Annotated in this window: 41 protein-coding genes and 5 pseudogenes (1 of these 46 only partly in view); 24 read left to right on the plus strand and 22 right to left on the minus strand. The window is 72.5% G+C overall.

Annotated elements, in window-relative coordinates:
* Nucleotides 1–121, minus strand: partial view of a LysR family transcriptional regulator gene (locus ACIF8S_RS02080; protein WP_399996807.1) — the beginning only. The gene continues 788 nt to the left of window position 1, outside the view; only the first 121 of its 909 coding nucleotides appear in the window; the start codon lies at nucleotides 119–121; its stop codon lies off the left edge, out of view.
* 269 nt (nucleotides 122–390) lie between these two features.
* Here ACIF8S_RS02080 and ACIF8S_RS02085 point away from each other — a divergent pair, with 269 nt between their 5' ends.
* Complete coding sequence (locus ACIF8S_RS02085) at nucleotides 391–1,056, plus strand: ThuA domain-containing protein (protein ID WP_399996808.1); 666 nt, start codon at nucleotides 391–393, stop codon at nucleotides 1,054–1,056.
* Here the strand turns inward: ACIF8S_RS02085 and ACIF8S_RS02090 are convergent.
* Nucleotides 1,046–1,195 (minus strand): annotated as a pseudogene (locus ACIF8S_RS02090) (LacI family transcriptional regulator); the annotation flags it as partial. The gene ACIF8S_RS02085 and the pseudogene ACIF8S_RS02090 sit on opposite strands and share 11 nt — an antisense overlap.
* Nucleotides 1,196–1,471: 276 nt before the next feature.
* On the opposite strand from ACIF8S_RS02090, the gene ACIF8S_RS02095 reads away from it, so the two are divergent.
* Nucleotides 1,472–3,022, plus strand: coding sequence for a carboxylesterase/lipase family protein (locus ACIF8S_RS02095; protein WP_399996810.1), 1,551 nt, complete (start codon nucleotides 1,472–1,474; stop codon nucleotides 3,020–3,022).
* Nucleotides 3,023–3,038: 16 nt separating this feature from the next.
* Here the strand turns inward: ACIF8S_RS02095 and ACIF8S_RS02100 are convergent, their stop codons facing one another.
* Entirely contained in the window at nucleotides 3,039–4,433 is a 1,395-nt protein-coding gene (locus ACIF8S_RS02100) for a PP2C family protein-serine/threonine phosphatase (RefSeq protein ID WP_399996812.1), read from the minus strand.
* Nucleotides 4,434–4,820: 387 nt separating this feature from the next.
* Between ACIF8S_RS02100 and ACIF8S_RS02105 the strand changes: the two genes are divergently transcribed.
* The 3 genes from ACIF8S_RS02105 to ACIF8S_RS02115 all read left to right on the plus strand — a co-directional run bounded on the left by ACIF8S_RS02105 (nucleotide 4,821) and on the right by ACIF8S_RS02115 (nucleotide 6,635).
* On the plus strand, nucleotides 4,821–5,354 hold the full coding sequence (locus ACIF8S_RS02105) for a 2'-5' RNA ligase family protein (RefSeq protein WP_399996813.1): 534 nt from the start codon (nucleotides 4,821–4,823) through the stop codon (nucleotides 5,352–5,354).
* A gap of 295 nt (nucleotides 5,355–5,649) precedes the next feature.
* Nucleotides 5,650–6,063: an NAD(+)--rifampin ADP-ribosyltransferase gene (gene arr, locus ACIF8S_RS02110; protein ID WP_399996814.1), complete on the plus strand. Its 414-nt coding sequence runs from the start codon at nucleotides 5,650–5,652 to the stop codon at nucleotides 6,061–6,063.
* A gap of 44 nt (nucleotides 6,064–6,107) precedes the next feature.
* The gene (locus ACIF8S_RS02115; RefSeq protein WP_399996816.1) at nucleotides 6,108–6,635 is read left to right on the plus strand and encodes a hypothetical protein; all 528 of its coding nucleotides are present in this window, start codon (nucleotides 6,108–6,110) and stop codon (nucleotides 6,633–6,635) included.
* A 59-nt stretch (nucleotides 6,636–6,694) separates the two neighbouring features.
* On the opposite strand, the gene rho is transcribed toward ACIF8S_RS02115, so the two are convergent.
* The 3 genes and pseudogenes from rho to ACIF8S_RS02130 form a co-directional block, all read right to left on the minus strand.
* Entirely contained in the window at nucleotides 6,695–7,879 is a 1,185-nt protein-coding gene (gene rho, locus ACIF8S_RS02120; RefSeq protein WP_399996817.1) for a transcription termination factor Rho, read from the minus strand.
* A 389-nt stretch (nucleotides 7,880–8,268) separates the two neighbouring features.
* Entirely contained in the window at nucleotides 8,269–9,183 is a 915-nt protein-coding gene (gene mmuM, locus ACIF8S_RS02125) for a homocysteine S-methyltransferase (RefSeq protein WP_399996818.1), read from the minus strand.
* 280 nt (nucleotides 9,184–9,463) lie between these two features.
* Nucleotides 9,464–10,003, minus strand: a pseudogene (locus ACIF8S_RS02130) (DUF2252 family protein); the annotation flags it as partial.
* Nucleotides 10,004–10,185: 182 nt separating this feature from the next.
* On the opposite strand from ACIF8S_RS02130, the pseudogene ACIF8S_RS02135 reads away from it, so the two are divergent.
* From ACIF8S_RS02135 to ACIF8S_RS02150, 4 genes and pseudogenes are all read left to right on the plus strand, one after another.
* Nucleotides 10,186–10,585: pseudogene (locus tag ACIF8S_RS02135) on the plus strand (SHOCT domain-containing protein).
* Nucleotides 10,586–10,663: 78 nt separating this feature from the next.
* Entirely contained in the window at nucleotides 10,664–11,086 is a 423-nt protein-coding gene (locus tag ACIF8S_RS02140) for a hypothetical protein (protein ID WP_399996819.1), read from the plus strand.
* 149 nt (nucleotides 11,087–11,235) lie between these two features.
* Complete coding sequence (locus tag ACIF8S_RS02145; protein WP_399996820.1) at nucleotides 11,236–12,069, plus strand: class II glutamine amidotransferase; 834 nt, start codon at nucleotides 11,236–11,238, stop codon at nucleotides 12,067–12,069.
* A gap of 144 nt (nucleotides 12,070–12,213) precedes the next feature.
* Nucleotides 12,214–12,993, plus strand: a complete 780-nt coding sequence (locus tag ACIF8S_RS02150; protein ID WP_399996821.1) for an isocitrate lyase/phosphoenolpyruvate mutase family protein — start codon at nucleotides 12,214–12,216, stop codon at nucleotides 12,991–12,993.
* An 11-nt stretch (nucleotides 12,994–13,004) separates the two neighbouring features.
* On the opposite strand, the gene ACIF8S_RS02155 is transcribed toward ACIF8S_RS02150, so the two are convergent.
* Nucleotides 13,005–13,583, minus strand: a complete 579-nt coding sequence (locus ACIF8S_RS02155; RefSeq protein ID WP_349797810.1) for a TetR-like C-terminal domain-containing protein — start codon at nucleotides 13,581–13,583, stop codon at nucleotides 13,005–13,007.
* A 226-nt stretch (nucleotides 13,584–13,809) separates the two neighbouring features.
* Here ACIF8S_RS02155 and ACIF8S_RS02160 point away from each other — a divergent pair.
* Nucleotides 13,810–14,156 (plus strand): annotated as a pseudogene (locus tag ACIF8S_RS02160) (histidinol-phosphatase); the annotation flags it as partial.
* Between the two features lie 69 nt (nucleotides 14,157–14,225).
* Here the strand turns inward: ACIF8S_RS02160 and ACIF8S_RS02165 are convergent.
* A complete protein-coding gene (locus tag ACIF8S_RS02165; protein ID WP_399996822.1) occupies nucleotides 14,226–15,479 on the minus strand; it encodes an FAD-binding protein in 1,254 nt (417 codons plus the stop codon).
* 153 nt (nucleotides 15,480–15,632) lie between these two features.
* Here ACIF8S_RS02165 and ACIF8S_RS02170 point away from each other — a divergent pair, with 153 nt between their 5' ends.
* Nucleotides 15,633–16,955, plus strand: a complete 1,323-nt coding sequence (locus ACIF8S_RS02170; RefSeq protein ID WP_145826547.1) for a radical SAM protein — start codon at nucleotides 15,633–15,635, stop codon at nucleotides 16,953–16,955.
* 238 nt (nucleotides 16,956–17,193) lie between these two features.
* Complete coding sequence (locus tag ACIF8S_RS02175) at nucleotides 17,194–18,705, plus strand: cellulose binding domain-containing protein (protein ID WP_399996823.1); 1,512 nt, start codon at nucleotides 17,194–17,196, stop codon at nucleotides 18,703–18,705.
* A 99-nt stretch (nucleotides 18,706–18,804) separates the two neighbouring features.
* Here ACIF8S_RS02175 and ACIF8S_RS02180 read toward each other — a convergent pair whose 3' ends face one another.
* Entirely contained in the window at nucleotides 18,805–19,248 is a 444-nt protein-coding gene (locus ACIF8S_RS02180; protein WP_399996824.1) for an Rrf2 family transcriptional regulator, read from the minus strand.
* 161 nt (nucleotides 19,249–19,409) lie between these two features.
* Between ACIF8S_RS02180 and ACIF8S_RS02185 the strand changes: the two genes are divergently transcribed.
* Entirely contained in the window at nucleotides 19,410–19,880 is a 471-nt protein-coding gene (locus ACIF8S_RS02185) for an ester cyclase (RefSeq protein ID WP_399996825.1), read from the plus strand.
* 196 nt (nucleotides 19,881–20,076) lie between these two features.
* Here the strand turns inward: ACIF8S_RS02185 and ACIF8S_RS02190 are convergent, their stop codons facing one another.
* Nucleotides 20,077–20,655 carry a TetR/AcrR family transcriptional regulator gene (locus ACIF8S_RS02190; protein ID WP_399996826.1) on the minus strand — a complete coding sequence of 193 codons (579 nt, stop codon included), beginning with the start codon at nucleotides 20,653–20,655 and terminating at the stop codon, nucleotides 20,077–20,079.
* Between the two features lie 89 nt (nucleotides 20,656–20,744).
* Here ACIF8S_RS02190 and ACIF8S_RS02195 point away from each other — a divergent pair, with 89 nt between their 5' ends.
* Nucleotides 20,745–21,191 (plus strand): anthrone oxygenase family protein, encoded by a 447-nt coding sequence (locus ACIF8S_RS02195; RefSeq protein WP_399996827.1) that lies wholly within the window; start codon nucleotides 20,745–20,747, stop codon nucleotides 21,189–21,191.
* A gap of 35 nt (nucleotides 21,192–21,226) precedes the next feature.
* Here ACIF8S_RS02195 and ACIF8S_RS02200 read toward each other — a convergent pair whose 3' ends face one another.
* The 3 genes from ACIF8S_RS02200 to ACIF8S_RS02210 all read right to left on the minus strand — a co-directional run bounded on the left by ACIF8S_RS02200 (nucleotide 21,227) and on the right by ACIF8S_RS02210 (nucleotide 24,736).
* Nucleotides 21,227–22,234 (minus strand): Lrp/AsnC family transcriptional regulator, encoded by a 1,008-nt coding sequence (locus ACIF8S_RS02200; RefSeq protein WP_399996828.1) that lies wholly within the window; start codon nucleotides 22,232–22,234, stop codon nucleotides 21,227–21,229.
* A 579-nt stretch (nucleotides 22,235–22,813) separates the two neighbouring features.
* Nucleotides 22,814–24,433, minus strand: coding sequence for an MFS transporter (locus ACIF8S_RS02205; RefSeq protein WP_399996830.1), 1,620 nt, complete (start codon nucleotides 24,431–24,433; stop codon nucleotides 22,814–22,816).
* Nucleotides 24,434–24,598: 165 nt separating this feature from the next.
* Complete coding sequence (locus ACIF8S_RS02210) at nucleotides 24,599–24,736, minus strand: hypothetical protein (protein ID WP_399996831.1); 138 nt, start codon at nucleotides 24,734–24,736, stop codon at nucleotides 24,599–24,601.
* A gap of 176 nt (nucleotides 24,737–24,912) precedes the next feature.
* On the opposite strand from ACIF8S_RS02210, the gene ACIF8S_RS02215 reads away from it, so the two are divergent.
* Entirely contained in the window at nucleotides 24,913–25,209 is a 297-nt protein-coding gene (locus ACIF8S_RS02215) for a hypothetical protein (RefSeq protein WP_399996832.1), read from the plus strand.
* 383 nt (nucleotides 25,210–25,592) lie between these two features.
* Here the strand turns inward: ACIF8S_RS02215 and ACIF8S_RS02220 are convergent, their stop codons facing one another.
* Together ACIF8S_RS02220 and ACIF8S_RS02225 are read right to left on the minus strand one after the other, a co-directional pair.
* Nucleotides 25,593–28,730 carry a tetratricopeptide repeat protein gene (locus ACIF8S_RS02220; RefSeq protein WP_399996833.1) on the minus strand — a complete coding sequence of 1,046 codons (3,138 nt, stop codon included), beginning with the start codon at nucleotides 28,728–28,730 and terminating at the stop codon, nucleotides 25,593–25,595.
* A 2-nt stretch (nucleotides 28,731–28,732) separates the two neighbouring features.
* On the minus strand, nucleotides 28,733–29,113 hold the full coding sequence (locus tag ACIF8S_RS02225) for a hypothetical protein (RefSeq protein WP_399996834.1): 381 nt from the start codon (nucleotides 29,111–29,113) through the stop codon (nucleotides 28,733–28,735).
* Between the two features lie 361 nt (nucleotides 29,114–29,474).
* Between ACIF8S_RS02225 and ACIF8S_RS02230 the strand changes: the two genes are divergently transcribed.
* Both ACIF8S_RS02230 and ACIF8S_RS02235 read left to right on the plus strand, forming a co-directional pair.
* Nucleotides 29,475–29,846, plus strand: coding sequence for a helix-turn-helix domain-containing protein (locus ACIF8S_RS02230; protein ID WP_399996835.1), 372 nt, complete (start codon nucleotides 29,475–29,477; stop codon nucleotides 29,844–29,846).
* The gene (locus ACIF8S_RS02235; RefSeq protein ID WP_399996836.1) at nucleotides 29,846–30,223 is read left to right on the plus strand and encodes a WHG domain-containing protein; all 378 of its coding nucleotides are present in this window, start codon (nucleotides 29,846–29,848) and stop codon (nucleotides 30,221–30,223) included. Before ACIF8S_RS02230 ends, ACIF8S_RS02235 begins: the two co-directional genes overlap by 1 nt.
* A gap of 183 nt (nucleotides 30,224–30,406) precedes the next feature.
* On the opposite strand, the gene ACIF8S_RS02240 is transcribed toward ACIF8S_RS02235, so the two are convergent.
* Genes ACIF8S_RS02240 through ACIF8S_RS02250 form a run of 3 tightly spaced genes read right to left on the minus strand, consistent with a single transcriptional unit; the run spans nucleotide 30,407 to nucleotide 31,781 of the window.
* Nucleotides 30,407–30,976, minus strand: a complete 570-nt coding sequence (locus ACIF8S_RS02240; RefSeq protein ID WP_399996837.1) for an NUDIX hydrolase — start codon at nucleotides 30,974–30,976, stop codon at nucleotides 30,407–30,409.
* A complete protein-coding gene (locus tag ACIF8S_RS02245; protein WP_399997060.1) occupies nucleotides 30,976–31,602 on the minus strand; it encodes a restriction endonuclease in 627 nt (208 codons plus the stop codon). The genes ACIF8S_RS02240 and ACIF8S_RS02245 overlap by 1 nt, the downstream gene beginning before the upstream one ends.
* A 44-nt stretch (nucleotides 31,603–31,646) precedes the next feature.
* Nucleotides 31,647–31,781, minus strand: coding sequence for a hypothetical protein (locus ACIF8S_RS02250; RefSeq protein WP_399996838.1), 135 nt, complete (start codon nucleotides 31,779–31,781; stop codon nucleotides 31,647–31,649).
* A gap of 600 nt (nucleotides 31,782–32,381) precedes the next feature.
* Between ACIF8S_RS02250 and rsgA the strand changes: the two genes are divergently transcribed.
* Nucleotides 32,382–33,485 (plus strand): ribosome small subunit-dependent GTPase A, encoded by a 1,104-nt coding sequence (rsgA, locus tag ACIF8S_RS02255; RefSeq protein WP_399996840.1) that lies wholly within the window; start codon nucleotides 32,382–32,384, stop codon nucleotides 33,483–33,485.
* Nucleotides 33,486–33,556: 71 nt separating this feature from the next.
* Here rsgA and ACIF8S_RS02260 read toward each other — a convergent pair whose 3' ends face one another.
* Together ACIF8S_RS02260 and ACIF8S_RS02265 are read right to left on the minus strand one after the other, a co-directional pair.
* Nucleotides 33,557–34,561, minus strand: coding sequence for a HEAT repeat domain-containing protein (locus ACIF8S_RS02260; RefSeq protein WP_399996841.1), 1,005 nt, complete (start codon nucleotides 34,559–34,561; stop codon nucleotides 33,557–33,559).
* Nucleotides 34,562–34,957: 396 nt separating this feature from the next.
* Nucleotides 34,958–35,620: pseudogene (locus tag ACIF8S_RS02265) on the minus strand (HEAT repeat domain-containing protein); the annotation flags it as partial.
* A 145-nt stretch (nucleotides 35,621–35,765) separates the two neighbouring features.
* On the opposite strand from ACIF8S_RS02265, the gene ACIF8S_RS02270 reads away from it, so the two are divergent.
* Both ACIF8S_RS02270 and ACIF8S_RS02275 read left to right on the plus strand, forming a co-directional pair.
* A complete protein-coding gene (locus ACIF8S_RS02270) occupies nucleotides 35,766–37,151 on the plus strand; it encodes a DNA-3-methyladenine glycosylase 2 family protein (RefSeq protein WP_399996842.1) in 1,386 nt (461 codons plus the stop codon).
* Nucleotides 37,152–37,153: 2 nt separating this feature from the next.
* Entirely contained in the window at nucleotides 37,154–37,645 is a 492-nt protein-coding gene (locus tag ACIF8S_RS02275; protein ID WP_399996843.1) for a methylated-DNA--[protein]-cysteine S-methyltransferase, read from the plus strand.
* 19 nt (nucleotides 37,646–37,664) lie between these two features.
* Here ACIF8S_RS02275 and ACIF8S_RS02280 read toward each other — a convergent pair whose 3' ends face one another.
* Complete coding sequence (locus ACIF8S_RS02280; RefSeq protein WP_349797103.1) at nucleotides 37,665–38,147, minus strand: DUF456 domain-containing protein; 483 nt, start codon at nucleotides 38,145–38,147, stop codon at nucleotides 37,665–37,667.
* A gap of 183 nt (nucleotides 38,148–38,330) precedes the next feature.
* Here ACIF8S_RS02280 and ACIF8S_RS02285 point away from each other — a divergent pair, with 183 nt between their 5' ends.
* Together ACIF8S_RS02285 and ACIF8S_RS02290 are read left to right on the plus strand one after the other, a co-directional pair.
* Nucleotides 38,331–39,899, plus strand: a complete 1,569-nt coding sequence (locus ACIF8S_RS02285; protein WP_399996844.1) for a PP2C family serine/threonine-protein phosphatase — start codon at nucleotides 38,331–38,333, stop codon at nucleotides 39,897–39,899.
* A 66-nt stretch (nucleotides 39,900–39,965) separates the two neighbouring features.
* The gene (locus ACIF8S_RS02290) at nucleotides 39,966–41,711 is read left to right on the plus strand and encodes a pyruvate dehydrogenase (protein WP_145826538.1); all 1,746 of its coding nucleotides are present in this window, start codon (nucleotides 39,966–39,968) and stop codon (nucleotides 41,709–41,711) included.
* Between the two features lie 6 nt (nucleotides 41,712–41,717).
* Here the strand turns inward: ACIF8S_RS02290 and ACIF8S_RS02295 are convergent, their stop codons facing one another.
* Nucleotides 41,718–43,469, minus strand: coding sequence for a helix-turn-helix domain-containing protein (locus tag ACIF8S_RS02295; RefSeq protein ID WP_399996845.1), 1,752 nt, complete (start codon nucleotides 43,467–43,469; stop codon nucleotides 41,718–41,720).
* Between the two features lie 258 nt (nucleotides 43,470–43,727).
* Between ACIF8S_RS02295 and ACIF8S_RS02300 the strand changes: the two genes are divergently transcribed.
* Both ACIF8S_RS02300 and ACIF8S_RS02305 read left to right on the plus strand, forming a co-directional pair.
* Nucleotides 43,728–44,345, plus strand: coding sequence for a hypothetical protein (locus ACIF8S_RS02300; protein ID WP_399996846.1), 618 nt, complete (start codon nucleotides 43,728–43,730; stop codon nucleotides 44,343–44,345).
* 216 nt (nucleotides 44,346–44,561) lie between these two features.
* On the plus strand, nucleotides 44,562–44,981 hold the full coding sequence (locus ACIF8S_RS02305) for an ATP-binding protein (RefSeq protein WP_399996847.1): 420 nt from the start codon (nucleotides 44,562–44,564) through the stop codon (nucleotides 44,979–44,981).
* The last annotated feature ends 154 nt before the right edge of the window (nucleotides 44,982–45,135 follow it).

Genomic DNA, 45,135 nt, shown 5'->3' on the forward strand with positions numbered 1-45,135 from the left:
GTTCCAGGCCGCGGATCTGCTGGGACACCGACGGCTGGGCGACGTGCAGCCGTTCGGCGGCGGCGGTCACCGAGCCCTCCTCGGCGACGGCCAGGGCGTACTCGTACTGGCGCAGGCTCATCGGCTCCGTCGTCCCCTTCCCGCTCCCGCGGCGGACCGCCGCTGCCGTCATCGTAGGTGCAGGTGCCCCGGCACGCGGCGGGGACGGGCTCCGGGCCCCCGCCTGCCAAAGCCGCCCCCGCGACCGTGCCCGCAGCGACCATGGCCGCGGCAACCACCCTCGCCTCGGCCACCCCCGGCGACGCGCCCGTCTCGGCCGCCCCCGCGACCGTGCCCGTCTCGGCCGCCCCCCTGACGGCGCCCGGCGCACGCGCGCGTAGGCTCCCGCGCATGTCCGACCCCGCGCTGCTCGTCTACACCCGCACCACCGACTACCGGCACGACTCCATCCCGGCCGGTGTCGCCGCCCTGCGCGCCCTCGGCGGCTTCGACGTCCACGCCCACGAGGACCCGGCGGCGCTCGAGGAGCCCCTCGACCGTTACGCGGCGGTCGTGTTCCTCTCCACCAGCGGTGACGTACTCACCCCGGCCGGCCGCGTCCGGCTCGAGGCGTACGTCGAGGCCGGCGGAGGGTTCGTCGGCGTCCACGCGGCGGCCTGCACCGAGTACGACTGGCCGTACTACGGCGAACTCCTGGGCGCCCGCTTCGACCGCCACCCCCCGCTCCAGCCCGGCCGCGCGGTCGTCGAGGACCATGACCACCCGGCCACCCGGCACCTGCCGGCCGTCTGGGAGCTCACCGACGAGTGGTACGACTTCCGCACCAATCCGCGTCCCGCCGTACGCGTCCTGCTCTCCGCGGACGAGTCCTCGTACGACGGCGGCACCATGGGCGCCGACCACCCCCTGGCCTGGTGCCGTGAGCAGGGCGCGGGCCGGGTCTTCTACACCTCGCTCGGCCACACCTCCGAGATCTACGACGACCCGGACTTCCGCGCCCACCTGCGCGGCGGGATCACCTGGGCCGCGGGCCGCCGACCCGCGGCGCCCTCCTGACCGGCGGCCGGCGTCCCGGCCGACGCCCTTCCCGGCCGTTGACCGCCTTCGAGGCGGTCGGTACGGACACTCCCGCCTCGCCGGCCACCACCGCCAGGGTCGGTCCGGCCGCCGTGCGCGCGTGCCCCGTTCGGCCCATCGGGCCCACCCACCTCCCCGCCGGACCGAACATGCTCCCTGCTGTAGGTCCGAAGGCCCGGGGCGGGGAAGAACCACCCCACGTGACGCGGGGTCCGCCCTCGTCCGCGGGCAGGAATACCGCTGGGCGATGTGGTGCTCTTGTGTTACCGGTGGGTTAACGGTGGGTTCGGTCCGCTGCCGCACGTTCGGCGCCGGGGCGGTCGGGCCCTGGGTCCTGCCGGGTGGCACGGTGCGCGTGCGCGGGAGCACGCGCGGGCGAAGGGCTGGTGGGCACATGACGGCAGACCGCGACAACCCGGTGACCACAACGGCGTACGGCGCCGTGCGCGGCCGGTGGGAGCAGGGCGTCGCCGTGTTCCGCGGCATCCCGTACGCGGCGCCCCCCTTCGGGCCGCGCCGCTTCCGCCCGCCCGTCCCGCCGGAGCCGTGGGACGGGGTGCGCGACGCCGGCGCCTTCGGCCCGACGGCTCCCAAACCCGCGTACTCCCCGGCCTTCGCCGCGTACCTGTCCGACCCCGACATCGCGGGCGACGACTGCCTCAACCTGAACGTCTGGACCCCCGACCCGTCGCCGGACGCCCGGCTCCCGGTCCTGGTCTGGCTGCACGGCGGCGCCCTGACCAGAGGCTCCTCCGCCGTCCCGGTCTACGACGGCAGCACCTTCGCCCGCGACGGCGTGGTCTTCGTGTCCCTCAACTACCGTCTCGGTGTGGAGGGGTACGGCCTCTTCCCGGACGCCCCCGCCAATGCCGGCCTGCGCGACCAGCTCGCCGCGCTCCAGTGGGTGCACGAGTCGATAGCCGCCTTCGGCGGGGACCCCGGCCGGGTCACCCTGGCCGGCCAGTCCGCCGGGGCCATCAGCGCCGGCGCGCTCGTCGCCGCCCCGCAGGCCCAGGGGCTGGTGCGGCAGGCCGTCCTGCAGAGCGGACCGCCGGAGTCCACGGACCGGGACAAGGTGCGGCGCATGGTCCGCCGGATGGCCGGCCGCCTCAAGGTGCCCGCCACCGCCGAGGCCTTCGCCGGCGTCGACCGTGAGCAGCTGCTGCGCGCGCAGGCCGACGTCGGCCGCCTGGGCGGCCCGGTGCTCGGCGGGCCCGCCTTCGGCATCGTCGTCGACGGCGACCTGGTGCCGCGCGACCCCCTGGAGGCCCTCACCGACGGCGCGGCCCCCGGCGTCACCCTGCTGACCGGCTGGACCCGCGACGAGTACCGCCTGTGGCTCGTCCCCGGCGGCCTGGCGGAACGCGTCGACCGCCTCGGCGCCGTCGCCCTGGCCGGCGCGATGGCCCGCTGCCGCTGCGGCAGCGAGGTCCCACGCGGTTACCGCGCCCTGCACCCGGGCGCCGGCACCGCCGAGACCGTCGGCCAGATGGTCACCGACCACCTGCTCCGCAACCCCCTGCACCGTCTGTCCGACGGCCGCACGGAACCGTCGTACGTCTTCGAGTTCGCCTGGCCGTCCAACCGGCCCGGAATGGGAGCCTGCCACGCACTGGAGCTGGGCTTCGTCTTCGACAGCGGAGACAGCCCCGACGCCCGCAAGCTCGCGGGCGAGGGGGCCCCGCAGGACCTGGCCGACGCCATGCACGGGGCGTGGGTACGGTTCGTCACCGACGGCACCCCGGGCTGGGAGCGGTGGGGACCGGACCACCCGGTGCGGGTGTTCGGCGACGGCGCGCCGCGTACCGTCCACGGCCCCCGTGACCGTGAGCTGGCCCTGTGGACCACGCCCGCCACCGAGCGGTCCGCGCACACGCCGCAGTCCCCCGAGCTCCGTTCGGTCGTCCGCCGCCTCCGCCGCAGCGGCGCCCTGCGGCGGACCTGAGGACGCCTCGGAGGATTCAGCGCTCCGTGTCGTCCGGGGCGGCCGGTTGCGGGCAGCGGGTGCTGGCGGGGATGCGCAGGGCGAGCAGTGCCATGTCGTCCTGGCCGTCGCTCGGATGATGGTCGGCCAGGACCTGCACGAACTCGTTCAGCGGCCGTTCGGCGTGGGTGGCGGCGAGGTCGGCCAGCGCCGTCAGGCCCTCGTCGATGGAGCGCGCGTGATGTTCGACGAGCCCGTCCGTGAAGAACAGCAGGATGGAGCCCGCGGGCAGCGGATGCGTGTGGTCCGGCCGCTCCATGCCCGTGCTCACGCCGAGCGGAAGCCCCGGCTCGGCCTCCAGGTACTCGGTCTCCAGGTCCGGTCCGACCAGCAGCGGCGGGAAGTGTCCGGCGGTGCTCCAGCGCAGCACCCAGCCGGTCTCCTGCGGTTCGATACGGGCCAGGCAGACGGTGGTGACCGGGATGTCGGTGGTGGTCAGCAACGTGCGGTCCAACTGGCCGAGGACCTGGCTGGGAGGGTTGCGGAGGTCGTAGAGCAGGGCACGGAGCATGCTGTTGATCCGTGCCATGGCGGCGGCCGCGTACAGGTCGTGACCACCGACGTCACCGATCATGACCCCGACCGCGTCGTCCGGCAGTACGACGGCGTCGTACCAGTCCCCGCCGAGCTGGTTGGGCCGGTTGGCGGGCCGGTACACGGTGGCGGCCTCGAACGGCCTCAGGTCGGGCAGCGCGGGCAGCAGCAGACGCTGGAACCGTTCGGCGCTGTCCCGGACCTGCCCGAACAGGCGGGCGTTCTCGATGGCGATGCCGGCGGCGCCGGCGAGGGCCACGACGATGTCCTCGTCCTCCGGGTCGAAGGGGCGGCCGTCGCTCCGCTCGGAGAGGTAGAGGTCGCCGTAGATCTCGCCGCGGACGCTGATGGCCACCCCCAGCAGGGTCCGCATCGGCGGATGGCCGGGCGGGAAGCCCGCCGAGGAGGGGTGGGACGGGATGCTCTCGACGCGCAGCGGCTCCGGGTTGTGGATCAGCAGGCCGAGCACGCCCCGGCCGTGCGGGAAGGGAATCCCGGAGAGGGCGGCGCGCTCGTCCTCGTTGAGCCCCGCCGTGATGAACTCCTTCAGGTACTCACCGGACTCGTGCAGCACCCCCAGGGCGCCGTAGCGGGCGCCGACCAGGTCCATCGCGGTGGTGACGATCCGCCGCAGCACCGCGGAGAGGTCCAGCTCCCCGCTGATCGACAGGACGGCGTCCAGCAGCCCCTGGAGGCGGTCCTTGGCGTCGGCGAGCGCCCGCAGCTGGGTGCCGATCCGTTCCAGCTCGGCGTCCAGGTGCGGTCGGAGGTCCGGGACCTGGGGCGGCTGCGAGCCCGCCTGACCGTCCTGGGGCCCGGGCTCCCGCTGCTCGCTCAACGGGCACACTCCGGTGCCCCGGAGGCCGTCGCTCGCCGGGCACGGCGGCTCCGGCCGTCCAGCCATCCACGCGAGGGGTACACCCGGCCTCCCGACACGACCGTGATCGAACAAAACCACAGCATGACACGGACAAACAGGGCATCTCTCGCTTTGGTAGGCCATCGGCATGCCGTCCGGACGGGGGTGCCGACGGCGGGTGCCAATCCGGGGGCGTCAGCCTGTGGGGCGCGATGCGAAGGCCGGCGGTGCCGCCCGGACGCCTACGGCCTCGCGGCCCATCGCGTCGTTGAGGGCCGCCGCGCGCCCTCCGCCGCAGCGCAGCCGCGTGGGCCCCGGGCGCCTGCCGGGCAGGAAGGGGCAGGAAGGCCCACGTAGGCTGCTGCGGTGCGCACGGTGGAACTGTTGTTGGACGAGGCGGCGGACGCGGCGGTACGGGAGGCCTGGCGGCGGCTCGCGGACGCCGGGCTGCCGAGTCAGGCGCGCCACCGTTCACCGACCAACAGCCCGCACCTCACCCTGGCGTCCTGCCCGGAGCTGACGGCACCGATCCGCTGGGAACTGGCCGAGGTGGCCGCCGCGCTGCCGCTGCCGGTGCGGTTCGACGGGGTGATCCGCTTCGAGCGGCCCACCTCGGTGCTGGCCTGGTCGCTGGAGCTCGAGCCCACACTGGCCGACCTGCACCGCAGGGTGTGGGAGGCGGTGGTCTCGGACAGCCCGCCCGAGACCCTCAGCCCTTTCCACGCGCCGGGCCGCTGGAGCCCGCACATCACCCTCGGCCGCACCCGCCGCCCCGGCGCCTTCGCGGGCCGCCGGGTCCCCGAACTCCTCCCGCCCCCACCCCTGCGGGCCCACCTCACCACCCTCCGAAGCTTCGACACCGAGACCGGCACCCTGGAAACCCTGACCACCCGCACCTGACGGTGCCTGCCGGCAGATGTCGGTCACCTGCCTGAACTGCGCGCCAACTGCGTCGGCACGCCCACTTCCCAGAGCTCGGCGAATCGCTGGGCCCTCACCCTGACGTACTCCTCGACCGATCGTCCGATGCCCGTTTCTCAGTCGTTCCTCGACGGTCGTCCGCCAAGGATCTTCGGGATCGCTGTCGGCGACGTCGGCCCAAGCGTCGTCCGCCGTGTCGGGGTCGACGAAGAGGCTGTCGAGGTAGGCGTCGAAGGTGTCAGCGGCCTGTCCCCGCCTTGCTAGCCTGTGCCGGATGGACGAGGTGCTGGACGTGGGGCCGTTCTACCACGGTACGAAGGCCGAGCTGCGGGTCGGTGATCTCCTCACCGCCGGTTTCCGCTCCAACTACCGGCCCGAGGTCGTGATGAACCACATCTACTTCACCGCGTTGCGCGACGGTGCGGGCCTCGCCGCCGAGATCGCCGCCGGCGGCGACGGGACCCCGCACGTGTATCTCGTCGAACCCACCGGGCAGTTCGAGAACGACCCCAACGTCACCGACAAGAAGTTCCCCGGCAATCCCACCCGCTCCTATCGCAGCAGGGAACCACTGCGGATCGTCGGCGAGGTCACGGACTGGACGCGACTGACCCCCGAGGCCCTCCAGATGTGGCGGGACCGACTGGCCGCCATGCGTTCGGACGACCGCGCCGAAATCATCAACTGACGTGTTGCCCGCTGTCGCCCGTCGCCTGACTGGAGGTCACCCGCGTGGGAGTCGCACGCACGGCCGTCGGAGCCGCGTCGGCTCTCACGGTGTTCGCCCTGTCCAGCTGCTCCCTCGCCTGGCCGTGCGAGGACACGACCGCCGAACGCGGTGAGGCCGAGGCCAAGGTGGAGGTCGAGAACACGTCCGGGCGGCCGATGGGGATCACCGCCGAAGTCGTCGGCTGGCGTCTCGAACCTCACCCGCAGGTCCCCGACGAAGGCGACCACGTCCACTTCCGCCTCCGCTTCGACGGCGCCGAGAGCGTCAGCAGCGTCGCGGTGGACGTGTGCGCGGTCGACAAGGAGCGCGTGGCGGCGGGGTGTCGGACGGTCTACTCGCAAGAGGCTTTCGGGCCGAACGGTGACCGCACGGGCGACATCTGGCTCGACGTCGACCACCCCGAGCGCGTCGTCGGCGTGCTGGTGATCCCCAACGACCAGTCCTACGTCGGACAGACCTGCGAGGAGGACCTCAAGGACGGCGGCGGGGAGCATCCGCCGGCACCGGCCGCCGTCGGCGACCAGCTGTGAGCCCGTACGACCCCCGTGGGGTCGGCCGACCGTCGTAACGTCAGCCGACGTCCGTGTGGTCAGCCGGCCGGCAGGGTCGGGCGGACCTGGCGGAGGAAGGCCGCGTTGTCCGGTGTCTCGCGCATGCGGCCCAGCAGGGTCTCCAGGTCGGCCGAGCCGTCCCGGGACTGCAGTGCCCGCCGCAGACCCTGCGTGGCGGACAACTCCTGCGGGCTGAACAGCAGTTCCTCCCGACGCGTTCCCGACAGGGTGATGTCGACGGCCGGGAACAGCCGGCGTGACGCCGACTCACGGCTCAGCCGCAGTTCCATGTTGCCGGTGCCCTTGAGCTCCTCGAAGTAGAAGTCGTCGGCACGCGACCCGGTCTCCACCAGCGCGGAGGCGAGGATCGTCAGCGAACCGCCCTCCTCCGTCTGCCGGGCGGCGCCGAAGAACCGCTTCGGACCGAGCAGCGCACCGGCGTCCACGCCACCGCTGAGGGTACGGCTGCCAGGTCCCGCCGCGTTGTTGTACGCGCGGCACAGCCGCGTCAGCGAGTCCAGCAGCACGACGACGTCCTCGCCGGCCTCCGCCAGCCGTTTGGCCCGCTCCACGACCAGCTCGGCGAGCGCGATGTGCTGCTTGGCGGGGCGGTCGAACGTGGACGCGTACACCTCGCCGCGTACCGAGCGGCGCATGTCGGTGACCTCCTCGGGGCGTTCGTCGAGCAGCACCACCATCAGCCGGCACTCGGGGTGGTTGCCCGCGACGGCCGCCGCGAGCTGCTGGATGAGGACGGTCTTGCCGGTCTTGGGCGGCGCCACGAGCAGTCCGCGCTGCCCCTTGCCCACCGGGGCGAGCAGGTCGATGACGCGGCCCGCGAGCCCGGACGCCCGGTGTTCGAGGTGCAGTCGGCGGTGCGGGTGAAGGGGCGTCAGGTCACGGAAGTGCGGCCGTCCGGCGAGCGATCGGGGCGTACGGCCGTCGACCCGCGCCACCTCGCTGAGTGAGCGCCGGTCGCCGAGGACGCCCTCCACGAGGTCGCCCTTGCGCAGGCCGTGCCGGCGGACCAGGGCGGCGGAGACGACGGGGTCGGTCGAGGCGGCCGTGAGACCGGCGCCGCGCAGGTGTCCCTTGCCGGTGGCGTCGACGTCCAGGACGCCGGTGACGGTGACGGGCTGCGACTGCTGACGCGCGGAGGTCCGAGGGGCGGGGGCCTGAGGCGCGGAGGCCTGAGGGGCGGGGCGGTCGAGAGCGGTGGTCATGTGGTCGGTCCTTTCGGGGACGGCAACACGAAGAGGAGAGGGCGGGAGCCGCGATCTTCGGGGAGGGCGTGCGCGCGCCTCCCTGCGGCGGGAACCCGCACCGCGGTCGCATCGCGGGACGCACCCGACGCGTGCGGGGAAGCCGTACGTGGGCGGTGCGAGGGCCGACGTGACGGCGAAAAGGAGAGGAGCCGAGCGAAGAAGGTCTCAGCGATGAAGATCGGCCCGGCGCCGGAAGGCGGCGCTGCATGGCACTCATGGCACCGTACCACGGCGCGCCGAGCACGAGAGAGGCTCGCCGGCTCCGCGCGGATCCGGGCCGCCGTGCGAGCGTGCCGCCGTGCGGTGGTGCGGTGGTGCGGTTGTGGGGCCGTGCGGCCGGCAGCGCCTTACGACGCCCGGAGCGCGTCCGCGATCGACGTGATCGTCTCCGGTCCCACCCGGCAGCACCCGCCGATCAGCCGTGCCCCCGACTCCCGCCAGCCCGTCACGCGGGAGGACGCGAAGGTGGGCTCGCCGGTCCACGCCCGGGCACGGGCGTCCCACTGCTCGCCACTGTTGGGGTACACCACGACCGGCTTCCCCGTCACGCGGGCGGCCACGGCGACCGCGTGGTCCGCGTCCTCGGGGGTGCAGCAGTTGACACCGACCGCGATCACCTCGTCGGCCCGCGCGGCCAGTGCGAACGCGTCCTCCAGCGGCTGACCCGCCCGCGTCCGGCCGCTCGCAGCCGAGTACGACAGCCAGACCGGCACACCCAGCCCGCGCACCGCGCGCAGCAGCGCCTCGGCCTCGTCGGTGTCGGGGATCGTCTCCAGCGCGAGGACGTCCGGGGCGGCGGACGCCAGGATCTCAGCCCTGGGGCGGTGGAAGCGTTCCAGCTCCGCGACCGTCAGCCCGTAGCGGCCCCGGTACTCGGAGCCGTCCGCCAGCATCGCCCCGTACGGGCCGACGGAGGCCGCCACCCACAGCGGGCGGCGTGGGCCCCGGGCGCGTGAGGCCGCCGTACGGGCGCACTCCACGCTCAGCGCCAGCAGCTCCGAAGCCCGCTCACGGCCGGTCCCGCGGCGCGCGAAGCCCTCGAACGTCGCCTGGTAGCTGGCCGTGATCGCCACGTCCGCGCCCGCCTCGTAGTACGCGAGGTGCGCCGCCGTGACCGCCTCCGGGTCCTCCGCGAGGAGCCGCGCCGACCACAGCTCGTCGGAGAGGTCGTGGCCGGCCGCCGCGAGCTGGTTGGACATGCCGCCGTCCAGGACGACCGTGCCGTCCGCCAGGGCCGAGGCGAGGGATGCCGTGGTGCTCATACGCCGACGCTAGCCGAGGCACGGGCCACGGCGCGCCGTGCGGCCCCGCTGCTGGGATGCTGAGAGGGAGCGCGGCCCGACGAGGGCGGTGAGTGCTGTGACGACCGCACATCAGGGTGACGGCCCCCCGGCCGTGGAGTACATCGACGGCTCCCATCACGAGGACGACCCGAACGAACCCCATGACCCGCACGATTCGCACGACCCCCACGGTGACCCCTTCCTGCGGACCCGGTTCGCCGTCCCCGCCCGCCCCGTGACGTTCCTGCGCAGGGCGCGGCGTGCGCATCCCGGCGAACTCCCGCATGCGACGCCGGTACGCCGCGACACAGGCGCGCACCGCGCCGCTCTGCTCGGCGACCGTGAAGCCGTTGGCCCGCCCGGAGATGGCGAAGCTGGCCGCGAGCCGCTTGACGTCCCATTCGAACGGACCCGTGTGGGTCTCGTCGAAGTCGTTGATGTCGAAGACCAGGTGCCGTTCGGGGGAGGCCAGCAGCCGGAAGTTGAGCAGGTGGGCGTCGCCGCACAGCTGCACGGTCAGCCCCGTGTCCGGGCATTGCCCGAGGTCCGCCGCCATGATCGCGGCGGCGCCCCGGTAGAACCGGAAGGGCGATTCGAGTATCCGGCCGTAGCGCACCGGCACCAGCTCGGGGAGCCGGGTCGCGGACTGCCGCTCCAGTACGTCCACGGGGTCCGGCCGGCCGGGGGCCGGGGCGAACGCGGCGTGGGCGGAGCGGGGCACGCGGCCGTGCGCCCGCCTGCCGTGGGAGGCCCGCTCGGCCGGGGGGACGGAGGCGCTGAACGCGTTCGGTAGGGCCATCGCTGTCTCCCGCCTGCGAGCACGGACCACGGCTCCTCGCCGTCCATCCCACCGCGCCCGCGCCCGGGGCGCATCACCCGCCCCGGGTGAGGCGGCCGGGCCGCTCCGCGGCACCCGCTGACCTCGGCACGCGATCGCGGGCCCAGGGACGGGCACGACCGGCCCGCGGCCCGGACGAGGAGGTGACCGGCATGACGTATCTCGCGTACGACTACCCGCTGCTCGGCGCGCTGCTGACCATGGTGGTGTTCTTCCTGTGGATCATGTGGTTCATCCTGCTCTTCCGGGTCGTCGTCGACATCGTCCGCGACGACTCCCTTCGTGCTGCCCTTCCTGGGTGTCTTCGTCTACGTGATCGCGCGCGGCAGGAACATGGGGCGCCGGGAGATGGCGCAGGCACGCGCGCAGCAGGAGGCTCTCGACAGCTACATCCGCGAGACGGTGAAGGGGGCCGGGGGAGGGACCGGCAGCGTGGACGAACTGGCCCGGCTCTCCGAGATCAAGGCGCGCGGGGACATCTCGGACGACGAGTTCCGCAGGGCCGAGGGACTGGTCCTGAGCGGCCACGGGCCGCGCTCGTGACCGGGAGGCCCCTGCCGTCGGCACCGAGGGGGAAGCGTCCGCGGCGACGCGGACAGGGCAAGGAACCGAGGCACCGCAATGACAGCGACACATCCGACACACGGCGGGCACGCGCCGTCGGCGAAGCGGGAGTGGGCGGGCGGCCTGACCGTCTTCGCCGCCGTCACCCTGATGCTCGTGGGGGTGCTGGACATCTTCCGAGGCATCATGGGCATCGCCGAGGACGACGTCTTCGTGACGACGCAGAACTACGTCTTCAAGTTCGACCTGACGGCCTGGGGCTGGACCCACCTCGTGCTCGGCGCGATCGCGGTGCTCGTCGGCCTCGGACTGGGCCCGGGAGCGCTGTGGGCCCGCATCTCGGGTGTGGTGATCGCCGGGCTCGTCGTCATCGCCAACTTCCTGTCCCTGCCGTACTACCCCGTCTGGTCCGTCGTGATGATCGCCTTCTCCGGCTTCGTCATCTGGGCGCTGTGCGTGTCCCCCCGCTCCCGTACCTGACGCCGGACGGCGCGTCGCGTGGGACGCGTCCCGCGCGGCGGACCGGGTACCCGGTGGGAGCGTTTCGCCGGGCCGGCCGCCGCGGGTGAACAGGCCCGTGCCGGCCGGACGGCACGCACGGTTCGGACCCGACCGGGAAGGCGCCGCACATGTGCCGATGGCTCGCCTATTCGGGCACACCCATCCTGCTCGAAAACCTCCTCTACCGACCGGTCCACTCCCTGATCGACCAGAGTCTGCACGCCAGGATGGGCGTCGAGACCACCAACGGCGACGGCTTCGGAGTGGGCTGGTACACACCGGACAAGGACACTCCCGCAGTGGTCAGGGACATCGGGCCGGCCTGGAGCGACCGCAACCTGCGGGAGATCGCCGGACACGTCTCCTCACCGCTGTTCTTCGCCCACATCCGCGCCTCGACCGGTACGGCGGTGCAGCAGACCAACTGCCACCCCTTCCGCCACGGCCGCTGGATGTGGATGCACAACGGGGCGATCGACGGCTTCCCCCTGCTGCGGCGTGACCTCGCCCTGGCCGTCCGCCCGGACCTGTTCCCCTCCGTCGAGGGGTCCACGGACTCCGAGATGATGTTCTACCTGGCCCTCACCTTCGGCCTGGAGGACGATCCGAAGGGCGCCGTCGCCCGCATGGCCGGCCTGGTGGAACGCACCGGCCACGCGCACGGCGTGACGTACCCCCTGCAGATGACGGTCGCGGTGACCGACGGGGTGCGGCTGTGGGCGTTCCGCTACTCCAGCCAGAAGCAGTCGCGCTCGCTGTTCTACAGCACCAGGGTCGAGACGCTGAAGGCCCTCCACCCGGACGTGGAGTTCCTGCGCGACATCGCCGACGACGCCCGCCTCATCGTCTCCGAACCCCTCGGTGACCTGCAGGGGGCGTGGAACGAGGTCCCGGAGGGCTCGTACGGCGTGGTGCAGCCGGAAGGCGACGACGACGAGATGCACGTGTTCGCCCCCGTGTGAGGGGGGTGACGGTCCGCGATCGAGGGAACCCGGATGGTGAGCACCTGGGGCGCTCCGACCGGAACCGGAGCGCCCCAGGTGCCCGCTTTCCGGGACCGTGACGGTTCGGCGAGGGCCGAAGCGTCCCGCACCTAGCGTGGACGCATGACCGACGACAACCCCGTCCGCCCCGCGGGCGCCTTCGCCGCGCTGCACCACGCCGACCGCCCCCTGCTGCTGCCCAACGCCTGGGACCACGCCTCCGCGCTCCTCCTGCACGCCCACGGCTTCCCCGCCGTCGGCACCACGAGCCTGGGCGTCGCCGCTGCGGCCGGGCTGCCGGACGGGATCCGGGCCACCCGCGAGGAGACCCTGCGGCTCGCCGGCACCCTGGGCGCGCTGCCCTGCCCGATCTCCGTCGACGCGGAGGACGGCTTCAGCGACGACCCCGGCGAAGTGGGCGCCTTCGCGGCGGAGTTGCGGGCGCGCGGCGCGGTCGGGATCAACCTCGAGGACGGGCTCGGGCCCGTCGACCGGCACGTGGCGAAGATCGAAGCCGTACGGGCCGCCGCGCCCGGTCTCTTCGTCAACGCCCGGACGGACGCGTACTGGCTCGGTGACGGAGAGGGCACCCTCGACCGGGTCCTGGCCTACCGGGACGCGGGTGCGGACGGTGTGTTCGTGCCCGGTCTCACCGACCCCGACGTCATCGCCGGTCTGGTGCGCGCCCTGGACGGCTGCCCGCTCAACGTCCTGTACGCGCCCGGCGGTCCGCCCCTCGCCCGCCTCGCCGACCTCGGCGTACGGCGCGTCAGCCTCGGTTCGCTGCTGTACCGGCGGGCTCTCGGCGCGGCGCTGGACGCGGTGGTCGCGGTGCGGGAAGGGCGTGAGGCGGGGGAGGGCACGGTGCCGACGTACCAGAAGGTGCAGGAACTGGTCGGCTGAAGCACCCGAGGTCAAGGCGCGGATCTGCGGGGCCAGTTCAGCAACGTCAGGTGCAGGGCGTCGATCATCCGGTCCCACGACGCCGCCAGGTCGCGCGGAGCGCCGAACGCGCCGGAGGACTCCAGCGCACAGTAGCCGTGGAAGGAGCTGCGCAACAGGCGTACGGCGTCGGTGAGGTCGGGCTCCTCCAGGCCGTAGGCGCGCAGCAGGCCGTAGGTCACCTCGGCGGTGCGGCGCAGGGCGGGGGAGTCCGTCACGGTGGCCTCGTCCAGACGGATCTGGGTGGCGGCGTACCGTCCGGGGTGGGTCAGGGCGTAGTCCCGGTAGGCGCCGGCGAACGCGGCCAGCGCCTCCTTGCCGGTGCGGCCGTCCACGGCCGCCGCGATGGCGTCGATCATCTCGCCGCCCGCCAGCAGCGCCATCCGGGTGCGCAGGTCCCGCAGCCCACGGACGTGCGTGTACAGGCTCGCGTCCTTCACGTTGAACCGACGGGCCAGCGCGGACAGGGTGACGTTCTCGTAGCCGGCCTCGTCGGCGAGGTCGGCGGCGGCCGCGACGAGGCGGTCGGCGGTGAGTCCGGCGCGGGGGATGCGGTCCTCCGGGGATCGGGCGGGCGGGTTTCGGACAGGTGAATGTAGCCGACGCGGGCGGGTTGCGGGTCACCTGCCGGTGGGTAGTGGTTGCTCGCGCGGTCCCCGCGCCCTCCCGAGGGGCGCGGGGACCCACGCGACCGGCCCCCGACGGCCCGCAGCCGTCGTGTCGGTGCCATGCGCGGGTCACTCCATGGGCGACCGTGGTTCACACGCCGCCCGGGCGCTGACCGCCGACGTGCCGCTGGCCGGCGACGCCAACTGGGCCGGTTTCACGCCCGAACGGGACCGCGTCGACGTCATCCGGGGCGACGTCACCGGCCCGGTCACCGACCAGGACGCGTTCACCGCGCCGACGGCGGCCGTCGTCCGGTCGTACGACATCGGGAATCCGCGGGCGGCGTGCGGCTCACCTACGACCTCGGCCCGGTCGACCGCCCGCTGTACGTCCGGCTGCGCGGCACCGACGGCAACCGGTCCGCCGTCGGCGTCATGGGCGCCAAGGCCGACCCGGCGGGCCCCGCCCCGGACGTCATGGGCGACGCCGATCCGTGGCTCGACCTGTGGTTCTGATCCAACCCGGTGTGGGTGCTGCCGTCGTGACGGCGTTCCCCGGCCTACCGCGCCCCCGCGCGCGCCCGGTCAGCCGCCCAGCACCCCGCGCACGAACGCGTTCCCGAACACGCCCTCCGGGTCCAGCTCACGCACCAGGGCACGGAAGTCGTCACGGCGCGGGTAGCGGGCGTGCAGGTCGGCCGGCGGGGTGGCGAACACCTTGCCCCAGTGAGGGCGCGGCGAGAACGGTGCGAGCGCCTCCTCGACCCGCCGCACCACCGGCAGGACCGTCGCCGTGTCCTCGATCCAGGTGAAGTGCAGGGCCACCGTGTCCCGGTCGTAGGACGGGCTCATCCACTGGTCGTCGGCGGCGACCGTGCGCACCTCGCAGGTCTGCAGCACCGGCGCGACCGTCTCCCGGACGCCGTCCAGGGCACGCAGCGCGTCCACGGCGGTCTCCCGGGGCAGCAGATACTCCGACTGGAGCTCCGCGCCGCTGCTGGGGGTGAACTCCGCCCGGAAGTGCGGCAGCCGGTCGTGCCAGGGGCCCGGCGCCCCGAACTGCTCGGTGCAGTTCACACCGGGCATCCCCGGCACCGGGTGCATCTTCTCCGTCGCGGGCGCCGCCCACGGGAAGTCCGTCCGCGGCCGGTCGGCGCGGTGCTTCACCCACACCTGCCGGAAGCCGGGCTCCCGCCAGTCGGTGAACAGGCTCACGCTGTACGCGGCCGACATCACCGCGTCGAACGTGCCCGCGTCCAGCACCTCGAGCGGCAGCTCGGTGAACACCCGCTGCTCCACCTCGTACGCCGGCTCCAGGTCCAGGATGAGCGTGGTGACGACGCCGAGCGCGCCCAGCGAGGTGACCGCGCCGCCGAACCGCTCGTCGCCGCGCTCCAGGGTCACCGTCGAGCCGTCCGCCGTGACCAGCTCGACCGCCCGCACGGACGACGCGAGCGGGCCGTTGCCGACGCCCGAGCCGTGGGTGCCGGTGGCGACCGACCCGGCGACGGAGATGTGCGGCAGGGACGCCATGTTCGCCAGCGCCAGTCCGTGCCGGTGCACCTCCCGGGCCAGCTCCGCGTACCGGACCCCGCCGCCGACCCGCACCGTGCGCGCCTCGGCGTCCACCTCGATCACCGGGGGCAGCGCGGCGAGGGACAGCAGGACGCCGTCCGCGCCCGGCTCGGCGATGTCGTTGAAGGAGTGCCCGCTGCCCAGCACCCGCACCCGGGAGGAGTCCGCGACCAGGGCACGCAGCGCCTCGACGGTGCGCGGCCTGTGCAGCTCCTTGGCGGTGTACGTGATGTTGCCCGCCCAGTTGGTCACGCTCTCGGTCATACCTCGTCCTTCCCGGTCCGGCCCCGGAAGGGGCCCCCGCCGGAACCTATCCCGGGTGTGGCACGCTCCATGTGGGGGGACCCGGCGCCCCGGACGTCCGGGCGGGGGCATACCGTGAGGAGTCGTACGTCGGCACCGGGAGGAGAACACGCGATGGGCAGCCGTACCGCGCTGGTCGAGGATCTGATGGAGCGGTTCCCGCACGTTCCGCGCGAGGCCGTTTTCAAGGAGGACCTGCTGCGCGGCGGTGTGGCCTTCGACCCCTCCGCGCTCAGCGACAACGAGAGCGGCGAGGTCAAACCGAAGTCGTACTTCATCTTCTCCTTCGACCACGGCACCCTGCCGGAGCTGGGCGAGGCCGCGCTGCGCCGCCCGCCGGAGGAGATCATCCTCACCGGCGGCCCCTACGACCTGCGCCGCACGGTCGTGTCCGTCCGGGTGAACCCGACGTCCCCCTACCGGGTCGCCGCCGACGAGCACGGCATGCTCGGCCTGTACCTGGACGGCAAGCGGATCTCCGACGTCGGCGTGCCGCCGATGCCGGAGTACTACCGGCACAAGCTGTCCAACGGGAAGTCGGTGATGGAGGTCGCCCCCACCATCCAGTGGGGCTACCTGATCTACCTGACGGTCTTCCGGGTGTGCCAGTACTTCGGCGCCAAGGAGGAGTGCCAGTACTGCGACATCAATCACAACTGGCGCCAGCACAAGGCGGCCGGCCGGCCCTACACCGGTGTGAAGGACGTCGAGGAGGTCCTGGAGGCCCTGGAGATCATCGACCGGTACGACACGGCGAAGGCGTCCACCGCCTACACGCTGACCGGCGGCGCGATCACCAAGACCGTCTCCGGCCGTGACGAGGCCGACTTCTACGGCCACTACGCCAAGGCCATCGAGGAGCGCTTCCCCGGCCGCTGGATCGGCAAGGTCGTCGCCCAGGCGCTGCCCAAGGACGACGTGCAGCGCTTCAAGGACTACGGCGTGCAGATCTATCACCCCAACTACGAGGTGTGGGACGAGTACCTGTTCAAGATGTACTGCCCCGGCAAGGAGCGGTACGTCGGCCGGGACGAGTGGCACCGGCGCATCCTCGACTCCGCCGAGATCTTCGGCGCGCGCAACGTGATCCCCAACTTCGTGGCCGGTGTGGAGATGGCCGAGCCGTTCGGCTTCAAGACGGTCGACGAGGCCATCGCGTCCACCACCGAGGGTCTGCGGTTCTTCATGTCGAAGGGCATCACCCCGCGCTTCACCACCTGGTGCCCGGAGCCGACCACCCCGCTCGGCAAGGCCAACCCGCAGGGCGCGCCGCTGGAGTACCACATCCGGCTGCTCCAGGCGTACCGCCAGACCATGGAGGACTTCGGTCTGGCCTCGCCCCCCGGGTACGGCCCGCCCGGACCCGGCCGCGCGGTGTTCTCCGTCAGCTCCTTCATGGACAGCCTCCCCGCGCAGGAGCCCGTCGAGGCGGTCTGACCAGGCGCGACGGGGCCGGCGGACAAGCCGGGCGGAACAGGAAAGGCCGGAATCGAGACGTTCCGGCCTTTCCTGCGTATGGTCCCTGCGAGGGGTCGCGGCGCCGCCACGGAAAGTGAAGACAGCGCTTGTCAGTTGTGTCGAGATCGTGCAAAGCTCTCGTCCACTGCCGCGAGGTTCCCTTCAACTCCACCCGCCGGTATGGCGAGTTGACCTCGCTCGTGGACGCAGGAGTCTCATGTCCGACCTGCCGAGCCCCCAGGACGCCACCGAGGCCGCCCTGTTCTCCGAATGCTGGGACGCGGTGCTCTCCTACGCCGACCTGTGCACGGCGGGATCCACCGCCGCCGCGGAACTGGCCCGCGAGGCATTCGCCCAGGGCATACGGGAGTTGCGGGCGGCCGAATCGGCAAGCGTACGGGGCACCGGCCGCCGGTCCTCGCGACTGCCCAGGATCCCCCTGCTGCTGACGGCGGTGCGCACCACGGCGGCCGCCTGGGAGCGGGACGGACAGGGCCACAAGCTCGACCCCGACCTGCGGCTGTGGCTGCACTCCGACGAGGCCGCCCGCTACACCGGGCCGCCCCTCGAACGCCCCGTCGCCCTGCGCGGACTGCGTGACCTCCAGCAGGCGGACGCCGAACTGCTGTGGCTGGCCGAGGCGGAGGCGCTGCCGCTGCCCCTGGTGGCCCGCCGGCTGGGCCTCGACCCCGCCGCCACCGCCGACGAACTCGACCAGGTCGGCCGCCTGTTCCGGGACCGCTGCCACCGCAACCACATCGACTCGCCGATGGACGCCGAGTGCCGCAGCTACGCCCGGCTCCTCGACGCCGTCACCCGCTCGCCCGCCGCGGAGACCCCCGAGGACCTCTCCCGGCACCTCGCCACCTGCCGGCAGTGCGCCGAGGCCGCGGCCTGTCTGCGCCTGCACGGCGGCACCCTGCCCGGCGCGCTGGCCGGCGGAGTCATCGGCTGGGGCGGCCTCGCCTACCTGGAACGCCGTCGCCGCGCCGCCGAGGCCCGGCTGGGGGCCGGCCACCCGGACCGGGCCGGCCTGGACGGCGACGACCCCGCGGACGGCCGGCCCCGCGCCCGGGTCACCCGGCACGGGCCCATGGCCGCCGCCGTCCTGGTCTCGCTGCTCGCGCTCGCGGTCTCGCTGATGCCGTTCGGTGAGAGCGGCGAGCCCGCCACCGTCGTCCCCGACACCGACCGCGGCGGTCCCGCGGCCGCGCCCGCGCCGTCGCTGCCCCCGGTCGGTACAGCACCGTCCGGCGGCGCCACCCCGGGGTCGCCGGAGCCCTCCGCCGCGCGCCGGACGCCCAGCAGCGCCCCGCCGTCCCGCACGCCCGATCCGATCCCGGAGCCCGACCCGGAGCCCCAGGGCACCGCCTCGGCCACCGCCGAGCCGGGTGCCGGGGTGAGCGGCGGGCGGCCCGCCTGCCTGGTCGACTACGGCGTGGTCAACCAGTGGCCCGACGGCTTCCAGGCGGACGTCACCGTGACGACCCGGCACGCGCTGGACTCCTGGCGGGTCGGCTTCACGCTTCCCGACGGCCGGCGGATCACCCAGATGTGGGACGCCACGGCGCACCAGGACGGCACGCGGGTGACGGCTGCCGCGGCCGGTTACAACGCGAGGGTGGCGGCGGGCGGCCGGCTCGTCTTCGGCTTCATCGCCACCCGGCAGGGCACGGACGTGCAGGCATCCGACTTCACACTCAACGGCCGGACCTGCGAAGCGGCCTGACGCCGCGGACGGCCACGCCGAGGGCGGCACCCCGTCCGGTCGACGTGTCGGGGCTGCGCGTTGACGAACTACCCACGGGCGACCACGGGTTCGTGCTGATCAGAGAGGCCGGCGAGGTACGGCGAGTACGTCCCCGAGTACCTTCTCGAGTGTGACGCGGGCCAGTTCGTGTCTCAGGGTCTCCTCGATGTCCTGGTAGACGCCCTGCATGGCCGGCTGGATGCCGTGACCCACCACGCATCCCTGGTCCGGGGTGGTGCGGTGCATCGCGAACAGCGGGCCGGGTTCCACTGCCTCGTACACGTCGAGCAGGGTGATCGATTCCAGCTCGCGTGCCAGCGACCAGCCCGCTCCCGCGCCCCGCCGGGACTCCACGAGCCCGGCCCTGCGCAGCTCGCCGAGCAGCCGCCTGATCACCACCGGGTTGGTGTTCGCGCTGGCTGCGATCTTCTCGGAGGTGGCGACCCCGTGGCCCTGGCGCTGGTAGAGACCGATCCAGGCCAGCGCATGGGCGGCGATGGTCAGCCTGCTGTTGGCGCTCATGATCCCTCCTCCGGTCGCAACGCTCCATGTTACGACGGCACAGTCGTAACAGTGCACGTTGCGACAACTTGTCGTAATGATTACTGTTACGACAGTCGCGGCGGGCCAGTCAACGACAGGTGCGGACCGTGAGTGTGTTGCGAACTCGAAGGGGAACAGGGATGGAAAGTAACGAAAAGACCATTCGCGAGGCTTACCGGCTCGCGGAAGGGGACGTTCTCGACGGTGACGGTTTCCTGGCCTTGTTCGCCGAGGACGGGTCGTTCAACGACATGTCGACCTCGCAGAGTTTCCGCGGAGAGCAGATCCCCCAGGTGATCGCGGGCCTCGCCCGCTCGTTCCCCGATGTGCACCGTGAGCTGCTCGAGGTGCGTGCGTTCGGTGATGTCGTCGCCGTCGAGTTGCGCATCCAGGGCACGCATCTCGGAGGGTTTCCGACTCCGGTCGGCGAGATCCCGCCGACCGGGAACCGGATCGACGTGCCGGCGGCGGACCTCTGGTACTTCCGTGACGGAAAGGTCGAAAGGTTCAACTGCTACAACTTGATGAGCGTGTGGCTCGACCAGATCGGAATCCACCCCGACTTCAGGTCCGCCGTCGAAGCCGCCGGGGCAGCAGCCACGACGGCGTAACGCTGCCGGTCGGCGCCGAGTATGCGACGGGAGATCTCCTCCTTCGGGCCGCATACCCGGCGCCCCCCGCGGGCAGCCGTGCCGCCTGGGGCGGCACGGGTGGGCGCGGCGGCACCCCGTCGGCGCCGGGCTGCGCCAACGCCCCCGGGTCATCCCAACGCCTCCGCTGACGCAAGCGCCCGCGCCCGCGCCCCGTTCACGCCACCGCAAGCCGTTCGACGAGCAGGTCGATCCGCTTCTCCGCATCCCCCGGCAACAACCGCCCCGCCCGGGTCAGCGTGGCCAGCCCATGCAGGGACGCCCAGAACACCTCCGTGAACAACCCCGGATGTACGCCGTCCCCCGCCACCTCCGCCAACGTCTCCAGCAACGCGGCGAACGCGTCCTTCAACGGCTCCGGCGTGTCCTCGACCGCGAACGCCAGCCCGGTGTCGAGCCGGAACAACGCGTCGTAGACAGCGGGATTCCGCTCGGCGAAGTCGAGGTAGGCCCGGGCCAGCGCGGTGACCCGCCCCCGCGGTCCGTCCGCCGGGACGACCGCGGCCCGCAGCTCCGCGGCCATCTCGGCGGCCCCTTCGAGGGCGACGGCCCCGATGATCTCCCGCTTGCCGCGGAAGTGGCTGTACAGCACGGGTTGGCTGTACTCGATGCGCTCGGCGAGCCGGCGAGTGGTGACCGCGTCCCACCCCTGCTGCTCGGCGAGTTCGCGCGCCGTCGCGACGATCAGGCGCTCCCGCTCCGCCCGCTCACGCTGCTTGCGTTCCTGTACCGACATGACCGAATCCTAGCATCGCTAGACAAGCGAGCGGCAGCAGGTCTAGCGTTGACCTATCAGCTAGCAATGCTAGATCCTGGGAGGGTCACATGCTCAGCACACTCGAGGTCGTCACCGTCGTGGTCGTCGGCCTGATGGTCGGCGTGGAGTTCTCCGTCGCCTTCGTCATGAACCGCATCCTCGACGCGCTCCCCGAGGACAGCGCCCAGCTCGCCCACTCCCACGGCGGGCGCATGCTCGGCGCCGTGATGCCGTTCTGGTACATCGGCTCCGTCGTCCTCGCCGCGCTCTGGGCAGTCGCGGGATGGAACGACCACGGCACCGGTCTGGTCGTGACCGCCGGCGTGCTGCTGATCCTCAGCGTGCTCATGTCCGTCCTGCTGCTCGTCCCGATCAACGACCGCATAAAGACCTGGACCCCCGAGAACCGCCCGGCCGACTGGAAGCAGCAGCAGAACCGCTGGGCCCGCTACCACTACGGCCGCCTGGCCGTCATCGCCGGCGCCTTCGCCCTGCTGGCCGTGGCCCGCGGCTGATGCGAGAGGGGCGAGCGAGGGGTGACCTCTTGCTGTCAGCCGACGGTGAGCGTCTTCACCCTGCGCAGGGTCAGCACGGTCTCCACCGCGTGCACACCGGCCAGCCCGCCGACCTGCTCGGTGAGGAAGGCGTAGAGCTGCCGCGGGTCCCGGCACAGCACCGACAGGGCGAGGTTGGTGCGGCCGGTGACGGCGGCGGCGAACCGCACCTCGGGCCGGGCGGCGAGCGCCCGGCCCGCCCCGGCGAGGGCCTCCGGCGCGACGGTGAGCCACACCAGCGCCTCGACGCCCTGGCCGAGCGGCTCGTGGTCGTACTCCACGGCGATGTGCAGGACACCCGCGGCGCGCAGCCGGTCCAGCCGCTTGCGCACCGCGGTCTCCGAGCGGCCCGTCGCCCGCTGCAACTCGGCCGACCCGGCCCGTCCGTCGGCGCGCAGCAGCTCCAGCATCGCGAGGTCCGTGGCGTCCGGGAAGTACGGCTCGGCGGCGGGTTCGGGGGAGGGGGCGGGGAGCCGCAACGCGCGCTCCTCCTCCGGCTCCAGTGCGCTGATCTTGCGCAGCCAGCGCAGGGAGCCGCCGTAGTAGGTGTGCAGGACGCAGTGCGCGCTCACGGTGGTGATGTGGGGGGTGCGCTGGAGACGCTCCAGGAGCAGGTCGTCGCGCTCCTGCCGGGAGCGGGGCGTGATGGCGCAGATGACCTCGGTGCCGCCGGCGGCGATGTCCACGTAGTGGGTGTCGGAGCGGCCGGCCAGCGTGGCGGCGAGGCGCGTGGCCCGTCCCGGTCCGCAGCCGAGCCGCACCATCCAGCCGGTCCGGCCCAGCCGGCTGTCGTCGACCATGCCGGTGATGCGGAGGTTCGCGGTGGCCCGCAGCCGGCGCACCCGGCGTGCCACGGTCTGGTCGGACACTCCGAGGACCTGCGCGATCCGGCTGAACGACGCCCGTCCGTCGAGCTCCAGAGCCTGCAGCAGCCGCAGGTCGAGCGGGTCGAGGATGTCGGGGGAGTCCGCGCCGCCGTGACCGGTGGGCGTCACATAATTCACTGGCTGCTCCTGCAGGACCCGGCGACCGTCACCCGCACCGACCCCGCGAGGACGCGTCCGCACCCCATCCTAGGAACGGTACGCCGCCCGGCGCCCGAGCTGCGACGTCTGCCCGCCGGAAGTCGCGGTCGCCGCCGGACTCTGCCGTGAGTTCGCTCCCGTGCTCGCCGCCACCGGCATCCCGGCGCTCGACGCGGGGCGCGCCGGCATCATCCGAGCGGAGAAGGAAGGCGACGCGGCCGTCCTCCGCGCACAGGCGGAACTGACGCGAGCCCGGGCGGAGGTGAGGCGGGCGGAGAAGGGCCTCGCCCCATTGCCCGCACCGTATATCCCGCCGTCGGACGCACCCCCGGCGTCCCCGGCGAGGCCGACCGGCGGAGCCGGCTCCACGGAGTAGCCGCCGCCCGGTGGTGGACCGGGCTCGGGGGGCCTCGGACCGAGGTCATGGGAGTAGCCGCCGCCCGGTGGTGGACCGGGCTCGGGGGGCCTCGGACCGAGGTCATGCGGATGCCCGCCGTTCGCCGGGGTGGCGACGGGCGGGCATCCGCTGCGGACCGCGCGAGGGGTCCCCGTGCCGGGTCACTGCCCGGCGGGCCGCTCGGCCGTCGTGGCGCGGCCGGTCGTCGCCGACTGCCGGGACACGATCGTGGAGCCGGCGGGGGTGGAGGGCTCGGGGCGGCGCCGCAGCAGGACGACCGCGGCCGCGGCGGCCACGACCAGCAGTACGGACGACACCGTCAGGCAGAACCGCAGGCCCTCCAAGAACGCCTCGGACAGTGCGGCGTCGACCTGACCGGAGACCTGGGCGAACTCCGGTCCGTTCGCCGCGCCCAGGCCGCCGTCGCGCACCGCGTCGACGACCCGCCCCGCCACACCGTCGGAGACGCCCGCGCCGGCGAGGTGCCCGGGCAGCGCGTCCGTCGCCGTGGTGGTCAGCAGGGCGCCGAGGACGGCGGGACCGAGGGCGCCGCCGACCTGACGGAAGGCGTTGTTGCCCGCCGCCGCCATGCCCGCCTTCCGGGGTTCGACCGCCGCGACGGCCGTACTGGTGATGCAAGGGAAGGCGATGCCCAGGCCGAGTCCGAGCAGCATCAGCCGCCAGGCCAGCGACCAGAACGGCGTGCCCGCGTCCAGCGTGGTCATCGACGTCAGGGCCGCCGCCGCGATCAGCAGACCGGAGGTGATCAGCACCCGTGACGAGACGTGTCCCATGACGCGGCCCATCACCACGCCCAGCACCATCGACATGACATTGACCAGGATCAGGCGCAGGCTCGCGTCCCAGGTGTCCAGCCGCTGCACCATGCCGAGGTACAGACTCAGCACGAAGAAGAAGCCGATCAGGCCGAGGAAGCTGACGAGGGCGACCAGCGCGGCGGCGGTGAAGGGCCGGCTGCGGAACAGCGACAGGTCCAGCATCGGGGTGGTGCTACGCCGTTCGACCAGCACGAACGCGGCACCGCTCAGCACGGCCACCACCAGCGCCACGAGCGTGCGCGGCGCGGTGAAGGAGGTCGCGCCGCCCTCGATGACGCCGTACACCAGAGCGGTGATCGCCACCGCGGCGGCGACCTGGCCCGGCCAGTCGAGTCCGCGGGCGTGGGCGGCCTTGGACTCGGTGAGCAGCCGCGCCGCCACGCCCATGGTCAGCAGGGCGACGGGGATGGGCAGCAGGAAGATCCACCGCCAGCCGGTGTGAGCCACGACGGTGCCGGCCATCAGCGGCCCGACGACCATGGCGGCCATCATGCAGGTGGTCCAGTAGCCGATGTACTTGCCCCGCTCACGCGGGTTCGGCACGGCCTGGCTGATCAGCGCCAGGGTCACGGGGAGCAGTGCGGCCGCGCCGGCGCCCGCCAGCACCTGGCCCGCCCACACCACCTGGACGGAGTTCGCGCACAGTGCCACCAGGGCGCCGACGGCGCAGAGCGCCATCCCGGCCTGGAACACCTTCTTGCGGCCCAGTACGTCGCCCACCACACCGGCGGTGAGGATCAGCGCCGCCATCGGCAGCACGAAGGCGTCCTGCACCCAGGAGAGCTGGGCGGTCGAGGCCCCCAACTCGCCCTGGAGCACGGGCAGACTGACCGACACCGTCGTCACCGGCAGGTAGGCGACGAAGACGCCGGCGCACGCCAGCGAGACGACGGCCGCCCGACTTCGGCCCCCCGCGGCGGCGGCCTCATGCGAAGCATTCAAGGAGTTCTCCCGAGCGGTGCGACGGCACCGCGATCAACAAATGTGCCTCCGCAACAGTGGACGACGTCATCCACCCCAGCCAGCCGGCCTCCCCACCACGACGGAAACCCGACACACGGCCAGGAGAAACACGGGATTTCTTCCACGGGGGGAACGCCGCCGACGTCACTCCCACCCCGCTTCCGAGTACGGACGTCCGGCACGGATGTGGCCGATCGCCTCACGCGTGTACGGGACGAGCCGGTCCGGCAGCGCGCCCGGCTCCCACCACCGCCACGCCAGGCACTCGTCCGGCTCCCGCACCTCGGGCTCCCCGCGCCAGGTCCGGGCCCGGAAGACCAGGTGGAGCCGCGGACGCCTGCCCGGCCCGGGAAGCTGGTGCAGCGCATGAACGAACTCGACGTCCGCGGCTCGATCCGCAGCCCCGCCTCCTCGTCCGCCTCCCGCACCAGACAGGCGACGGCGTTCTCCTGCTCGCAGTGCCCGACGTCGCATACGGCGACCACAAAGACCTCGTCGAGGAGTTCCAGGCCCGCGCCAAGGCGCAGCACGGCACACCGGCTGCTATGCAGGAACTAGCCAATCAAAAGGCCGAGTTGAAAAGGAAGCTTGTCCGACGCGACGGAAGCCTTGGTCAAGGAGCGCGCGTCACCGCCGCACTGCGCCGGATCGTCGCTGAGCTCGATCTGGAGCTCGACCAGGCCCGCGAGGAGCTCGGGCTATCCGGGAACGTCACCCGTCTCCCCACTCCGTGGCGGCGACCGGCGCGTCGGTGACCGTTCTCCCGAACCGGAACTGTGAGCCGAAAGCGGCCGAAGTATGGAGGGGTGCGGCAGTCCTCGCACAGTGACTGCATCCGCTTCCCTGCGGTCTCCCCGCGGAAGCGACCGAGTGCCACGCACATCTCGCAGTTGTGCTCGGAGGCGGTTTCGGCGGCATTCGAAGGTGGCCTGGCCGGCTGGTTGCCGCTAATTGATGCGGTCGTTTCTGGGAGGGGGCCCGGTGGATGCGGGCCACCCCCTGGAGGCCGACGTTTCACTTCGGTGAATTCCGTAACTCAACGTCTCGAGGCATGTAGGCTGACCGATTCACGTTTCCCTGGAACTGGAAGATCTGGCAGGTCAGGCGGTCGGGTGATCTGCAAAGCTAGTGAATAAGCTCAGAACCCCTGAGTCCGCAGCCGGTTCAGGGCAACAATCGCGTCCGTATGCCCTTCATTGGCGGCCAGGGTGTACATAGCGATTGCGTCTGGGATCCGCCCGTTCTGTTCCCATACGGTCCCCAGAGTATGGGCTCCGAGAGGGTCGCCAGCCTGTGCCGCGTACTGCCACCACTTCATGGCATCGTCAACGCGTTGCTGTTCCAGACACATGAGGCCCAGCACCGTGGCCGCCAGCCCGTACCCAGCCGTAGCTGCCTGGTAGAGCATTGCCCATGCCTCGTCCGTGCGCCCCTGGTCCTTGAGTTGCACGCCGAGAACGCCTGCCGCCTCGGCACTTCCAGCTGCAGCCGCCTTGCGGAGCAACGGCTCCGCCTCCTCAATGCGGTTCTGAGCGTGTAGGAGCTTGCCGAGTTCCTCAGCAGCACTGGACTGGCCGCCCTCCTCCGCCTGTCTGAGCCAAGATTCCGCTTCGTCCAGGGATCCTTCCTCCTTGAGCAGGATTCCCAGGGTCAGAGCCGCGCCGGAGCACCGCCCGCTCTCAGCGGCTTCGTGTAGCCAACCGAGACCCTCGGCACCTGCGCCCCTGTTGATGAGCGCCACCCCTAGCATCATGGCGGCATAGGCATGGCCAAGCTCCGCCGCTACGCGGAACGCTGCCTCGGCTTGCTCTTCATTACCAGCGTCTCGGAAGTGAAGGCCAGCGGTATACGCCTCGTCGGCTCGTGGTTCGTCGTGCTGAGCAAGCGCCCTCAACCGCGGCTGCGCCCCCCTCGCTCTCAACTCGGCGAGAGACTTGGTCGCCTCTGGCGATCCCAACTCGGCCGCCGTTTCGAACCATTCTTCAGCTTCTTGGAACCGCTCCTGCTGGCTAAAGAGCAAGCCCAACAGGTGCGCTGCGGACGCAATGCCGCCCTCAACTGCTTGCGTGAGCCATCTTTGCGCTTCCGCATGTTGACCTATTTGCGCAAAGTGCGTCCCCAAAAGACCACTCGCTTGAGCCTGGCCTGCGTTGGCCGCCCGTTCAAGCCACTCGATGGCGTCTGGAGAATCTTGGTCCAGCAAAAGGGAGCCGAGCCTCACCGCCGCCTCCGGCGATCCGTCTGTGGCAGCCTCGTGCCACCAACGCCGAGCTTCATCGCTCTTGCCCTGCTCGGCAAGAGCGCCACCTAGCAGAACCCTGGCCTCGACGGCCCCGTCGTAGTCGCCTTCGGTAGCCTGGAGCAGCCATGACTCGGCGTCGCTTGCCCGGCCCTGAGCCAGCAGGGCTTGACCGAGGTGGTGCGCAGCGAACGGGCTCCCGCCAGTCTCGGCCAGGGTGCGCCAAAAGGGTTCCGCCTCAGCATATTTTCCCTGTGTAGAGAGGAGCATCGCCAAGAACCCATCGGCTACTTTGCCACTTTTACCGCCGAGTGCAGACGCCTTGCGGAACCATGACTCTGCTGTGACCATGTCTTCTTCATTCTGGGCGCTGAGCCCGACAAAGAGCATGGCTTCGTTGTTGTCCGCCTCCGCTGCCTTGATGAACCAAGGGAGCGCCTCATCTCTTCTGCCAAGGGCCTCCAGTGCCTTTCCGAGCGCGCAGCACGCATCCGTATCGCCCTGTTTCGCCCATGGGTGCAGAACACTCTCCGCCTCCGCGGGCTTCCCCTGTTCCAACAGAATTGTGCCGAGGTAATACCCCGCACCAGGAACCGGAAATTCGGAATCCAAGACCTGACGCAGATGGACCTCGGCCTCATCGAACTTTTCCTCAACACAGAGGAGCATGCCGAGCAGGGACCTGCAGACGGCGTGCCGACGCGGCTCCGCAACAGTGATGGTCAGCTGTTGCTCAAGAAGTTCCACGGCATCGTGCAGCCTCAGCTGTCCTAGGAGTGCCCGGCACAGGCCGAAGAGGGCATCTTCGTTGCCGGCATCCACCAACTCGCGGAAGATGCCCTCTGCGATGTCGTACTGCTCCTCGCTGACTGCGGCTTCCGCGACCGTAGTCCGATCGGCCTCGGTAACGATCTGCAGGGCCGCATCCCAGATGACTTCTGGTACAGGAGATGTGTTGGTGTCCCGCTGAGTGGTGTCGACGAGGTAGTCGAACACCGTGAAATGCCCCTCGAACTCGCTGGGCAGGAGCAGGCCGGTGGTGGCTCGGACCTGTGCAGTTGCCCACTCCATGGCCTGAGGGAAGGGCTCGGGACGAAGCCGGGCACCTCCGCGTCCACGCAGATAGTGCCCGTGCAACTGCTCCAACAGGGCCAGTGGAATGGGAGCGTGCACGCCGGCACGGCGAAGGTCCACGCCAGCGGCAACGATGGCTGCGCCCCTTGGATGCGCGCCTGGCGCCCACCCGTTGAGCCATGCCGTCATGAGGTCGGGTCCGGCGGCCAGGTATTCCCCGAGCCCGTACTCATGTGACCGCTGAAGCGCCTCAGAGAGTCGAGAGTCCTTATAACGACTGGCTCGGTCTAGTTCAGATGAGGACCAGCGTCTGTCCACGCGGATTACGTGATCGGCCTGTCTGAGGATGTCGTCACTGACGAGGCGGTGGCCGTCGTCCGTCAGCGCGGACCGTAGCCGCGAGTACTCCTCTACGCGCATCGTCGCCAGGAGCACTACGCCTTTCTGTCGCATGAGGCGAAGCCACGGAGCCGACAAGCGAGCTGGCCCCAGGTAGTGCTCGAGGTCGTCAAGCCAAACGATCACCCGCATCCCGTCGGGGATGCTCTCGAGTCCGCTGATGAGTTCCTGGGGTGGGACGTGGAGCAGCCGATGGTCCGGAACGATGGCGTGCGCGGCTTCGAAGGCACACCGGCTCTTGCCGGAGGTGGACTCGCCGAGCACCAGAACCAGCCCACCGGCCGCAGAGGTGGTCCGTAGCGCGTCGCGCAGTAGCGTGTCGCAGTCCCGCGGCACGTAGGGCGGCAGTTGCGGCTCCCCATCCCTGCCGGAGGGGGAGGGATGCACACCCAAGTGAACGGGGCTCTCGACAGTCCCCAGCACCGGCCACTCTGCTGGCTGAGGAGCCGCCTGTTGGCGCGAGAGGAAGTTAGCGATTTGGATGTTGTTGTCGCCGACCTGAACCCCATGCGCGTTTCGGAGGTCAACCAGCTTTGGATCCGTAGCCGCCCTGTGATCGTTCACTGTCAGGTGAAAGTGTTCGTCTGCGTGCTGTGGTCACCAGTCTGCACGCCCTTGGCTCCACGGGCGTCGACGGTGTACTTCGACGCAGGCCCACTGTGAAACTCAACCTGAGCCAGCAGCGCCTCAGCGGCGCGGAGGATCTGTTCGTCACGGTCCGCTCCCGCTGAGACGAGATGCTCACCCAGCTGTGCCTGCCACACGTTGGGTTCGACTTCCTCAGCGTCCAGGATCTGAATCGCTGCGTCATCGCGTACTTCCAGTCGGCGTCTGACTAGTTCACGCAGAGACGCGTAAGACTGACGTACGGCGTCACTCACGGTGTCCGTGATCCCGGCTGTCGCACCTGCAGCCAATGCAGCCAGGATCAGCTCAACTCCGGTCATATTACCCCCGTTGTGGATCGAGAAGGGTGATCGATGCGAGTCGTGCGATTATGCGCCTGCATAGTCGCAACCCGCTGTTGGGCTGTCACGCGTGTACGCGACGCTCTGAACCTTCCGGTGTCGGAGTCTCGGCTCGTTTGTCATGGTTCTCTGCCGCTTCCGCCTGAGTGGTGGGAGTCGTGACGGAGTGCACGCCTCATACCGTTAGGCGATCCGTGAAGGGTCGTCACGCCGTGAGTACCATTAGCGGGGTGATGTGCCATCAGTGCAAGTCGTTCGAGCGGGTCGCGCACAGGTTCAACGCATCTGACTCGTACGGGCGCTCGAATGAACGGGTGCTGGAGGGCGCAGCAGCAGAGCCATGTTGGAGGGGGATTCACCATGGTTGGCATGGGGACGGCCGGCACCCGCCGGGAACGCCAGCGTGAACGGCTTCTGCTCGACACACAGCGTGCTGCTCGTGAGATCGCGGCCGCAGAGGGGTATCCACGGGCTGACCCTGGCTGCCGTGGCACGTGCGGTCGGAGTGAGTCCTCCGGCCCTCTACCGGTATTTCGCGGGGCGCGACGGGCTGGTTCGGGCACTTCATGGTGATCTCACTGCCGAGCGATCTCTACGTCGCAGCTGCCGCACAGCGACAGGACGCAGACGACCTCAGCGCCCAGCTGCATGCAGGCATCCTCGCCGTCTTCGACTGGTCGGGTTGCCAACCGCGCGGCATTCGATCGGCTAATGGGCTCGGCCTACCCCAAAGCGTCCAGTTCCGGAGGTGATGTCCCCCGGACCATCGCCCGCGAACCGGGCGGAGTCTTCGCCAAGATGTTCGAACAGCTGTGGCGACGCGGAGGACTCGCCTTCCCAGCAGACGACGAAATTCCCGCTGCCCTGCGCGGTCAGCTCGAGGCGTACCGCGCCCAGGTCTGCCCGCACCTGCCAACAGGCGTGGCGTATCTGATGCTCACCTGCTGGCGACAGATCTACGGGATCACATGCATGGCAGCCTTCGGTCACTTGGACTACGCCTTTGGCGACTACCGCGCACTCTTCGACGACATGATCGCCAGCCTCCTCGCGCTACTCGGTCTATCCGTCAGTCCCGGTCTGCGCTAGCAGCGCCTACGACCTGGCCGGCGTCGTCTGGCTCAGGTCACTTCGCGGCGCGAGGGAGGAGCACTCGCAGTGGGGAGACGGCTCTTCGCTGCACAAGTCCACGTGTGATTGCCAGTCATGCCCGGCAGGACGCCACGAAGGCCGAAGAGTTCCCGACAACTGTAGTTCCGACAACCGGCTTGCCTAATGAACGGCCAGCAAGTGCCAGGTCTCCGGCGCGAACGCGGCGTCATGGTGCCGCAGCCCGAGCAGAACGCGCCCGGCACGATTCTCGAGGTACAGGTGCACGCCGACGATGTGAGGGACGGCTCCGATGCCGGGGCGGGTCGAGCCGGTCGAAGCGGTCGTCCGGCCGACCGCGTGTCTGCGCACCAGGTCGCGGGTGGTGGGGAGCATGCGGAGCCGGGTCATGTCGTCCGGACGGAACCAGCACAGCATCACTCCCTCCGTGAGCGGCAACCGGGCAGGGTCGCCGTCCCACCGCCCCGCAAAGACCCGCACCGAGGACGAGTCCCCGTCCGTGTCGGCGACGGCGAAGGGCTCCAGGTCGGGCAGGTCCAGGCCCGCCTCCTCCCGCACCTCCCGGCGCACGGTGTCCAGCAGGGACCGATCTTGCGGCTCGCGTGCACCGCCGAGCAGCGACCAGCAACCGGGCTCGCGGATCCCGGGAATGTCGTCCCGCAGGTGCAGCAGGTACTCCCCGTCGCCGTTGTGGATCAAAGCGGAGGCGAGCGCCGGTTCGGCGGGGCCCATCAGGCGACCCGCCCGAAGCGCCCGGGGCGGGCGGTCAGTCCGAGCAGTTCGTGCAGGGCGATCCCGTCCTCGGCCCAGCGCCTCAGGCGTACCCGGTCCACCCAGTGCACCTCGTGCCGCTCCCCCCACCGCATCGCGTCCCGGGTGAAGGTTCCGTTGGTGACGACGATCGCGTGACGGGCCCGGTGCACGGGGCCTGCGGTGCCCTTGACCTCGTACATCACTCGCGAGCCGACCTTTCCGCCGACAGTGGTGTGCTTGGCCTGTATGACGAGCCGCCCGAGTCGGGGATGCTCGCCGATGACGTCGGCTGCTTGGTCGCCCCGGCCTCCCACCCGGCGCGCTCGCCACCCGTCCCGCACCAGCAGGCTCCTCATGGCCTCCTCGAAGGCCCGGTCGTCCATGGCGTCCAGTTGTGCGGGGCTGATGCACAAGGTGGCCAGCCGCTCCGCCGTCCGACGCCCCGCGGCAATGGAGCCTGCCGCGCGCCAGGCGACGAGAGCCCCAGCGAGCACGGCGAATGCCAGGAGGACGGGCCAGGCCTCCACGAGCGCGGCGGCTGCCTGCACCACCATGCGCGCGGCAAGAACGGCCACCGCGGCCACGACGACGCAGGCCGACACGATTTCGGCAGTCCCCCGAGGACGCCGCAGACGCACGCGCGGCCCCCTCACCGCTCGGCCGTGGCGGCGACGCTGGGCGCGGGCACGGCGGGCGGAGGCGTGGCGGTGGAGTCACCGAAACCGAAGATCTGACCCCAGAGCCAGACGCCGGCCACCAGCCCCGCGACGACCCAGCCGCTCATGCGCTTCGCGTTCCTGGGCGTCGGTTTGCGGCGGTAGTGAGCACGGACCCTGTAGTACCCGTCGGACGACTTGGACACGAGCGTCCCCTCCCGAAGTGAGCGTGTACGTCTCGCCTTCGGGTGTAGCAGCGGGTACTGACACGGGACGGGGGCTCCGGGCCGGGCCGAGCTGGGATCCGGCCATGGGCGGACGGATCGTCCGACGCCGCCGTCACACCGCCCTCTCGCAGCGCAGTCGGCAGCACGCCGCTCACCAGCGGGAACGCGCCGGTGTGAGGTCCGGGCCGGCCGTCGCGGTGATTGGCGGGAAGCCGAGGAGCGCGTGCGAGCGTTCGGTCGGCGCCGGCGCGTGGAGGTGCGCTCGGTAAATCGATGGCGGGGCGTCGTCGGGGCGCTTAGTGTGTGCGTGTCGGCAAGGTGCCCTGTGGGCGCTGTTCGTGACGAGGTTCGTGGGAGGTGTGACCGATGGCTGTCTCTGTGATGGGCGCTGCCCGCATTCAGTCGTTCGATTCGTTCACCTCCGTGGCCTCCGGCTGACCTCACCTCTTCCCGCGCGTCCGTGAACGCGCGCTGCCGGGGCCGCCCTTCGAAGGGTTCCCCTTGAATCTCTCCTCTCTTCCGGCTTCGTCGCACTCGCTCGCTCCCTACGGCTGGGACGACGAGTGGGAGGCCGTGTTCGCTCCGTACGCCGCGCAGGGGCTGGTACCGGGCCGGGTGCTCCGGGTCGACCGGGGGCTGTGCGACATGGCCACCCCGGACGGCGTGATCCGCGCCGACACCGAGTACGTCGTCCCCCGCGACCCCATGAAGGTCGTCTGCACGGGCGACTGGGCCGCCGTCGACCCCGAGGGCGCCCGCCCCCGCTACGTACGCACGCTGCTGCCGCGCCGCACGGCGTTCGTGCGGTCCACCTCCTCCAAGCGGTCCGAGGGACAGATCCTCGCCGCCAACGTGGACCACGTCGTCGTCGCCGTCTCCCTCGCCGTGGAACTCGACCTCGCCCGCATCGAGCGGTTCCTGGCACTGGCGTGGGAGTCCGGGGCGCAGCCGGTCGTGGTGCTCACCAAGGCCGACCTCGTGCCGGACGCGGTGACCCGATCCCACCTCGTGCGGGACGTGGAGACCAGCGCGCCGGGCGTGCCCGTCCTCACCGTCAGCGCACAGGACGGGGAGGGGCTCGACGTGCTCGCCGCGGTCGTGGCCGGCGGGACCTCGGTCCTGCTCGGGCAGTCCGGCGCGGGCAAGTCCACCCTGGCCAACGCCCTCCTCGGCGAGGACGTCATGGACGTCCAGGCCACCCGGGACGTCGACGGCAAGGGCCGTCACACCACCACGACCCGCAACCTGCTGACGCTGCCCGGCGGGGGAGTCCTCATCGACACCCCCGGCCTGCGCGGCGTCGGCCTGTGGGACGCCGGCACCGGCGTCGGGCAGGTGTTCTCCGAGATCCAGGACCTCGCGGAGAACTGCCGGTTCCACGACTGCGCCCACGAGAGCGAGCCCGGCTGCGCCGTCCTCGACGCCATCGAGACCGGCGAGCTGCCGCAGCGCCGTCTGGACAGCTACCGCAAGCTGCTCCGGGAGAACCAGTACATCGTCGCCAAGACCGACGCCCGGCTCCGCGCGGAGATCCGCAAGGACTGGAAGCGCAAGGGTGCCATCGGCAAGGCGGCGATGGAGGCCAAGCGGGGCCGGCTCCGATAAGCAGGCCGCCGGCGGGGGTGGCGGGGTGTGGCCGTTCCGCCGGGTCTCCGGGTGGACCCCCGGCGGAACGGTCAGCCCGCGCCCCGCAGTTCCAGGATGTACGTCGCCGTCAACGCCACCGTCCGGTCCCGGTCCCCGGTCAGGGACGTCAGCGTCTCCGAGGCCGCCCGGCCCGGGATCTCGGCGAGGGCCTGCGTCAGCCGGCGGCGCGCGGAGGAGTCCAGCGCGCCGTCGGCGAGGCGGCCGGCCAGGGCCGTGACGACACGGTCCGCCACGGCCGCGTCGCCCGCCAGCGTGCCCAGCGCGTCGGCCGCGTCGACGTCGTTCGCCTCCTCGACCACCATGCCGAGAAGTTCCGGCACCGCGTCGGCCACCCCCCGCGCCCCGAGTTCCAGGGCCGCGGTCCGGCGTACGGCCGTGTCCGCGTCCCCGAGGGCGTCCCGCAGCAGTGCCGTCGCCCGGTCGCCCGGGATCTCCGCCAGGCATCGCACCGCCCGCCCGCGCACCTCCGGCGACGCCGACCCCAGACCGGCCGCCAGCAGCTCGGGCCCCCGCTCGCCCGCCTGTGCCAGCGCCCACCGCAGCGCCCCGGCGACATGGGGGTCCGCCTCGCTCAGCACCGCCTCCACCAGTGCCTCCACCGGCACCTGCGCCGCGTCCACCGAGGACAGCGCCGCCCGCTGCCGCATGCCTGCGTCCCCCGACCGCAGGTTCCGCAGCAGGGCGACCACCTGGAGGACGTCCTGCCAGTCGGCGGGCTCCGCCGCGTCGATCCGCCGCAGCCGGGTCAGCAGTTCCGTCTCCCGCGCGATGCGCTCACGCGTCCGCCGGGCCAGGTCCGCGACGAGACCCGACGGTGTGAAGCCGGGGTCGTCCAGGGCGCGGCCCACGTCCCGCAGCGACAGGCCCAGCGACCGCAGGCTCTCCACGTGGAAGATCCGGCGGATGTCCTCCTCCGTGTACGCGCGGTACCCGGCCGCGGTGCGGCCCGTCGGCCGCACCAGGCCCAGCGACTCGTAGTGCCGCAGCATCCGGGGACTGACCCCGGACCGTCGCGCCACCTCACCGATCAACACCCCTGCTCACTCCTCCTGCCGACCCGCGCCGGGGGTCTTGGGCCCGCCGACGCCTGGCATCCCTTGCCCATCGGCGTCCACGGCAGCCTGCCCGCCCGCGTCCGGCATCCCTTGCCCGTCGGCGTCCACGGCAGCCTGCCCGCCCGCGTCCGGCATCCCTTGCCCGTCGGCGTCCACGGCCGTCTGCCTGCCCGCGTCCGGCATCCCTTGCCCGTCGGCGTCCACGGCCGTCTGCCTGCCCGAACCCGGCGCCCCCTGCACGTCGGCGCCGACGGCATCCGCCCCGTGCGCGTCAACGGCATCCGCCCCGTGCGCGCCGACGGCATCCGCCCCGTCCGCGCCGACGGCATCCGTCCCGTCCGAGCCCAGCGCCTCCCGCCCGTCCGCGTCCAGCGCCTCCCGTCCCTCCGGGCCCAGCGACACCGCCCGCTTCGCCTCCTCCACCGCGTACGCGAACCCCGCGTCGGGGTCGCTCCACAGCTGCCGGGTGGCGAGCGCGTGCCCCCGCACCGCCGGGTCCGGGTCGGACGCGGCAGCCCGCAGCAGCGGAGCGACCGCCTCGCCGAGGGCGATCAGCGCCCGGCTGAGACTGAGGTGCGTCTCCCTCCCGCCCCGCCCGAGCTGCGACACCAGCACCTTTGCCAGCTCCCGCACCTCGCCCTCCGGCACCAGCAGCGCCGCGGTCCGCCAGGCGGTCCGCGCCACCTCGTCGTCGGCGTCGGTCAGCAGCGACCGGGTGATCGCCGGCCACACGCCACGGTCCCCGATCTTGGACAGCGTGTGCAGCGCCTGACTCCGCGCCCGGGCGGACGGCGAGCTCAGCTCGGCGACCACCCGGGGCACCGTCAGGGCCGCCGGATGCCGGGTGAGCGCCCAGGTCAGCATGTCGCGCACATGGAACACCGGTTCCACCGCGCACCGCTCCACCAGCGTCTCCACGAACTCCGGGTCCGGGTCCGAGCCGGCCGCCAGCGCCGACCTCAGCCGCACCGACGCACTGTCGTGCCGCAGCCCCGCGCGCACGCGTGACGCCGTCGTCTCCACCTTCGGCATGGTCATCAAGAGCACCTCCTGGGCCGCAAGTGAAGACCTTCTCACCGTGTCAGGGTCAAGCGCCGCACGAGGCCGTCCCTCCTCAGCCGCCCCGTGCTCCATGTCCGATTCCCGCCAGCCGCGCCGCCCCCGCCGGAGGACACTGGACCGTATGAAGGACGAGGACAGCAGGTACGAGGCGGTGCGCAGCCGGGACGCCCGGTTCGACGGTGCGTTCTTCTTCGCCGTCGAGACCACCGGCATCTACTGCCGCCCCAGCTGCCCCGCGGTCACCCCCAAGCGGCCCCACGTGCGGTTCTTCCCGACGGCGGCCGCCGCGCAGGGCGCGGGCTTCCGGGCCTGCCGGCGCTGCCGCCCCGACGCCGTCCCCGGCTCCGCCGAGTGGAACGTACGGGCCGACGCCGTGGGCCGCGCCATGCGCCTCATCGCCGACGGCGTCGTCGACCGGGAGGGTGTCGCCGGGCTCGCCGCGCGGCTCGGCTACAGCGCCCGCCAGGTCCAGCGGCAGCTCACCGCGGAACTCGGCGCCGGACCGGTCGCCCTCGCCCGGGCCCAGCGGGCCCACGCCGCCCGCGTCCTGCTGCAGACGACCGCCCTCCCGGTCACCGAGATCGCCTTCGCCGCCGGGTTCGCCAGCGTGCGGCAGTTCAACGACACCGTCCGGGCCGTGTACGCCACCACGCCCACCGGACTGCGCGCCGCCGCGCCCCGCAGGGGCCGGCCCCGCCCGGGCACCCCCACCGCCGGCGTCCCCCTGCGGCTCGCCCACCGCGGCCCCTACCAGGCGCGCCCCGTCTTCGACCTGCTGGAGCGGGAGGCCGTCCCCGGCGTCGAGGAGGTGACCGGCGCCCCGGGCGCCCGCACCTACCGGCGCACCCTGCGCCTGCCCTACGGCACCGGCATCGCCGCCGTCGACGAGCGCCCGCACACCGGCACCGGCGCCCGCCCCGGCGGCTGGCTCGACGCCCGCGTCCACCTCACCGACCTGCGTGACCTGACCACCGCCGTGCAGCGGCTGCGCCGGCTGTTCGACCTGGACGCCGACCCGTACGCCGTCGACGAACGCCTCGGCGCCGACCCCCGGCTCGCCCCGCTGGTCGCGGCCCGTCCCGGGCTGCGCTCGCCGGGCGCCGCCGACCCGGACGAGGCGGCGGTGCGGGCGCTGGCGGGGCGGGACACGGCCACCGAGCTGGTCCGCCGCTACGGCAAGCGGCTCGACGCGCCCTGCGGCGGGCTCACCCACCTGTTCCCCGAGGCCGCCGCCCTCGCCGGTGCCGAACCGGACGGCCCCCTGGGCGCGCTCACCGCCGCCCTGGCCGACGGCACCGTACGGCTCGGGCCCGGCGACGACCGGGAGGAGGCCCGGGACGCCCTCGCCGCCGTCCCCGGCCTCGACGACCGTACGATCGCGGCGATCCGGACCCGTGCGCTCGGCGACCCCGACGTGGCCCCGCCCGGCGCGGACGCCCCCGACAGCTGGCGCCCCTGGCGCTCGTACGCCCTGAACCACCTGCGCGTCGCAGGGGAGTTGGAGTAACCATGACCACGTACTGGACGCGGGTGGACAGCCCGGTCGGGCCGCTGCTGCTCACCGCCGCCCCGGCCGGCGAACTGACCTCGCTCACCGTGCCCGGCCAGAAGAAGGCGCCCGTGCCGGGGGACGACTGGACGCGGGACCCCGGGCCGTTCCGGGAGGCGGAGCGGCAGCTCGCCGCGTACTTCGCCGGGGACCTCAAGGAGTTCTCCCTGCCGCTGCGCGCGGCCGGCAGCCCGTTCCGGGAGAAGGTGTGGGCCGCCCTGGACGACGTGCCGTACGGCGGCACGGTGTCGTACGGCGAGATCGCCGCGCGGATCGGCGCGCCCCGGGCCGCCGTACGGGCCGTCGGCGGAGCGATCGGCGCGAACCCGCTGCTCATCCTGCGCCCCTGCCACCGGGTGATCGGCGCCGACGGCTCCCTCACCGGGTACGCCGGAGGCCTGGAACGCAAGGTACGGCTGCTCACCCACGAGGGCGTGCTGCCGCGTCCGTGATCTCCGCCGTCGGCGCCGCTCAGCCCCAGAACACCGCGCCGAGCCACGCGGCGGCGATCAGCTGGCAGGTGAACAGCTCCGTGAGCAGGCTCCAGCCGCCCGACCGCATCACCGTGCGCACCGCCGCCACGGCCTCGGCGCGGCGGCCCAGCCGGCGCCGCTCGTGGACGTAGACGCCGGCGAGGAAGCCCGGGACCGCGCCGACCACTGGCAGCAGGACGAACCCGGCGAACGAGCCGCAGCCCGCGTACGCCAGCACCCGGGCGTCGGCGCCGCCCGCCCGCAGCTTGCGCGGCGGCAGCGCCCAGCGCACCACCTGGGACAGGAACAGCACCACGGTCGCGCCCACCAGCACCCACCAGGCGACGGGCTGCGGGTCCTTCAGCGCCCACCACAGGACCGCGGCCCACACCAGCCAGGACCCGGGCACCCCTGGCACCAGCACTCCGCACAGACCGAGCAGGAGCACCAAACCGGCCAGCAGGAGGTCCCACGCTCCCATCTGTCCAGGGTGCAGGAGGGCGCGGGACGCCGCAGAACGAGGACGGGCCCCGCGCCTCGTCGCCCCTCGGTCGCACACCTGTCCCGCGGGCGAACGCGGGAGCTTGTGCCGGTTGGCCGAGCGGGGTGGGGATTTTCCCGATGCCCCGTTTTCATCCGGCCCCCGCGGTGGACAATTGAGGGCATGAGTCAGCAGGGGGGAAGGCCCACCGGTCCTGGTCCCGAGGACGACTGGTGGGGGCAGCTCTACGACGACGCCTCCGACGACACGGGCCCGGCACCCGCGCCCGATTCCCTGGACGACCGTTTCGCGTCGGCGTCCGGCACACTGCGTCCGGACGCGCCGCCCGACGGCCCGCGTCCCCCGGTGGCTCCTCCGCCCCGGGACGTCCCGGGCACCCCGGCGGTCCCGGCCCCCCGGCCGACCCCGGCGCGTGCGCCGCAGGACACCCCTCCGCGCGCCCCCGCGACGCCTCCCCGCACCCCCGCCGCACCACCCCACGCCACCGTCACACCACCGCGCGCCCCCTGGGACCCCCCGCCCTCCGCCCCCACACCCCCGCCCCCCGGCCCCGCGCCCACACCCCCGCCCTCCGCCCCGACACTCGCGGACCAGCCGCCCACCACCCCCGCAGGCCCCTCCGCCCCCTCCGGCCCCACCGCCGCTCCCGCCTACGGCTCCTGGACCCCCGCCGCTCCCGCACCCACCCCGACCGCCGACGAGCCCCCGGACGGAACCGGAACGGGCACCGGAGAGTCCCGCCTCGAACCGCTCCCGCCCCCGCCCCCCTCCCGCGCCTACGTCGGCTCCCGCCCGCCCACCTACGACGCGGAGCCCACCGCACTCCCGGCCGCCGACCCCGACGCACTGGACGCCCTCGTCCCCGACACCGTGCTGGACGGCGCCCGCTACGGCGCCTGCACCCTGCGCGCCGCCTCCGTACGCGGGGACTCCGCCCGCTACCGGGGCGAGCCGCGCCGCGACGCGCTGCTGACGGCGCGGTTCGGGACGGGGGAGCGGGCCCTGGTCCTGGTGGCGCTGGCCACTGGCGTGCGAACCGCCCCCGGGGCGCACCGGGCCGCCGCCGACGCCTGCCGGTGGATCGGCACAGCGGTGGGCCGCAGCCACGAGCGTCTCGCCGACGACATCAGGGCCGCCCGGCGCGGTGACCTCAAATCCGGACTGCACCGTCTCACCGACCGCAGCCTCGGCAGGCTCCGCGCCGACGCGACCGAACGGGGACTCGACCCCGACGACTACGCGACCACCCTGCGCTGCCTGCTGTTGTCCGGCGACCCGGAGTGCCGGACCCGGGTCTTCTTCGGGGTCGGCCCCGGCGGACTGTTCCGGCTGCGCGACGGCGAGTGGCAGGACATCGAACCGGAGGTCGCCGAGATCAAGGGCGAACCGGTGCTCGGCTTCGGCTCGCCGCCGCACGAGACTCCGGACGGCGACCGCCTCACCATGGACCTGAACATTCCCACGCCCCCGAGCCCGTACGAGCCGGCCCCGCAGCCGCCCCGTGAGCCCTTCCGCTTCCGCACCTCCGTAGCCCGCCCGGGTGACGTGCTGCTGATGTGCGGCACCGGGTTCGCCGAACCGCTGCGCGGCGAACCGGGACTCCGCGACCACCTGGCCGACCGGTGGTCGGATCCCGAACCACCTGGCCTGACGGCGTATCTGGCCGACACCCAGGTCCGGGTGAAGGGGTACGCCGACGACCGTACGGCCGTCGCCGTCTGGGAGGCGTGAGCGCGTCCGGTGTGAATTCATGGATTCCGTCAGGCATCTCCGGTACCCGAGGGGCAGACGGAACCCATGGCCAAACAGAACATCGCGGAACAGTTCGTCGACATCCTCGTGCGCGCGGGAGTCAAACGCCTGTACGGCGTGGTCGGTGACAGCCTCAACCCCGTGGTGGACGCCGTGCGCCGCCACTCCGCCATCGACTGGATCCACGTCCGGCACGAGGAGACCGCCGCGTTCGCGGCCGGCGCCGAGGCGCAGGTCACCGGCCGGCTCGCCGCCTGCGCCGGTTCCTGCGGGCCCGGCAACCTCCACCTGATCAACGGCCTCTACGACGCCCACCGCTCCATGGCGCCCGTCCTTGCCCTCGCCTCCCACATCCCCTCCAGCGAGATCGGCCTCGGCTACTTCCAGGAGACCCACCCCGACCGGCTGTTCCAGGAGTGCAGCCACTACTGCGAGCTGATCTCCAGCCCCCGGCAGATGCCCCGGCTGCTGGACACCGCCATCCAGCACGCGGTCGGCCGCTCCGGCGTCAGCGTCGTGTCCCTCCCCGGCGACCTCGCCGACGAACCCGCCCCCGACCAGGCGCCTGAGACCGCCCTGGTCACCTCCCGGCCCACGGTCCGACCCGGCGACGACGAGATCGACCGCCTCGTCGACATGATCGACCGGGCCGGGAAGGTCACCCTCTTCTGCGGCGCCGGCACCAAGGGCGCGCACGCCGAGGTGATGGAGTTCGCGGGAAAGATCAAGGCCCCGGTCGGACACGCCCTGCGCGGCAAGGAATGGATCCAGTACGACAATCCGTACGACGTCGGTATGAGCGGGCTGCTCGGCTACGGTGCCGCCTACGAGGCGACCCACGAGTGCGACCTGCTGATCCTGCTCGGCACCGACTTCCCGTACAACGCCTTCCTGCCCGGCGACGAGGTGAAGATCGTTCAGGTGGACGTGCGGCCCGAGATCATCGGGCGGCGCTCCAAGCTGGACCTCGCGGTGTGGGGCGACGTGAAGGAGACCCTGCGCTGTCTGCTGCCCCGGGTGCGGGCCAAGGACGACCGCAAGTTCCTCGACCGGATGCTGAAGAAGCACGCGGACGCGCTCGAGGGGGTGGTGAAGGCGTACACCCGCAAGGTGGAGAAGCATGTGCCGATCCACCCGGAGTACGTGGCGTCCGTGCTGGACGACATGGCGGACGACGACGCCGTCTTCACCGTCGACACCGGCATGTGCAACGTCTGGGCGGCCCGGTACATCTCGCCCAACGGCCGCCGCAGGATCATCGGTTCCTTCTCCCACGGCTCGATGGCCAACGCGCTGCCGATGGCGATCGGGGCGCAGTTCACCGACCGGGGCCGGCAGGTCGTGGCGATGGCCGGCGACGGCGGATTCAGCATGCTGATGGGCGACTTCCTCACCCTCGTCCAGTACGACCTGCCGGTGAAGGTCGTGCTGTTCAACAACTCTTCGCTGAGCATGGTGGAGTTGGAGATGCTCGTCGCGGGACTGCCCTCGCACGGCACCGCGATGAAGAACCCCGACTTCGCCGCCGTCGCCCGCGCCTGCGGTGCCTACGGGGTGCGGGTGGAGAAGCCGAAGGAGCTGGCGGGGGCGCTGAAGGCCGCGTTCAAGCACAAGGGCCCGGCGCTCGTCGACGTGGTCACCGACCCCAACGCGCTGTCCATCCCGCCGAAGATCAGCAAGGAGATGGTGACGGGGTTCGCGCTGTCGGCGTCCAAGATCGTGCTGGACGGCGGGGTCGGCCGGATGGTGCAGATGGCCCGCTCCAACCTACGCAACGTGCCCCGACCCTAGGGGCCTTCAGTCCGCGCGCGGGCGCCAGGAGCGGTCGAGCGTGTCGTACTCGTAGTGCGGCAGGCCGTCGATGGCGCTGGTGCGGAAGGGGCGGCCCCGGTCGTCGATCCGCACGGTGCCGGTGCGGCCCTGCGAGGACCAGTCCAGCTCCAGGTACCAGCGGCAGTCGCAGCCCCGGGTGCGGGCGGTCACCATCAGCACCTCCGGGTCGGACGCGGACACCCGGTACGGCATCCGCACCGCCGGGACCGGCGTCCCCGCGTCGTTCCCGGCGACCGCGCGGGCGATGGGCCGGTCCTTGTCCAGGTCCACGTCGAAGTAGCGCGGGGTCAGCGCGCCGCCGCAGCCCTGGTCCATCGCGTACGCGTTGCCCGGTGCGGGCTCGGAACGGCCGGCCACGCGGACGCGCAGCGCCGTGAGTACGACGGCCGTGTCCGACGTCCCCTGCACGGACAGCTCCACCAGCGTCTCCCTGCCGTGCACGGCCCCCTGCGCGGAGGCCCAGGCACGGGCGTCCTGCGGGGCGGGCGGCGGCGGCACCTTCGCGGGCGGCCTGGCCACGACGTAGTCGTGCCCGCAGCCGTACGACCAGGCGTGGGAGTCGGCGGACCAGGTGAGGGGAGCCGGCCCGGCGGGCGCGGGCCGTGACGCCGTGGGGGCGCCGGAGGCACGCGGCGCGCCGGACGCCAAGCCGCCTCCGCCGTGCCCCGGGGAGGCGGCACCGGACGGGGAGGGTGAGGCCGAGGCGGAGGCCGAACCGGCCGCGGAGGGTGCGACGGACCGTCCGGGCGCCGTGCTGTTCCCGGGGCCCGCCCCGGACCCGCCCTCCTCGGATGCCCCGGCGGTCTCGCTCCCGGCCTGCGTCCGCCGCTCGTCCGGCAGGAACGACAGGCTTCCGACGGTGGCGAGTACGGCGCACACGGCGGCGGCCGCCGCGACAACCCGCTTCCGCCGCCACCCGCGCCTCTCGCGTCCGCCGTTGTGTTCGACCGGCCCACTGACGACGTCGCCGTCGGACCCGTCCCCCCACGCCGAGTGGCCGGATCCGTTCGCCACGTCGCCGCCGGTGCGGTCGGCACCGTCCGCAGCCGCGCCGGCCGACCGGGACGCTTCGTCACCGGCTCCCGGAGCACCGGAGGCCGGCACGGCGCCAGGGTCCTCGCCCGCACCGCCCGCACCGCCCGCACCGCCCGCCGGTGAGCCGGCGGACCCGGCTTCGGCGTCACGGCCCGCCCGGGTGCGGTGTCCGGGCCCGTGCTCCGGGGACCTCTCCCCGCGCCGGGCGGAGGCGCCGGGGTCCCCGCGCGGCACGGCATCGGGCCGATCGCCGTCGGGCGACGTGCCCGGCTCGGCGTGCCCTTGGGGTTCGCCTCGCTCGGCGTGGCCTTCGGGCTTGCCCGGCTGGGCGTGCCCTTCAAGCTCGCCCTCGCCCGGTGCCCCGGCCTCCCTCGCCGGGTCGGGGGCCGTCCCCACCGGCGCCGGTCCCGTGCCACTCCGTGGCCGGCGGCGTGCCTCCACCGCCAGGAGCCAGCGGCGGTGGAGTTCCAGGCGTTCCGCGTCCGACGCGCCGCACAGGGCCGCGAAGCGTTCGACCGGGGCGAAGTCGACGGGGACCGCGTCCCCGGCGCAGTAGCGGTGCAGGGTCGAGGTGTTCATGTGCAGGCGGCGGGCCAGCGAGCCGTAACTGCGGTCCGTACGCCCCTTCAGCTCCCGCAGCAGCTCCGCGAACCGCCTGACGTCGTCGTCCTGTGCCGACACCGGCCCGGTCACCCCCCACCTCGTCCGTCCCGCACGGCCCGGGCCCTGGGACGGGCATCCCAGGCACCCCATATCACTGCACGTCAGACGGGCTGGGATGGTTCCATGCCGGGGAATCGGGCGGCGACGCTTGCGCCGGCCCCCGACGGCGGCCGAAGCTCTGGGTATCGCGGACCGCCCGACGGCACGGACGGACCATCCCGGCCGTCGCGGTGCACGCCTCGTCATTCCACCACGCACACCTCACGGGGGACACCCATGCCCATCCGCACCCGTCTCGCGGCGCTCGCCGCGCTCACCGCCGCCGCCCTCGCCGTGGGGGCGGCCGCCACCGCACCGGCCGGCGCCGCCCCGAAGAAGGCGCCGGCCCCGAAGTTCCTGGCGGCCTCCGAGCTGCCCCCGCACCCGACCGGCTGGACCGCCGGCCCCGTCGCCGACGGCTTCCCGGAGCAGCTCGCCTACTGCCTGGGCGAGGGCGTGCCCGCGTACGACTACCGGCACCGGCTGTTCCACACCGACCTGGACACGACCGCCGTGCAGGTCACCGTCGTCACCGGGTCCGCCGCGAAGGGCAAGGCGCTGGCCACCCGCCTGAACAAGGAGATCCGCACCTGCGCGGTGCGGATCGAGCGGACCTATCCGGACGTCACGGCCGAGGGCCGGTTCTACGGCAGGCTGCCCGTCGAGGAGGGGGCGACGGTGCACGGCCTGCACACGGAGACGTCGTACGGGGCCACGGACGTCAACCTGCTGGCCGTGGGACGGGACGGCAGGACCGTGACCGTCGTCGGCTGGGGCCAGATGGGTGACTTCGACGGCGCCCCGGTGGCCGCCTTCAAGAAGACCGCGAAGAAGGCCGTCACCAAGCTCTACTGAGGTTCCCGAGTTCTATGCGACCACTGTGAGAAGCGGGGTCGTCCTCTCGCCACGGGGGTCGGGAGGACGGCCCCGCGCGGTTGTGTGGCCGTTGCACTTCGGCCAACAACGGCTCACGTCCGCTCCGTATGACTGCCGGGTGAACGACCGGGCAAGCATTCCCGTGTAGGTGTTCGAGCAGCAGGGGGAATCGACATCGGCACGCGGGCGGGGGTCATGAGAAGTCAGGCTTCGGCGGATCGGCTGAGGCGCACACTGGGACGTGCGGACCTTCGGGCGGTGTCCGAGTCCCGCCGCGCCCTGCGCGAACTGTTACGCCACCGGTGCGACCCGGAACGCTCCGCGGTCGCCGAACTGCTCACCAGCGAACTCGTGACGAACGCACTCGTCCACACCGACCGCGAGGCGGTCCTCACGGCGGCCGTGGGCTCCTGGGGACTGCGCGTGGAGGTACGGGACTTCATCGCCCGCGAGCCCCGGCAGCGCCCGTCGGCCGGCAACGACAGCACGCACGGCCGGGGCCTGGTGCTGGTCGAGTCCCTGGCCGACGCCTGGGGCGTCCGCAGGCACGGCGTGGGCAAGTCCGTCTGGTTCTCCCTCGGCCCGGACACGGAGGCGGACGCCGACGCCGCATGAGGGGCACGGAGGGGCCGAGGGACGCGGACGCCGACGCGGGGGGGGGGGGGCCCGCCCCCCCCCCCGCCCCCGCCCCCCCCGGCCGGCGGGGGGGGGGGGGCCGCGGGCCGCGCCCCCCCGAGTGCAGAGCGCGCCACGGGGGCGGCGGGGGGGC

Origin of the sequence: Streptomyces sp. NPDC085937, assembly GCF_044540535.1 — a bacterium.
GTDB lineage: Bacteria > Actinomycetota > Actinomycetes > Streptomycetales > Streptomycetaceae > Streptomyces.

Coding starts and splice junctions, on each gene's coding strand:
- ACIF8S_RS02250 (WP_399996838.1), bottom strand. CDS start 31,781: ATGAGCGGCTGGGTCGTCGCGGGGCTGGTGGCCGGCGTCTGGCTCTGG.
- ACIF8S_RS02225 (WP_399996834.1), bottom strand. CDS start 29,113: ATGACCGGAGTTGAGCTGATCCTGGCTGCATTGGCTGCAGGTGCGACA.
- ACIF8S_RS02085 (WP_399996808.1), top strand. CDS start 391: ATGTCCGACCCCGCGCTGCTCGTCTACACCCGCACCACCGACTACCGG.
- ACIF8S_RS02230 (WP_399996835.1), top strand. CDS start 29,475: ATGTTGGAGGGGGATTCACCATGGTTGGCATGGGGACGGCCGGCACCC.
- ACIF8S_RS02170 (WP_145826547.1), top strand. CDS start 15,633: ATGGGCAGCCGTACCGCGCTGGTCGAGGATCTGATGGAGCGGTTCCCG.
- ACIF8S_RS02175 (WP_399996823.1), top strand. CDS start 17,194: ATGTCCGACCTGCCGAGCCCCCAGGACGCCACCGAGGCCGCCCTGTTC.
- ACIF8S_RS02140 (WP_399996819.1), top strand. CDS start 10,664: ATGACAGCGACACATCCGACACACGGCGGGCACGCGCCGTCGGCGAAG.
- ACIF8S_RS02195 (WP_399996827.1), top strand. CDS start 20,745: ATGCTCAGCACACTCGAGGTCGTCACCGTCGTGGTCGTCGGCCTGATG.
- ACIF8S_RS02185 (WP_399996825.1), top strand. CDS start 19,410: ATGGAAAGTAACGAAAAGACCATTCGCGAGGCTTACCGGCTCGCGGAA.
- ACIF8S_RS02280 (WP_349797103.1), bottom strand. CDS start 38,147: ATGGGAGCGTGGGACCTCCTGCTGGCCGGTTTGGTGCTCCTGCTCGGT.
- ACIF8S_RS02300 (WP_399996846.1), top strand. CDS start 43,728: ATGCCCATCCGCACCCGTCTCGCGGCGCTCGCCGCGCTCACCGCCGCC.
- ACIF8S_RS02190 (WP_399996826.1), bottom strand. CDS start 20,655: ATGTCGGTACAGGAACGCAAGCAGCGTGAGCGGGCGGAGCGGGAGCGC.
- ACIF8S_RS02165 (WP_399996822.1), bottom strand. CDS start 15,479: ATGACCGAGAGCGTGACCAACTGGGCGGGCAACATCACGTACACCGCC.
- ACIF8S_RS02305 (WP_399996847.1), top strand. CDS start 44,562: ATGAGAAGTCAGGCTTCGGCGGATCGGCTGAGGCGCACACTGGGACGT.
- rho (WP_399996817.1), bottom strand. CDS start 7,879: ATGACCACCGCTCTCGACCGCCCCGCCCCTCAGGCCTCCGCGCCTCAG.
- mmuM (WP_399996818.1), bottom strand. CDS start 9,183: ATGAGCACCACGGCATCCCTCGCCTCGGCCCTGGCGGACGGCACGGTC.
- ACIF8S_RS02240 (WP_399996837.1), bottom strand. CDS start 30,976: ATGGGCCCCGCCGAACCGGCGCTCGCCTCCGCTTTGATCCACAACGGC.
- ACIF8S_RS02235 (WP_399996836.1), top strand. CDS start 29,846: ATGGGCTCGGCCTACCCCAAAGCGTCCAGTTCCGGAGGTGATGTCCCC.
- ACIF8S_RS02150 (WP_399996821.1), top strand. CDS start 12,214: ATGACCGACGACAACCCCGTCCGCCCCGCGGGCGCCTTCGCCGCGCTG.
- ACIF8S_RS02270 (WP_399996842.1), top strand. CDS start 35,766: ATGAAGGACGAGGACAGCAGGTACGAGGCGGTGCGCAGCCGGGACGCC.
- ACIF8S_RS02275 (WP_399996843.1), top strand. CDS start 37,154: ATGACCACGTACTGGACGCGGGTGGACAGCCCGGTCGGGCCGCTGCTG.
- ACIF8S_RS02290 (WP_145826538.1), top strand. CDS start 39,966: ATGGCCAAACAGAACATCGCGGAACAGTTCGTCGACATCCTCGTGCGC.
- ACIF8S_RS02095 (WP_399996810.1), top strand. CDS start 1,472: ATGACGGCAGACCGCGACAACCCGGTGACCACAACGGCGTACGGCGCC.
- ACIF8S_RS02145 (WP_399996820.1), top strand. CDS start 11,236: ATGTGCCGATGGCTCGCCTATTCGGGCACACCCATCCTGCTCGAAAAC.
- arr (WP_399996814.1), top strand. CDS start 5,650: ATGGACGAGGTGCTGGACGTGGGGCCGTTCTACCACGGTACGAAGGCC.
- ACIF8S_RS02285 (WP_399996844.1), top strand. CDS start 38,331: ATGAGTCAGCAGGGGGGAAGGCCCACCGGTCCTGGTCCCGAGGACGAC.
- ACIF8S_RS02180 (WP_399996824.1), bottom strand. CDS start 19,248: ATGAGCGCCAACAGCAGGCTGACCATCGCCGCCCATGCGCTGGCCTGG.